Annotated in this window: 18 protein-coding genes and 1 tRNA gene (2 of these 19 running past the window's edge); 3 read left to right on the top strand and 16 right to left on the bottom strand. The window is 72.9% G+C overall.

The window, feature by feature from the left end:
* Positions 1-493: the start of a GTPase HflX gene (gene hflX / locus O7628_RS18815; RefSeq protein WP_278136351.1), read on the bottom strand. It extends 902 nt beyond the left edge of the window; the window shows 493 of its 1,395 coding nt (coding positions 1-493); it begins with the start codon at positions 491-493; the stop codon falls past the left edge of the window.
* Between the two features lie 378 nt (positions 494-871).
* Between hflX and O7628_RS18810 the strand changes: the two genes are divergently transcribed.
* Complete coding sequence (locus O7628_RS18810) at positions 872-2,083, top strand: transposase (protein ID WP_278132344.1); 1,212 nt, start codon at positions 872-874, stop codon at positions 2,081-2,083.
* Here the strand turns inward: O7628_RS18810 and O7628_RS18805 are convergent.
* The 11 genes from O7628_RS18805 to O7628_RS18755 all read right to left on the bottom strand — a co-directional run bounded on the left by O7628_RS18805 (position 2,025) and on the right by O7628_RS18755 (position 51,095).
* A complete protein-coding gene (locus O7628_RS18805) occupies positions 2,025-4,028 on the bottom strand; it encodes a helix-turn-helix domain-containing protein (RefSeq protein ID WP_278132342.1) in 2,004 nt (667 codons plus the stop codon). The genes O7628_RS18810 and O7628_RS18805 overlap by 59 nt on opposite strands.
* Before the next feature lie 185 nt (positions 4,029-4,213).
* The gene (gene ccrA, locus O7628_RS18800) at positions 4,214-5,554 is read right to left on the bottom strand and encodes a crotonyl-CoA carboxylase/reductase (protein WP_278136350.1); all 1,341 of its coding nucleotides are present in this window, start codon (positions 5,552-5,554) and stop codon (positions 4,214-4,216) included.
* Between the two features lie 72 nt (positions 5,555-5,626).
* A complete protein-coding gene (locus tag O7628_RS18795) occupies positions 5,627-6,343 on the bottom strand; it encodes a class I SAM-dependent methyltransferase (protein ID WP_278132340.1) in 717 nt (238 codons plus the stop codon).
* 14 nt (positions 6,344-6,357) lie between these two features.
* The gene (locus O7628_RS18790) at positions 6,358-7,659 is read right to left on the bottom strand and encodes an activator-dependent family glycosyltransferase (protein ID WP_278132339.1); all 1,302 of its coding nucleotides are present in this window, start codon (positions 7,657-7,659) and stop codon (positions 6,358-6,360) included.
* Positions 7,647-8,981, bottom strand: coding sequence for a P450-derived glycosyltransferase activator (locus O7628_RS18785; protein WP_278132337.1), 1,335 nt, complete (start codon positions 8,979-8,981; stop codon positions 7,647-7,649). Before O7628_RS18785 ends, O7628_RS18790 begins: the two co-directional genes overlap by 13 nt.
* Before the next feature lie 53 nt (positions 8,982-9,034).
* Positions 9,035-14,389 (bottom strand): type I polyketide synthase, encoded by a 5,355-nt coding sequence (locus O7628_RS18780; protein WP_278132335.1) that lies wholly within the window; start codon positions 14,387-14,389, stop codon positions 9,035-9,037.
* A gap of 32 nt (positions 14,390-14,421) precedes the next feature.
* Positions 14,422-19,146: a type I polyketide synthase gene (locus tag O7628_RS18775; protein WP_278132332.1), complete on the bottom strand. Its 4,725-nt coding sequence runs from the start codon at positions 19,144-19,146 to the stop codon at positions 14,422-14,424.
* Positions 19,147-19,207: 61 nt separating this feature from the next.
* Positions 19,208-29,236, bottom strand: coding sequence for a type I polyketide synthase (locus O7628_RS18770; protein WP_278136349.1), 10,029 nt, complete (start codon positions 29,234-29,236; stop codon positions 19,208-19,210).
* A gap of 1,263 nt (positions 29,237-30,499) precedes the next feature.
* Positions 30,500-36,277, bottom strand: coding sequence for a type I polyketide synthase (locus O7628_RS18765; RefSeq protein WP_278132330.1), 5,778 nt, complete (start codon positions 36,275-36,277; stop codon positions 30,500-30,502).
* Positions 36,278-36,303: 26 nt separating this feature from the next.
* Complete coding sequence (locus tag O7628_RS18760; RefSeq protein WP_278132327.1) at positions 36,304-49,659, bottom strand: type I polyketide synthase; 13,356 nt, start codon at positions 49,657-49,659, stop codon at positions 36,304-36,306.
* A gap of 227 nt (positions 49,660-49,886) precedes the next feature.
* Complete coding sequence (locus O7628_RS18755) at positions 49,887-51,095, bottom strand: cytochrome P450 (protein ID WP_278132325.1); 1,209 nt, start codon at positions 51,093-51,095, stop codon at positions 49,887-49,889.
* Between the two features lie 503 nt (positions 51,096-51,598).
* Between O7628_RS18755 and O7628_RS18750 the strand changes: the two genes are divergently transcribed.
* On the top strand, positions 51,599-52,831 hold the full coding sequence (locus O7628_RS18750; protein ID WP_278132323.1) for a cytochrome P450: 1,233 nt from the start codon (positions 51,599-51,601) through the stop codon (positions 52,829-52,831).
* Positions 52,832-52,937: 106 nt separating this feature from the next.
* Positions 52,938-53,732 carry an alpha/beta fold hydrolase gene (locus tag O7628_RS18745; protein ID WP_278132322.1) on the top strand — a complete coding sequence of 265 codons (795 nt, stop codon included), beginning with the start codon at positions 52,938-52,940 and terminating at the stop codon, positions 53,730-53,732.
* A 44-nt stretch (positions 53,733-53,776) separates the two neighbouring features.
* On the opposite strand, the gene abc-f is transcribed toward O7628_RS18745, so the two are convergent.
* From abc-f to O7628_RS18725, 4 genes are all read right to left on the bottom strand, one after another.
* Positions 53,777-55,432 carry a ribosomal protection-like ABC-F family protein gene (gene abc-f, locus O7628_RS18740; protein WP_074479447.1) on the bottom strand — a complete coding sequence of 552 codons (1,656 nt, stop codon included), beginning with the start codon at positions 55,430-55,432 and terminating at the stop codon, positions 53,777-53,779.
* A gap of 194 nt (positions 55,433-55,626) precedes the next feature.
* Complete coding sequence (locus O7628_RS18735) at positions 55,627-56,454, bottom strand: IS5 family transposase (RefSeq protein ID WP_278132320.1); 828 nt, start codon at positions 56,452-56,454, stop codon at positions 55,627-55,629.
* A 557-nt stretch (positions 56,455-57,011) separates the two neighbouring features.
* Positions 57,012-57,142: transfer RNA gene (locus O7628_RS18730), tRNA-OTHER, on the bottom strand.
* Positions 57,143-57,301: 159 nt separating this feature from the next.
* Positions 57,302-57,671: the 3' portion of a hypothetical protein gene (locus O7628_RS18725; protein ID WP_278132318.1), read on the bottom strand. 719 nt of this gene lie beyond the right edge of the window; the window shows 370 of its 1,089 coding nt (coding positions 720-1,089); its start codon lies beyond the right edge, outside the window; it ends in the stop codon at positions 57,302-57,304.

Below are 57,671 nucleotides of genomic sequence, written 5' to 3'. Positions count from 1 at the left end.
CCTGCGCCTTCCCCTCGCGGGACGTGGCGTGCTGGGCGAAGATGTCGAGGATCAGCGCGGTGCGGTCCACCACCTTGGCGTCGACGACCTCTTCGAGGCGTACCAGTTGGGCGGGGCTCAGCTCACCGTCGCAGATCACCGTGTCGGCCCCCACCTCCTGGACGATGTCCCGCAACTCCCGCGCCTTGCCGGAGCCGATGTACGTCGCCGGGTCGGGCCGGTCGCGGCGCTGGATCACCCCGTCGAGCACCACGGCTCCCGCGGTCTCGGCGAGTGCCGCCAACTCGGCGAGGGACCGTTCGGCCTCGTCGGCGGTGCCCGAGGTCCACACGCCGACCAGGACGACGCGCTCCAGCCGCACCTGCCGGTACTCGACCTCCGTGACGTCGGCCCTCTCGGTCGACAGCCCGGCGACCCGCCGCAGGGCGGCCCGGTCGAGCCGTCGACCGTCGGCCTCGGCGTCGACCCCGAGGTCGGCGTGGGCGTCGTCCATCAGGGCGTCGGCCTTCGCCGGATGCGGGGAATGGTGCGCTGCGGAGGTCATCTGGGTCCTTTGCCGGGGGGATGCCAATCTCGTTGGAAGGCTTCCGGTCCCTTGCAGGCTTCCGGATGGCGGCGCGGGAAGCGAGGTTCGCCGGTCACACACTTCGCCGCGGCCGAAGCCGCGATGTGTGCGGGCGTCACCGGGTCGCCGGCCCGCGCCCGACCGCCACGGACACGCACCGGCGGGGCCGCGGTGGGTGCGGGATCGCCGTCGTCGCCAAGTGTGTTTCCGACGCACCTGGGCAAGGCAGGCGTCGCCGGGCGATGGTGGGACCGGGGGGCCGGGTCTGCCGTGATCAGCACATCGTCCCGCCGCAGGAGGGGAGTGATGGTGCCGACGCTCGACGTCCGCGAGGAGGTGACCGCGGCAAGGTCCGATCCGGACGCCGTGTCCCGGTTCTGCGCCGCCCTGCTGGCCTCGTTGCCCCGCGCCGACCAGCGACGCAAGGGCGAGCTGTACGTCCGGGGGCTGCTGACCGCCTCCGGCCGCAAGACCATGCGCAACCTGGCCGCCATCGCCGACGATCCGGCGGCGGCACAGAGCATGCACCACTTCATCAGTTGCTCCACCTGGGAGTGGGAGACCGTCCGTGCCGCGCTCGCCGGCCACCTGGACCGGACGCTGTCGCCCCGGGCCTGGGTGGTGCGGTCGATGCTGGTGCCGAAGACCGGCCGGCACTCGGTCGGCGTGGAACGCCGGTACGTGCCGGCGCTGGGCGAGACGGTCAACAGCCAGCAGAGCTACGGCCTCTGGCTGGCCTCGGAGACCGTCGCCGCGCCGATCAACTGGCAGTTGTCCATCGGTAAGGGTTGGCTCCAGGACAACCGCGCCCGCGCGAGCGTACCGGCGGACGAGGACGGCACGACCAGCGACGGCGCGGCGGTGCAGGCGGTGCTGAAGGCCGCGGCCTGGGGGATCGGCCCTCGCCCGGTCGTCATGGACGCCCGGCACTCGGCGCTGCCCCCGCTGATCGAGGCGTTCACCACGGCGGGTCTGCCCTTCCTGCTGCGGATCAGCAGCGGCTGCACCCTGTTGGCCACCGGGCCCGGCCCGCGCGAGAACCGGGTCGCGGCGGCCTCCGCCGAGCACCTGCTCAGCCTGACGCGGGCCCAGCGCCGTCCGGTGGAGTGGATCGACCCGGCCAGCCCCGGCGCACGGCGCACCAGCCTGGTCGCACCGCTACAGGTCTATTGGCCGGGCCTGTCCGGTGCCCGCCCGCCCGGTCCGCCCGCCCCGGCCCCGCCGGGGGCGGCGCGCGCCGCCGCGCCCGGGCTGCCCCTGACACTGCTCGGCAAGTGGCAGACCTACGAGCGCGGCGTACGGCAGATGTGGCTGACCAACATGACCGACGCCGGGTACGGCCCACTGCTGCGGTTGAGCAAGCTCACCCGGCGGGTCGAGACCGACTTCTCCCAGGTCAGCCTCGACGTCGGCATCCAAGACTTCGAGGGTCGGTCATACCAAGGCTGGCACCGGCACGTCACCTTGGCGTCCGTGGCGCACGCCCTGCGGATGCTGGAGGGCGGTGCCGCCGGGTAGGCCGCGCGGGCTGGTCCGGCTCCTGCGATGAGCCCGGATAGCCCCGTTCCTGGCAGAGCAGGCCACGGATCCGGTGCAGGCGCAGAGCAAGCTGCGTGTCGAGGGCCCGGTCCGGCTGCCGCCAGTCCCGGCCGAGCAGCTGGGAGATGCGGTCCAGCCGGCGGGACACGGTGTTCGGATGCAGATGCAGCATCTCCGCCGCCCGGGTACGGCTGCCCGCCGAGTCGAAGTAGGTCTGGAGGGTCTCCCTGAGATTCGTGAGCCGGCGCGCGTCGTAGCTCAGCACGGGTCCGATGACCCGGTCGACGAAACCGGTGACGTCGTGGCCGCCGGCGACCAGCAGTCCGAGGAAGCCCAGGTCCCGTGAGCAGGCCGCCCGCCCCTTCGCGTCCAGCGCGGCCAGGGCGTCGACGCACCGGGCCGCCTCCTGGTAGGCGCGGCTGACCGAGTCCGCCGTGCGCACCGGTCCGGCGCCTCCGGCCGTGACCGGTAGGCCGAGCAGCCCGCTCAGTTCCCGCGTCACGTCCCGGGCCCGGGCCCCCGGGTCGTCACCGGGCAGCAGCAGCACCGCCTGGCCGTCCCGGATGGCCTTCATGCCGTTCAGGCCGTGGGCGACGGAGACCGCCCGTTCGAACACCCGGGGCGAGGTGGCGCCCTCGGGGCGGGCGACCACGACGACGTAGGGTCGGTCGAATTCGACAGGTGTGTACCGCCGGCGCTTCCCGCCCCGTTCCAGGTCCGGCCACGGGCCGAGCAGGTCCTCCAGGAGCCCGTCGCCCGGCTCGCCTTGGCTCCCGCCGTTCCTGGTCATCAGCAGCGCCACGGTCTGCGCGACCGCCGGCAGGGCCGCCATCCGCTCGTCGTCGGACGGCTCGTCGGCGTGGAACAACACACAGCCGAGGTCACCGGCGCGGGCCGCCAGGGGCACCACCCAGGAACCGGTGGTCAGGCGGCCGGGCCGGCCGGTGGCGTGGGCGTTCAGCCGCACCCGGGCCAGTTCCCGCTCGTTCGGGACAGGGATCTCACCGGCCGCCGCCAGCACGCCGTTGGCCCGGTCACGCACGTGCAGGGCGCCGCCCAGTCGCCGCACGGCGCTGCCCACCAGGTCGTCGAGTTCGCCGCCGTCGAGGATGAGCTGGACGAGTTCGGGTTGCAGGCTGTCGGCCATGCGGACCGCGTTCAGCTCGGCTCGGGCCCTGGCCGCCTCCTGCTGGGCCTGCTTGAGTTCGGCCCACGTGTCGTCGAGCAGCATGATCCGCTCCACGGCCGTCGCCGCGAGGTCGGCGAGCAGGCGCAGCGACGCGACCTCGTCCGGGGCGAAGTGGCGGACCTGCCGGTGGCCGACGTGCAGGTTGCCCAGGTGCCGGCCCTCGACGCTCAGAACCACGGACAGCACCGCGTGCAGCCCTTCCGCGCGGACCAGGCCGTCGGCGGCCGGATGTCGTTCGAGGCGCTCGTCGGCGAGGTGGTCCGCCGTCCAGGAGAGCGGCTCGCGCGGCGCGGCGGCCACGACCAGCCCGTCGCGCCAGGGCAGCCGGTAGCCGCTGGTCAGCGCGGTGGCCGCCCCGACGGCCGAGGCGACGTAGGACTCGCCGGCCGCGTCGTCGACGAGGCTGACGAACGCCACGTCCCCGGCGAGCAGCAGTTGGGTCCGCCGCACCACCAGTTGCAGCCCGGCCTCCAGGTTCGTCGCCCCGGCGAGGTCACGGGCGGTGTCGACGAGGGCGGCCAGCTCCGCCTGCCGCTGACACCGCCTCCCGATGACCTCTCGAAGCTCCAACGCGAGTCGCTTGGCGATCATGACCCGGTCGAGCGTCGCCTGGTCCACTCCGTCCCGGTGCGCCTGGTGCACCAGTTCCTCGTACTGCGGTAAGGGTGCCTCCCTGGCCAGAAGCTCGAAGAATCGGAGTTCGTGGTCCCGCGGGGGAATGCTGGTGCCAGTCATACGTCCAACCACCTCGCACACAACGAATAGAGGATTCAGGGGGGTCGATGGCTACATAAGACTATCGATATGTCCACAGTAACCTGCACACCCTGCAACTACTCGCAGTAAGAATTGCTTCCGCCCGGTAACACCCGGTTCGCCCGCATGCCAGCCGCCGCGCCCGGGGCGGCAAAGGCGGCCCGTCAGGCCGGCACCCGGAAGCGGTTGATCGCGGCAAGATGGCGTTCCCGCAGCTCCGGGTTCCGGACCCCGAGCCCCTCGCGCGGCGCGAGCGCGAGCACGCCGACCTTGCCCTGGTGCAGGTTGTGATGGACGTCGTAGACCGCCTGGCCGACCTCCTCCAGCGGGTAGCAGCGGGACAGCGTCGGGTGGATCTTGCCCTTGACCACCAACCGGTTGGCTTCCCACGCCTCCCGGTAATTGGCGAAGTGCGTGCCGACGATGCGCTTCAGGGACATCCACAGGTAACGGTTGTCGTAGACGTGCTCGAAACCGCTCGTCGAGGCGCAGGTGACCACGGTGCCTCCTTTGCGGGTCACGTAGACCGAGGCGCCGAACGTCTCCCGGCCGGGGTGCTCGAAGACGATGTCGACGTCCTCGCCTCCGGTCAGCTCCCGAATGCGTGCGCCGAAGCGCTTCCACTCCCGGGGATTCTGGGTGCGCTCGTCGGACCAGAAGCGGTAATCCTCGGCGACCCGGTCGATGACGGCCTCGGCGCCCATCCGACGGCAGATGTCGGCCTTGCGCGGGCTGGAGACCACGCAGACGGGATTGGCCCCGCCGGCCAGCACGAGTTGGGTGGCGAACGCGCCGAGACCGCCGCTGGCCCCCCAGACGAGGACGTTGTCGCCCTGCTTCATCCGGGCCCCGTTGCCGGAGACCAGCTGGCGGTAGGCGGTGGAGTTGACCAGTCCCGGCGCGGCGGCCTCCTCCCAGGTCAGGTGGTCGGGTTTGGGCATCAGCTGGTTCGCCTTGACCAACGCGATCTCGGCGAGGCCGCCGAAGTTGGTCTCGAAGCCCCAGATCCGCTGTTCCGGGTCGAGCATCGTGTCGCCGTGGCCGTCGGCGGACTCCAGCTCCACCGAGAGGCAGTGCGCCACGACCTCGTCACCCGGCCGCCAGCGGTTGACGCCGGGCCCGACCCTCAGCACCACGCCGGCCAGGTCCGAGCCGAGGACGTGGTACGGCAGGTCGTGCCGCCGAGCCAGCTCGGAGAGCCGGCCGTAGCGCTCCAGGAAGCCGAAGGTGGGCAGCGGCTCGAACAGCGACGACCAGACCGTGTTGTAGTTGACCGAGCTGGCCAGGACCGCGACGAGGGCCTCCCCGGGGCCCAGCTCGGGCACCGGCACCTCCTCCGTGTGCAACGACTTGCGCGGGTCCTTCTCCTGGCGGGGAAGGCCCAGGAACATCCCCGTCTCGTCCTTGTGCACCGTCACGGCCCGGTAGGAGGAGGGCAGCGGCAGGGCCGCCAGCTCCCGCGCGTCGGTCTCCTGGGCGAGGATCGCGTCGAGTATCCGGTTCAGCTCGGGGGTGTCTGGCATCTGTTCCTCCAGCGGGTCGGGGGCGCGGGTCGGGGGCGCACCGGCAACGGGTCGTCAGGGGTGGACGCCGACGAACAGGCCGCGGCCGGACGGGCCGGGCGTCAGGTACTCCGTCGTGAAACCCGCCCGGGCGAAGGCACGTTCGTAGTCGGACCGTTCGAAGAGGGTGATCAGGTGGCTCTCGTCGAAGTGCCGGACTCCCCCTCCGGAACTGGCCACGAGGTAGTGCACGGTGATCCGGGTCGCGCCGCCCTCGCGTACCGAGTGGGAGACCCGGGAGATGGTGCGGCCGTCGACCTCCACCAGGCTCGCGCCCACGTACCCGGGGGTGAAGGTCTCCGGGAACCACCACGGCTCGACGATCGCCACTCCCCCGGGGGACAGGTGCGCGGCGAACCGGGCCAGGGTCGCGTCCAGCTCGGCCGTGGTGGCCAGGTGGCCCACCGAACTGAACATGCAGGTGATGACGTCGTAGCGGTGCCCCAGGTCGAAGGTCCGCATGTCGCCGAGGTGCAGGGCCGCCCCGGGGTTTCGCTGCTGGGCGATGCTCAGCATGTCCGGTGCCAGCTCGATGCCGCCCACGTCGTCGAAGAGGCCCGCCAGGTGCCGCAGGTGCAGCCCCGTGCCGCACGCCACGTCCAGCAGCGTCCGGGCGTGCGGCCGACGGGCCCGGGCCAGTGCCTCCAGCTCCGCCGCCTCCGCCGCGTAGTCCTTGCCCTTGCCCTGGTAGATCAGGTCGTAGACCTCGGCGATGGCGTCCGCGTACATCATGGACATCGCTCCTTTCAGGAGTGTTCGGTGGTGGCTCCGGCCGGCCGGCCGGGCCGGTCGTCCGCGACGAGGCGTTCCAGGATGCGGACCACCTCGGCCGGCGAGGGCGCGGCACGCAGCTCGTCGCGCTGACGGCGGGCGGCGGCGGCGATCGACGGGTCGTCGAGGATCCGGACGACGGCCGCCCGCAGCGTCGGGGCGTCGAGCCGCTCCGGCGGGATCGAGATCCCCGTGCCGAGTCGCTCCGCCTGCTGCGCCTTGAGCGGGGCGTCCCACAGCGACGCGATCATGATCTGCGGCACCCCGTAGAGCATGGCCGTCGACCACGTGCCCGCCCCACCGTGGTGGATGATCGCGGCACAGGTCGGCAGCAGCACGTCCAGCGGCACGAAGTCGCACACCCGGACGTTGTCCGGCAGGTCACCCAGCTCCTCGCGCTGGGCGTCGCTGAGCGTCGCGACGACCTCGACGTCCAGGTCGCCGAGGGCGCCGAGCAGCTCCTGGAAGGAGACCACGTCTTTGCCGTACGTCTCCCGGCTCGACACGCCGAGGGTGAGGCAGACCCGGGGCCGGTCGGCCTTGGCCACCCACTCCGGCACCACGGACGGGCTGTTGTACGGGGTGTACCGCATGGCCACCCGGCGCCCCGGGACGGGAAGCCGGGTGCTGTCGGCGGTGGGATCGATGGTCCACGCGCCGGTGACCAGGGTCTCCACCTCGTCGTCGTCGAGCTCGCAGCCGTACCGGTGCAGGGTGCAGCGCAACCACTCGGCCATCGGGTCCTCGCGCTGCTCGGCCGGCCGCCGCGCCAGGCTCTCGGTGAACAGCCGCCGGGCGTTGCCGACCACGTCCGGCCCCCAGAGCAGCCGGGCGTGCGTCGCACCGACGACCCGCGCCGCGACCGGCCCGGCGTAGGTGAACGGCTCCCAGATCACCAGCTCGGGCCGCCAGGACCGGGCCAGGGCGACCATGTCGTCCATCGTGGAGACACCGTTGAGCGGCGCGAAGCACAGCGCGGTGAGCATGGTCTGCTGCCCGAGCAGATACTCCCAGGTCAGCACCTCGGGACGGGCCTCGGTGAAGTCCAGTCCCCGCTGGTATGGCATCAGGTCGCCGCCGACCTCGGCGAGCAGGTCGATGATCGCCTGGTCGTCGCCGACCGGCACCGCGGTCAGCCCCGACCGCACGATGGTGTCGGTGAGCGAGGGCTGGCTCGCCACCCGTACCTCGTGGCCGGCCGCGCGCAGCGCCCAGGCCAGCGGCACCAGGCTGTAGTAGTGGGTGTTGTGCGCGAAGGACGTCATCAGGACGCGCATCGGGTCGCCTCCTCCAGCGCCGGGCGGTCGTCGGACCGCTGTTCGCCGCTCTCCGCCCGGGCGACGGGAAAGCGGGCGTGGCCGAGCAGGACGGGCGAGCGTCGCCACCGGACGCCGCCGGACGCCCGCCGCAGAGTGGGCAGCGCCTCGGCGAGGGTCCGCAGGGCGGTCGTGACGACGAGCCTGATCAGCGGCCCGGCGCCGGCAAGCTGCGGCAGGCCCACCACGTCGCGGGCCGGGGCGCGCGACCCGCCAGGGTCGAACGCGTCCGGGCTCGGGGCGGTCGCCGCGCGCGGACCCCGGTTCGCCATGGCGACCAGCACGACCAGGTGGCTGTCCGCCGGGAGGAACACCCCGCCCAGGGTGACGTCCTGCTGCGCGACGCGGCTCTCCAGGCGCACCGGCGGAAAGCAGCGCAGGGTCTCCTCGACGACGGCGGCGGACCGGTCGAGGTCCCCACCGAGCAGGGCCCACTGCCCGGGGCGGTCGAGCAGCGCACCGACCGCGTTGCAGAGCAGGGTGATCGCCGGTTCGGCCGTGCCGACCGCCAGCGCGAGCGCGGCGGCCGTCCGGTCGTCGGCCGGCAGCGGCGGCCAGGACCCGGCTGCGGACGGACGCGACGGCCCGGACCCGGCGGACGGGGACAGCGACGGCGGGGGCGGCACCTCGCCCAGCAGGTCGGTCAGCTCGGCGGTGGCGGCGACGGTGGCCAGAGCGGTCGCCACGGTCTGCGGGCACAGCCGGCTGTCCAGCGTACGGCCGGCGGCGGCGAGTGCCTCGGCGAAGCGGCCCCGCCGCGCGGCGGGCACCCCCAGCAGGTCGGCCAGCACCGCAGCGACCAGCCGCCGGGCGAGCACGGCCAGGTCGAACCGCTCCCCGACCCCGTCGAGCAGGACCGCGGTGGTCTCCACGACCCGGGTACGCGCCCCTGCGGCGTCGGCCCGCAGGACCGGCCCGCCGAACCCGGCGAGCGCGTCCAGCCGACGCCGGGCCTCCGGCCCGTGGTCCAGTGCCGTGCCGGCCAGCGGCAGGGTCCGCTCGGCGGGCCGCTGCCCGGCCCGGGTCAGCCAGCCGAACCGGTCGTCGGTCAACACCTCCCGGGCCAGCGCGGCGTCCCCGGTCACCCAGGTGTCCAACTGCTCGCTGCGGAACAGCGGCTGGGCGGCCACCTGCTGCTCGTACGGGGTCGGGTCGTCGGTCTCCGCGCGCAGGATCAGCGCGTACGGGTCGCCGTGGTTGCCGGCGAACCACTGCGCGGCGCGGGTCAGTTGCAGCCGGCGGGCCCAGGTCGCGGGATCCCCGTCGGGCGGGACTGTGATCATGCGCTTCCTCTCCTGCTGTCGTCGGACTCGCCGGGACGGACCCGGCGTACGGGTCACGGAACGCGGGGCGGGCACACCTCGTCGAGCCACTTGTGCACGGTCGCGGCGGTGACGGGGGCGTGCTCGGTCATCATCGAGAAGTGGGTGCCGGGCACCTCGGCGCTGGTGTGCGCGCCGTCGAAGCGCGAACGCCAGTCCTGCCGGGGATCCGGCCAGGCCCCCGCCGGTTCACCGGCATACAGGTGCAGCACGGGTGCCCGGGTCGGCCGGGGCGCCCAGTCCAGGAGCAGCCGGTGATAGGCGCCCATCGCGGTCAGCCGCGTGTCGTCGACGGGGACGACGGACCGCTCGGCGACCCAGGCCAGCATCTCCTCGCGCCACACCCCCATCGCCCCCGGGGCGGCGGGCGTGTAGATGTCCATCAGCACCAGCGCGGCGGGGTCCGCGCCCCGCGCCTCCAGGCGCACCGTCAGCGCGTGCGCCATGTTCGCCCCGGCCGAGTGGCCGACCAGGACGAAGGGCCGCCCGGCGCAGTGGGCCAGGACGGCGTCGGCCTGGGCGTCGAGCAGCACGTCCAGCCCGGCGGGCAGCGGCTCGCCGGTCAGGAAGCCGGTCTGCGGAAGGACGGTGACGTCCCGGAGACCGGCCAGCGCGGCGGCGAACGCCGTGAACTCCCGAGGGCCGGACGCCGCGGCCGTGCCCGCGCAGCAGACCAGCGTGGGTCCCCCCGCCCCGGTGCCGAGCGGGACGAGGGCCGGTGGCTCGCCCAGTTCGTCCGGGGACCGGAACACCGGCCGGAACGTGGCGACGGTGCCGAGCACCTCCACCGCCTCGGCGGCGCGGCCGGTGGCGACGGCCCGCCGGTACATCTCGACCAGGGCGCTCCCGGCGGCCGGCGCGGGTGGCCCGCCCGCCGCGCCGGTGAGCAGGCCGTGCAGGTGCGCGGCGAGCGCGTCAGGGGTGCGGTGGTCGAACAGAACCGGGGCCGAAAGGCTCAGGCCGGTGGCCTCGGCGAGCCGGCGGCGCAGCTGGACGGCGGCGAGCGAGTCGAAGCCGAGGGCGGAGAACTCCGCGTCGGCCGGTACGTCGTCGGCCCCGTCGTGCCCCAGCACCCCGGCGGCCTCGGCGCGGACCAGCGCCAGCAGCCCGGGGCGGTCGGTGGCTGCCGGGGCCGGTCGGGGCACGGGCGGCTGCGCCCGGTGCGCCGGGCCGGCCGGATCGACGTCCCCGGTCGGCAGCTCGGCGAGCAGCGGGGCGGGACGCGCGGCGGCGAAGCCGGACGCGAACCGGCCCCACTCGGTGTCGGAGACCGTCACCCCGGTCTCGTCGGCGTCCAGGATCCGCCCGAGGGCGGCGAGGGCGGCTGCCGGGGGCATCGCCCGGACGCCCCGGCGGCGCAGGTACTCCTCCCCCGCGCCCGCCCCCATGCCGGGCCCGCCCCAGACCCCCCAGGCGACGGAGGTCGCGGGCAGCCCTGCGGCGCGACGACGCTCGGCGAGCGCGTCGAGGGCGGCGTTGGCCGCAGCGTACGCGCACTGCCCGCCGCTGCCCCACACTCCGGCGGCGGAGGAGAAGGTGACGAAGGCGTCCAGGTCACCGGCCAACTCGTGCAGGTGCACCGCCCCGGCGACCTTGCCTGCGCAGACCTGCGCGAACGACTCCGGGGTCGTCTCGTGAAGCGGTGTCACCTGGGGCACGCCCGCCGCGTGGAACACGGCGGTGAGCGGAGCGGCGCGGGGAATCCCGGCGAGCAGGTCGGCCACGGCCTCCCGGTCGGCGACGTCGCAGGCGACCACGGTCACCTCGGCACCGAGCGCGACCAGTTCCGCCCGCAGCGCGGCGACCCCGGGGGCGTTCCCGCCCCGGCGGCTGGTGAGGACGAGGTGCGTGGCGCCGTTGCGCGCCAGCCAGCGGGCCGTGTGCGCGCCGAGCGCGCCCGTACCGCCGGTCACCAGGACCGTGCCGCGCGGGCGCCAGGCCCGCTCGGCCCGGGGCGCGGGCGCGGGGACCAGCCGCCGGGCGTACCCGGCCGCCCCCCGGACCGCGACCTGGTCCTCCGGGCCGCGCAGCGCGCGCCGCAGCAGGTCCCAGTCCCGGTCGTCCGGGTCGACCGGCAGGTCCACCAGGCCGCCCCAGGACCGGGGGAGTTCGAGCGCGGCCACGCGGCCGAAGCCCCACAACTGGGCGCCGGCGACCGACGGGGACTCGCCGGGCGTCACCGCGACCGCCCCCCGGGTGACGCACCACAGCCGCGCGGAGGCCCCCAGGTCGGTCAGGGCCTGGGCGAGGGACAGGGTCGCCAGCACCCCGCGGGGCACCGAGGCGGACCGGGGATGTGCCCGGTCGTCGAGGCCCAGCAGGCAGAGCACCCCGTCCGGCCCGCCGTCCGGGTCGGCGGCGGCCTCGGTCAGCACGGCGGCGAGGGTGTCCCGGTCCACGGCGGCGGCGTCCACCGTCAGCCGGGTGACCGTGGCCCCGCCCCGGTGCATGGCCCGCTCGGCGGCGTCGGCGAGCGACGCGACGCCGTCGTGGGCGGGGACCACCAGCAACCACGCCCCGGCCACCGTCTCGGTCCCGGCGGCGGCGGGCACGGTCGGCAGGGGCCGCCAGGCGATCCGGTACCGCCAGGCGTCGTCGCGGCGGGCCGACGGCGGGCCCGGCGCCAGCCAGTAGCGCCGGTGCTGGAAGGCGTACGTGGGCAGCTCGACCCTGCGCGCGCCGGTGCCCGCGAACACCCGGGACCAGTCCATTTCCGCGCCACCGGCGTACGCCCCGGCCAGGGCGGCCAGCAGGGTGGCGGGCTCCGGCCGGCCGGGGCGCAGCACCGGCAGCAGCAGCACGTCGCCGGCGGGCCCGAGGCACTCTTCGGCCAACGCGCACAGCACCCCGTCCGGGCCGAGCCCGACGAAGGCGGTGGCCCCCTGGTCGCGGGCGGCCCGCACCCCGTCCCGGAACCGGACGGGCTGGCGGACGTGCCGGACCCAGTAATCGGGGTCGCGCAGCTCGTCGGCGGTGGCGAGCCGGCCCGTCACGTTCGACACCACCGGGATCGTCGGGGCATGGAACGTGAGGCCCCGCGCCACCCGCCGGAACGGCTCCAGCATCGCCTCCACGTGCGGGGAGTGGAACGCGTGGCTGACGTTGAGGCGTCGCGTCCGGTGGCCGAGGGCGGCGCACCGGGCGGCCACGGCCAGCACCGCCTCCTCGTCGCCGGAGACCACGACCGAGCGCGGGCCGTTGACCGCCGCCACCGCGACCCGCCGCCCGTCGAGCAGGGGACCGACCTCCTCCTCGGTGGCCCGGACCGCCACCATCGCGCCGCCCGGCGGCAGCTCCCCCATCAGCCGGCCCCGCGCCGCGACCAGCTCGCACGCGTCGTCCACGTCGAGTACGCCGGCCACGTGCGCGGCCGCCAGCTCGCCGACCGAGTGGCCGAGCAGCACGTCGGGCCGGACCCCCCAGCCGTGGACCAGTCGGAACGACGCGACCTCGACGGCGAAGAGGGCGGCCTGCGCGTACCGGGTGCCGTCGAGCAGCCGGGCGTCGTCCGACCCCGGCTCGGCGAACAGCACCCGCAGCAGCGGACGATCGAGGTGCCGGTCCAGCCGGGCGGCGAGCTGGTCCAGGGCGTCGGCGAAGGCGGGGAATGCCTCGTACAGTTCGCGCGCCATCCCGACGCGCTGGCCGCCCTGCCCGGCGAAGAGGAGCCCGGTCCCGCGATCGTGACGTACCGTGCCCCGGATCAGGCCCGCCGCCGGCTCGCCGGCGGCCAGCGCGTCGACGAGGCGGAGCAGGCCGTCGCGGTCGGCGGCCACCAGCACGGCCCGGTGCTCCAGCGCGGCCCGGCTGGTGGCCAGGGAGAATCCCACGTCCAGCGGGTCCGCGTCGGGGTGCGCCGCCAGGTGCGTACGCAACCGGTCCGCCTGGGCGCGCAGCGCCGCCTCCGTCCGGCCGGAGAGCACCCACGGCACCAGCGGCAGGGTCCTCGTGGGTGGCGGCGGGTCGTCGACCGGGGCCGGCGGCGGCTGCTCGACGATCACGTGCGCGTTGGTGCCGCTCACCCCGAACGCGGAGATCCCGGCCCTGCGGGGCGCCCCGGGCAACGCGGGCCAGGGCGTCACCCCGGTCGACAGCCGGACGACACCGGCGGACCAGTCGACCAGCGGGGTCGGGACGTCGGCGTGCAGGGTGGGTGGGAGCGTCCCGGCCCGCATCGCCAGGAGCATCTTGATCAGGCCGCCGACGCCGGCCGCCGCCTGGGCGTGCCCGATGTTCGACTTCAGCGAGCCGAGCCAGAGCGGCCGGTCCGGGGTCCGGTCGGCGCCGTAGGCGGCGATCAGCGCCTGCGCCTCGATCGGGTCGCCGAGCCGGGTGCCCGTGCCGTGCGCCTCGACCGCGTCGATCTGGTCGGCGCCGAGCCGGGCGTCGGTCAGCGCCTGCCGGATGACCCGCTGCTGGGCGGGGCCGCTCGGGGCGGTCAGCCCGTTGCTGGCCCCGTCCTGGTTGACGGCCGAACCCCGGATCACGCCCAGCACCCAGCGGCCGTCGCGCACCGCGTCGGAGAGCCGTTGCAGGACCAGCACACCGACGCCCTCCGCCCAGCCGGTGCCGTCCGCGCCCGCCCCGAACGCCCGGCAGCGCCCGTCCGCCGCGAGGCCCCGCTGCCGGGAGAACTCCACGAATGCCGCCGGGTCGGGCATCACGGCGACCCCGCCGGCCAGTGCCAGCCCGCACTCGCCCCGGCGCAGCGCCTGCACCGCGAGGTGCACCGCCACCAGCGAGGACGAGCAGGCCGTCTCGACGGTCAGGGCCGGACCCTCCAGCCCGAGCAGGTACGAGATCCGTCCGGACAGGACGGCGTCGGCGCTGCCGGTCAGCCGGAAGCCCTCCGCGCCCTCCGGCACCTGACCGGCGTCGGCCGCGTACCCCTGGTGGGCCGCACCGACATACACCCCGGTGCGCGAGCCGCGCAGGCTGTGCGGGTCGGTCCCGGACCGCTCCAGCGCCTCCCAGGACACCTCCAGAAGCAGCCGCTGCTGGGGGTCCATGACCACGGCCTCGTGCGGCGACACCCCGAAGAACGCGGCGTCGAAGTCTCCCGCCCCGGCCAGGAACCCGCCCTCCCGGCAGTAGGTGGTGTTCCGCGACTCGGGATCCGGGTCGTACACGGCGTCGACGTCCCAGCCACGGTCGGTGGGGAAGCCGCCGATCGCGTCCGTGCCCGTCTCGACCAGCCGCCACAGGTCCTCCGGAGAGGACACCCCGCCCGGGTAGCGGCAGGCCATGCCCACGACGGCGATCGGCCCGTGCAGGGCGGCGAGCAGCTCGTGGTTCTGCCGGCGCAGCCGCTCCGTCTCCTTGACGGAGACACGCAGCGCCTCGATCACCTTGTCGGGGGGCATGACCATGGGCGGGCTCCTCGGGGGGAAGAGGGAACGGGTCAGGAGCTGGCGTTGTCCAGCACCCGGCGCACCAGCTCCTCTGGATCGAGTTCGTCGATGGCGTCGCCGGGAGCCGGCTCGGGCCCGTCCGGCACCGCGTCGGTGTCCAGCCCCGCAAGCGCAAGCAGGCCGTCCAGTAGGCCGGCGTCCCGCAGCCGGGCCAGCGGCAGGTCGGCCAGGGCCCGGCGCACCTCGGCCTCGCGCGGGTCGCCGCCGGCCGGCGCGGGACCGAGCAGCCCGGCCAGGTGCTCGGCGACCGCCGTCGCGGTGGGGTGGTCGAAGACGAGGGTGGCGGACAGCGGCACGCCGACCGCCGCCCTGAGCCGCTTGGCCAGGTCGACGGCGGTCAGCGAGTCGAATCCGATCTCCCGGAACGCGGCGTCGGGGCCGACGTGCTCGGGCCCCGGGTGGCCGAGGACGGCGGCGACCTGCCGGCGTACCAGGTCGAGCAGGCCCCGGCGGCGTTCGTCGGGGCTCGCGGCGGCGTGCCAGGCCGGCAGGTCGGAGCCCGCGGGTCCGGCGTCGGCCAGCGTCGCGCGGGCCTCCGGGAGGTCGCCGAGCAGCGGGCTGGGCCGGAACGCGGTGAACCCGGCCGTGAACAGCTTCCAGTCCACGTCGGCGACGGCGATGAAGGTCTCGTCCCGGTCCAGGGCGGCCAGGAGGGCGTCCACGCCACGCTCGGGAGGCATCGGCCGCAGGCCCCGGCGGCTCAGGTACTCCTCGGCGTCGCCCTCGCCCATGCCCCCGGAGCCCCACAGGCCCCAGGCGACGGAGGTGGCGGTCAGCCCGGCGGCGCGCCGCCGTTCGGCGAGCGCGTCGAGGGCCGCGTTGGCCGCCCCGTACGCGCTCTGCCCGCTGCTGCCCCACACGCCCGCGTTCGACGAGTACAGGACGAACGCGTCCAGGTCGTGCCCCCGGGTGAGTTCGTCGAGGTGGCGGGCTCCGGCGACCTTCCCGGCGAACACCTCGGCGACGTCGGTGAGCCCGGTCTCGCCGATCGGCATCGAGTGCGCCACGCCCGCGGTGTGGAAGACCGCGCTCAGCGGCGCGTCGGCGGGCAGCCCGGCGAGCAGCGCCGCCACGGCGGCCCGGTCGGCGACGTCGCAGGCCGCGACGGTCACCTCGGCGCCCAGCGCCCGGAGTTCCCCGACCAGCCCGGCCGCACCGGGGGCGTCGGCCCCGCGCCGGCTGGTGAGCACGAGGTGCGCGGCCCCGCCTGCGGCCAACCGCCGGGTCACGTGCGCGCCGAGCGCGCCGGTGCCGCCGGTGACCAGGACGGTGCCCCTGGGCCGGTACCGCCGCTTCGCGGGTAGCGCGGGGGCGCGCCGGAGCCGGCGGCCGTACCCGACCGGGCCGCGGAGCGCGACCTGGTCCTCGTCCCCGGCCAGCACGTCCACGAACGCCTCCCACACCGGGCCGTCCGCGTCGGCGGGCAGGTCGACGAGCCCGCCCCATGTGCGGGGCAGTTCGAGGGCCGCGACCCGGCCGAACCCCCAGACCTGCGCCTGGCGCTCGTCGGCGGTCTCGCCGGGCCCGACGGAGACCGCGCCCCGGGTGACGACCCACAGCCGGGCGGCCGGCAGGGCGTCGGCGACGGCCTGGGTCAGCAGCAGCGTCGCGGCGGCGCCGACGGACACGGCCGGGTGGTCGGGGTGCGGGCGACGATCGGTGCCGAGCAGGGACAGCACCCGGGTCGCCCCGCCCGCACCGGCCGCGGTGAGCACCGCCGCGCACGCGGCCCGGTCGGTGCCGGTCGGCTCGACGGTCACCAGGCGCACCTCGGCGCCCCGCGCGGTGAGCGCGTCGCGCACCGCCTCGACCAGCTCCGCCGCCTGCGCCGGGCCGGTCACCAGCAGCCACCGGTCGGCCGGCGCGGCGCCGGTGCGCTGAAGCCGCCGCCAGCCGACCCGGTAGCGCCAGCCGTCCCCGGCCGGGCCGGAGTCCGCCTGCGCGGCGGGCTCCAGCCAGTAGCGTTGCCGCTGGAACGCGTATGTGGGCAGGTCCACGGCGACGCGCGCGGCCCCGGCCAGAGCCCGGGACCAGTCCACGGCGACCCCCTGGGTGAACGCCTCGGCCGCCGAGGCCAGGAGCCGGTCCAGGCCGCCCGCCTCCCGGCGCAGCGACCCCACGGCCACCACCCGGACGCCGGCGCTGTCCCCAAGCTCCTGGATCGCGGGTACGAGGACGGCGTGCGCGGCGGCCTCGACGAAGGCGCGGTGCCCGTCGTCGAGCAGCACCCGCACGGTCTCCTCGAAGCGGACCTGCCCCCGCAGGTTGCGGTACCAGTAGCCGGCGTCCAGGCCGGCGGTGTCGACGCGCCCGCCCTGCACCGTCGAGTAGAAGGGCACCTGCGCCGGACGGGCGTCGACCGGGCCCAGGACGGTGAGCAGCTCGGCGCGCAGCCGGTCCACCTGCGTCGAGTGGGACGCGTAGTCCACCGGGATCCGCCGTACCCGGACGCCCTCGGCCGCGAGCGCCTCGACCAGTTCGGTGACCGCGTCGGCGACACCGGACACGACGGTCGACTGTGGCCCGTTGACGGCCGCGACGTCGAGCCGGCCCGCCCAGGCGGCCAGCCGCCCCGCGACCTCTCGGGCCGGCAGCTGGACGGACGCCATGCCGCCGCGACCGGAGAGCACCCGACCGATGACCTGGGACCGCAGCGCGACCACCCGGGCCGCGTCCGGCAGGGTCAGCGCGCCGCAGACCACCGCGGCGGCGATCTCGCCCTGGGAATGGCCGACCACCGCGTTCGGCTCGACGCCGAGCGACCGCCACACCTGCGCCAGCGACACCATCACCGCCCAGGAGACGGGCTGGAGCACGTCCACGCGGTCCAGCGGCGGGCTGCCGGCCGCGCCCCGGATCACCTCGCCGAGCCTCCAGTCGGTGTACGCCGACAGCGCCTGCTCGCACCGTCGCATCGACTCGGCGAACACCGGTGACTGGTCGAGCAGGTCGGCACCCATGCCGGCCCAGTGCGTCCCCTGCCCGGGAAAGACGAACACGGTGCGCCCGGTGGGGGCGGCGACGCCGGTCGTGACCGCCGGCCCGGGTTCGCCGCCGGCCAGCAGGTCGAGCGCGTCGAGCGCCTGCGGCCGCCCGGTGGCCGTCACCACCGCCCGGTGGTCGAACACCGACCGCGCGGTGGCCAGGGCGAGTCCGGCGCTGGCGAGGTCGGTCTCCGGCGCTGCGGCCAGCAGGTCGCGCAGCCGGCGGGCCTGCCCGGCCAGCGCCGGCTGCGACTTGGCGGACAACACCAGCGGTACGACCGGCGGCGGGTCGCCGACGGGCCGGGTCTCGGCGGGCGGGGCGTCACCCGCCGGGGCGGCGGCGGGCCCGGGGGCCTGCTCCAGCACCACGTGCGCGTTGGTGCCGCTCACCCCGAAGGAGGAGACCCCGGCGCGGCGCGGGCGGCCCGTGTCCGGCCACGGGGTCTCCGCCCGCAGCAGGGCCACCTGGCCGGCGGACCAGTCGACCTCGGTGGTCGGGGCGTCCACGTGCAGGGTGGGCGGCAGGACGCCGTGCCGCATCGCCAGCACCGTCTTGATGACCCCGCCGACCCCGGCCGCCGCCTGGGTGTGGCCGATGTTGGACTTCAGCGAACCGAGCCAGAGCGGACGGTCGGCGGGCCGGCCGGCACCGTACACGTTCATCAGGGCCCGCACCTCGATCGGGTCGCCGAGCCGGGTGCCGGTGCCGTGCGCCTCGACCGCGTCGACGTCGGCGGCCGTCACCCGGGCGTCCACGAGCGCCTGGCGCAGCACCTTCTCCTGCGCCGGGCCGCTGGGGGCGGTGAGGCCGTTGCTCGCCCCGTCCTGGTTGACCGCCGTGCCCGTGACCAGGGCCAGCACCCGACGCCCGTGGCGGACGGCGTCCGACAGCCGCTCCACGACCAGCATGCCGACCCCCTCGGCCGGCCCGAACCCGTCCGCCGAGTCGGCGAACGCCTTGCACCGGCCGTCCGGGGCCAGCCCCCGCTGCCGCGAGAACTGCACGAACACCGCCGGGCTGGCCAGCACCGTCGCCCCGCCGGCCAACGCCAGGTCGCACTCGCCCTGCCGCAGGGCCCGCACCGCCAGGTGCAGGGCCACCAGCGAGGACGAGCAGGCGGTGTCCACCGTCAACGCGGGCCCCTCCAGGCCCAACGCGTACGAGATCCGCCCCGAGGTGAAGCTGACCACCCCGCCGGTCAGCAGGTGGCCCTCCAGTTCCGCCGGGGGCTGCCCGACGACGTCGGTGTAGCCGCCGTGCCACGCCCCGACGCACACCCCGGTACGGCTGCCGCGCAGCGAGTCCGGGGGGATCCCGGCCCGCTCCAGCGCCTCCCAGGACGTCTCCAGCAGCAGGCGCTGCTGCGGGTCCATGGCCAGCGCCTCGCGGGGCGAGATGCCGAAGAACGCGGCGTCGAAGTCGCCGACCCCGGCGAGGAACCCGCCCTCGCGGCAGTAGGTGCGGCCCGCCGCCTCCGGGTCCGGGTCGTACAGCGCGTCGCCGTCCCAGCCGTGGTCGTCGGGGAACGGGGAGATCGCGTCGGTGCCCGAGGCGACCAGCTCCCACAGTTCCTCCGGTGAGCCGACCCCGCCGGGGTACCGGCAGGCCATGCCGACGATCGCGATCGGCTCGTGCGCCCGCGCCTCGACCGCGCGCAGCCGGTCGGTGGCCCTGGCCAGCTCGGTGGTGGTCAACCGCAGGTACTCGCGGAGCTTCTGCTCGTTCGACATGCCGCCTCGTCCCTCCTGACCGTCGGTCCCGTCCACCCCGTCCCCCGCGTACGCGGGATTGTCAGGCGCGGAACCGCTCGTCGATGAACGCGAAGATCTCGTCGTCGTCAGCGGACTCCAGCGCGTCGGCCGTCCCGCCGCCGTCGCTGCCGGCCACGTCGTCGCCGGCCGCGCCCCACCTGGCGGCCAGCGCCGCGATCCGGACGCCGACCTCCCGGCGCACCAGGTCGTCCAGCCCGTCGAGGGCGGCCCCGTCGGTGGCGGCCAGGGCCGCCTCCAGCCGGCCCAGCTCGGCCAGCAACGGCAACTCGGCCCGGGCCTGCTCGGGCGCGAGCCCGGCGAGCAGGTGCTCCGCCAGCGCCTCCGGGGTGGGGTGGTCGAAGACCAGCGTCGCCGGCAGGCGCAGCCCGGACGCGGTGGCCAGCCGGTTGCGCAGCTCCACCGCCGTCAGCGAGTCGAAGCCGAGTTCCCGGAAGGCCCGGTCGGCGTCGACGGCCTGCGGGTCGGCGTGTCCGAGGACGGCCGCCGCGTGTCCGCGCACGCTCTCCAGCATCAGCTCCCGCTGTTCGGCCACGGTCAGCCCGGCGAGCCGGTCGGCGAGCGTGTGGTCCGCGTCGTCCCGGGTCGGGGTGGCGGCCGGGGCCCCCGACGCCGCCGCCGGCACCAGGTCGGCGAGGAGCGCGGGGACCTTCCCGGCGGCCCGCAACGCGCCGACGTTGAGCCGGATCGGCACCTGGAGCGCCTCGTCCACCAGCTGCGCGGCGTCGAACAGGGCGAGGCCCTGGTCGGTGGTGAGCGGCAGCACGCCGCCGCGCGCCATCCGACGCCGCATCCCCTCCTGGTCGAGGTGCCCGGCCATCCGGCTGCTGTCGGCCCACAGGCCCCAGGCCAGCGACACCGCGTGGAGCCCCTGCGCGCGGCGGTACTGGGCGAACGCGTCGACGAAGCCGTTGGCCGCCGAGTAGTTGCCCTGCCCGGGGCTGCCGAACAGGGCCGCCGCCGAGGAGAACAGCACGAACGCGGACAGCTCCCGGTCCCGGGTCAACTCGTGCAGGTTGACCACCGCGTCGGCCTTGGGCCGCAGCACCGCGTCCACCTGCCCGGCGGTCAGCGCGGTGATGGTGGCGTCGTCGAGGACGCCGGCAGCGTGCACGACGGCGGTGAGCGGGTGCGCGGCCGGAATGCCGTCGAGCAGCCGGCGCAGCGCGACCCGGTCGGCGGCGTCGCAGGCGACGACGGTCACCGACGCGCCGGACGCGGTCAGCTCGTCGACGAGCGCGGACGCCCCGTCCGCCGCCGGGCCGCTGCGGCCGGCGAGCACCAGGTGCCGTACGCCGTGCCGGGCGACCAGGTGCCGGGCGACGGCGCCGCCGAGCGTCCCGGTGCCGCCGGTGACCAGGACGGTGCCGTACGCGCCGAACGCGGGCGGCATGGTCAGCACCACCTTGCCGACGTGCCGGGCCTGGCTGATCAGGCGGAACGCCTCCCGGGCCCGCCGGATGTCCCGCACGGTCAGCGGCAGCGGGCTGAGCGCCCCGGCGGCGAACAGCTCCATCAGCTCGCCGAGCAGCTGCCCGACCAGCTCCGGACCAGCCTCGACGAGGTCGAACGCCCGGTAGCCGACCCCCGGGTGGTCGGCCGCGATCCGGTCGGGGTCGCGGACGTCGGCCTTGCCCAGTTCCAGGAAGTGGCCGCCGCGCGGCAGCAGCCGCAGGGACGCGTCCACGAAGTCCCCGGCAAGGGAGTTCAGCACCACGTCGACGCCGCGCCCCCCGGTGGCGGCCAGGAACCGTCCGGCGAAGTCGAGGCTGCGGGAGTCGGCGATGTGCGCGTCGTCCAGGCCGAGGCCACGCAGGGTGTCCCACTTGCCCCGGCTCGCCGTGGCGTAGACCTCCACGCCCAGGTGCCGGGCCAGTTGGAGGGTCGCCATGCCGACGCCGCCGGCCCCCGCGTGCACCAGCAGCGACTGCCCCGGGCGGATCCCGGCGAGCCTGGTGAGCGCGTAGTGGGCGGTGAGGAAGACGGCCGGCACCGACGCGGCCTCGGCGTACGACCAGCCGCGCGGAACCCGGGCGAGCATCCGGGCGTCGGCGACCGCCACCGGACCCAGGCCGCCGGTCCACATGCCCAGCACCCGGTCGCCGGGGGCGAAGCCGGCCACGTCCGGCGCGACCTCGGTGATCACCCCGGCCCCCTCGGCACCCAGCACCGGCGTGCCCGGGTACATGCCGAGCGCGATGAGGGTGTCCCGGAAGTTCACTCCGGCGGCGCGCACCGCGACCCGGACCTGCCCGGGGGCCAGCGGCGCCTCGGCGTCCGGGGCCGGGACCAGCGCCAGGCCCTCCAGGGTGCCCTGCCCACCGGCGGCGAGCCGCCACGCGGCGCCGGCCGGGGGCGTCAGTGGGCCGTCCGGGCGGGGTCGGTGCCGAACCAGCCGGGGCACGTGCACCGCCCCGGCGCGAACGGCCAGTTGCGGCTCCCCGGCGGCGAGCGCGGCGGGCAGGGCCGAGGCGCTGGCCGGGTCGGCGTCCAGGTCGACGAGGACGAACCGGCCGGGCTCCTCGGACTGGGCGGAACGCACCAGCCCCCACAGGGCGGCCGACACCGGGTCCACGTGCTCGGTGCCGTCGCCGACCGCCACCGCCGAGGTGGTGACGAACGCCAGCCTGGCCAGCCCCAGCCGGCCCTCGACCGCGAGCCAGGCCCGGATCAGGTCCAGGGCGCCGAGCACGGTGGCGCGCACCGCGTCGGGCCCGACCGGCGCGCCCGACGGGACCGGCACCGCGACCACGTCGGGCAGCGCCGCCCCCTCGGCCACCGCCGCGACCAGACCGGCGAGATCGGGGTACGCCCCGCAGAGGCCGCCCGCCCGGTCCAGGCCCCCGGTCAGCCCGGGATCGGCCGCGCCCACGACCGCCCAGCGCTGCACGGCGGCGACCCCCGGTTCCGGCCGGGCGGTCCAGGCGACGTGGTGCAGCGCGCCGTCCCCGGCGCCGGGGGTGCCGGGGGTGCCGGGGGTGCCGGGGGTGCCGGGGGTGAGCGCCTCCACCGGCACCGCGCGCGCCACCAGGGAGTCGATCACCACGACCGGGTTGCCCCGCTCGTCGACGCAGGCGATCCGGACCGCCTCGGCACCGGCCGGGCTGATGGTGACCCGCAGCCGGTCGGCCCCGACCCCGGACGACGACACGCCCCGCAGGGCGAACGGCATCCGGACCTGCCCGTCCTCGGGGAAGAACGCGCCGAGGCTCATCGCCTGGAACGCCGCGTCGAGCAGCGCCGGGTGGACGCCGAAGCGCGGGCTCCCGGGCTGCGGGACGGGCAGGGCCACCTCGGCGTACACCGTGTCGCCGGCCCGCCAGGCGGCCCGGACCCCCCGGAACGACGGCCCGTACTGGTAGCCCCGGTCGGCGAACCGGTCGTACAGGCCCGCCACCTCGACGGGCTCGGCCCCGGCCGGCGGCCAGGGCGCGCCCGGTTCCCCGCTCCAGGCGGCGTCGGCGTCGGCCGGCACGAGGGTGCCCTGCGCGTGCCGGGTCCACGCGGTGTCCGCGTCCGCGCCGTCGGCGCGCGAGTGGACGGTGAGCTGCCGGCGCCCCTCCGCGTCCGCCGGGCCCACCACGAGCCGCAGTTGCGCCGCCGACTCGTCGGTCACCACCAGCGGCGCGTCGAGGGTCAGCTCCTCGATCCGGCCGGCCCCGTCACGCCGCCCGGCCCACAGGGCGAGTTCGGCGTACGCGGCCCCGGGCAGGATCGCCGCGCCCAGCAGGGCATGCTCGCCGAGCCACGGGTGGTGTCGGACGCCGAGCCGGGCCGGATACACGTGGCCGCCCCGGTCAGGCAGCTCGACCGCCCCGCCCAGCAGCGGATGGTCGGCGCCGCTGAGCCCGGCGGAGGCCACGTCCCCGCGCGCGGCCGGCGGGTGATACCAGAAGCGCTCGCGCTGGAACGGGTACGTCGGCAGGTCGACCCGGCGCGAGTCGGTTCCGAAGAGCACACCCGCGTCGATCTCGATCCCGTGGGCGTGGGCGAGCCCGAGCGCCATGCCGAACCAGCGGGCGCCGCCCTTGCCGCGCCGCAGTGTCCCCAGCACCGTCGCGGCGACCCCGGCGTCGGCCGCGGTGCCCTGCAACGACACCGACAGCATCGGGTGCGGGCTGGGCTCCAGGAACCCCTCGTGCCCGTCCGCGAGCATCGCCCGGGTCGCCTGCTCGAACTCCACCGGGTCGCGCATGTTGCGGTACCAGTAGGCGGCGTCCAGCAGCGCGGTGTCCAGCAGGCCGCCCGTGACGGTCGAGTAGAAGGGGATCTGCGAGCTGCCGGGCGACACCGGGGCGAGGGCCGCCATCAGGTGATCCTTCAGCACCTCCACCTGCGCGGAGTGCCCGGCCGTGTCCACCCCCGGGATCGCCTTGGCGTGCACGCCCTCGGCGGTCAGCTCGTCGACGAGTTCGGCGAGCGCGTCGGGGTAGCCGCTCACCGCCGCCGTACCGGGGCTGTTGACCGCGGCGACGGACAGCCGGTCGCCGAACCGCGCCAGGCGGGCGCGGAGCACGTCGACGGGGAGCGTCACCGCCACCATCCCGCCCTGCCCGGCCAGCCGCAGCCACGCCTGGCTGCGCAGGGCGACGATGCGCGCCGCGTCGTCCAGCGAGAGGCCGCCCGCCACGTGGGCCGCCGCGATCTCACCCTGCGAGTGGCCGACCACGGCGGACGGGTGCACGCCCAGCGCCCGCCAGGCCGCCGCCAGCGACACCATCATCGTGAACAGCACCGGCTGGACCACGTCGACCCGGCTCAGCGCAGGCGCGTCCGGCACGCGACGCAGCACGTCCAGCACGGACCAGTCGAGGTACGCCCGCAGCGCCTCGTCGCACGCCGACGCGCTCGCCCGGAAGGCCGGGGAGCGGTCGAGCAGGCCGTCGGCCATCTCGGCCCACTGCGAGCCCTGGCCGGGAAAGACGAACGCGACCCGGTCGCTCGCGCCGGCCCGCCCCCGCACCAGCGACGGGTGCTCCTCGCCCCGGGCGAGCGCGGCAAGCGCGTCGCCGACCTCCGCGCGGCTCTCCCCGATCACCACGGCCCGGTGCTCGAAGCGGGCCCGGGTCGCCGCCAGCGTGTAGCCGACCTCGGCGATGTCCAGGTCGGGTTCCTCGATCAACCGGGCCCGCAGCCGTGCCGCCTGGGCGCAGAGCGCGGCGCTGCCCCGGGCCGACAGGAACAGCGGGACGGTGACCTCGTCCGCCTCGTGGTCGATCGGTTCCCGCACCACCGGCGGCGCCTGCTCGACGATCACGTGGGCGTTGGTGCCGCTGATCCCGAACGAGGACACCGCCGCCCGGCGGGGTTCGTCGCCCGGCGGCCACGGCACCGGCTCGGTCAGCAACGACACCGCCCCGGAAGCCCAGTCCACCCGGGGCGTCGGCCGGTCCACGTGCAGCGTGCGCGGCAGCGTGTCGTGCCGCAGCGCCAGGATCACCTTCATCACCCCGGCGATGCCGGCGGCGGCCTGCGTGTGACCGATGTTGGACTTCAGCGAGCCGAGCCACAGTGGCCGGTCAGCCGGCCGGTCCCGGCCGTACGTGGCGAGCAGCGCCTGCGCCTCGATGGGGTCGCCCAGGGCGGTGCCGGTGCCGTGCGCCTCGACCGCGTCCACCTGGTCCGGCCGCAGGCCGGCATCGGCCAGCGCCTGCCGGATGACCCGTTCCTGGGAGGGCCCGTTCGGGGCGGTGAGGCCGTTGCTGGCCCCGTCCTGGTTGACGGCCGAGCCCTTGACCACGGCCAGGATCTCGTGCCCGGCGGCCTCCGCGTCGGCGAGCCGCTGCACCACCATCATGGCGGCGCCCTCGCTGAGCGCCACCCCGTCGGCGGCGGCGGCGAACGCCTTCGACCGGCCGTCCGGCGACATCGCCCGCTGCCGGGAGAACTCCACCAGCATGTCCGGCGTCGACATCACCGTGGCCCCGCCGACCAGGGCCAGCGTGCACTCGCCCCGGCGCAGCGCCTGCACCGCGAGGTGCAGCGCCACGAGGGAGGCGGAGCAGGCGGTGTCCACGGTCACCGCCGGGCCCTCCAGGCCGAAGACGTAGGAGAGCCGGCCGGACATGACGCTGGCCGAGTTGCCGGTGCCGAGGTAGCCGTCGAAGTCGTCCGCGCCGTCTCGCAGCAGCGGCATGTAGTGCTGGCCGTTGGTCCCCACGAACACCCCGGTCGGGGTGCCGCGCAACGCGGTCGGGTCCAACCCGGCCCGTTCCAGGGACTCCCACGTGGTCTCCAGCAGCAGGCGCTGCTGGGGATCCATGGCGAGGGCCTCGCGGGGCGAGATCCCGAAGAACGCGGCGTCGAAGTCGGGCGCGTCGTGCAGGAAGCCGCCCTCGCGGACGTAGGTGCGGCCGGGCGCCTCCGGGTCCGGGTCGTACAGGCCGTCGACGTCCCAGCCCCGGTTCGTGGGGAACCTGGAGATGGCGTCGCGGCCCTTCGCCAGCAGGTCCCACAGGTCGTCGGGGGCGTCGACCCCGCCCGGGAACCGACAGGCCATCCCGATCACCGCGATCGGCTCGTCGTCGCCCGCCCCGGCCGGCGCGGACGGCGGGGCGACGGCCTCCGCCGTGTCCTCGTCGGCCTCCGGCCCGAGCAGCTCGGCACGCAGGTACGCGGCCAGCACCCGGGCGCTGGGATGGTCGAAGACGACGGACGCCGGCAGGTTCAGCCCGGTGGCCGCGTTCAGCCGGTTCCGCAGGTCCACCGCCGTCACCGAGGTGAAGCCGAGTTCCCGGAACGCCCGGTCCGGATCGGCCGCCTCGGCCTCGTCGTGCCCCAGGACGGCCGCGACGTGCGCACGGACCAGCCGCAGCAGCGTCCGGTGCTGATCGGCCGCGGGCCGGCCGCTGAGGGCACGGACCAGTTCGCCGCCGGCCGACGAGTCCACGGCCGGGGTGTGCTCCGCCTCCCGGGTCGCCCGCAGCTCGGGCAGTTCGTCGAAGAGTGTGGTGGGCCGGGCCGCGGTGTACGAGGCGACGAACCGCGCCCAGTCGACGTCGGCCACGGTCACCAGGCCCTCGCCCCGCGCCACCGCCCCGCGCAGCACGTCCAGCGCGGCCCCCGGGTCCAACGGGGTGAGGCCACCCCGGCGCAGCAGTTCGCGGTCGGGGCCCCCGGCCCTCGTGTCGGGTTCGTGCCCGCCGGCGCTGGCATCGGGTGCCCGCCCGCCGGCGCCTGTGGTCGCGTCGGCCCACGGCGTCCACGCGATCGCCGTGGCGGGCAGGCCACGGGCCCGCCTCTCCTCGACCAGCGCGTCCAGCCGGGCGGTGCCCGCCGCGTAGCCGCCGTGCCCCGCGCCGCCCCAGGTGCCGGAGACCGAGGAGAAGACGACGAACGCGTCGAGCTCCAGTTCCGCCTCCGCCGCAAGGGCGTCGAGGTGCACTGCCGTCATCGTCTTCGCGGCGACGGCGGCGACGAAGTCCTCCGGCGTGGTCTCGGCGAGGGCGGTGAGCGCGACGGCGGGCGGAGCCACCACGATCGTCGTGGGCCGGTACGCGCCGAGCAGCCCGGCGAGTGCGTCCCGGTCGCTCGGGTCGCAGTCGACCAGGGCCACCCGGTCGGCCCCGCCGGTGAGCCCGACGGTGGACGCGGCGGCCGGGCCGGCGAGCACCACGTGCGCCGCCCCGTCGCCGAGGAGGCGGCCGGCCAGGAGCGCGGCGACCGGGCCGGTGTCCCCGACGACGAGGATGGTGCCCCGGGCCGGCCAGTCGCCGGACGTGACGGTGGCGCGGGAACGCACGAGGCGTCGACCGTAGACGCCGGAGGCCCGTACGGCGACCTGGTCCTCGCCGTTCGCGCCGCCCACGACGTCGGCGAGCTGCGCGAAGGCGCGCTCCCCGGTGAGCGCCGGCAGGTCCACCAGCCCGCCCCATCGGTCCGGCAGTTCGAGGGCCGCGACCCGGCCGAGCCCCCACACCTGGGCCTGCCCGGCGTCCGGCACCTCGCCCGAGGACACGGCGACGGCCCCCCGGGTGACCGCCCAGAGGCGGGCCTGCGTCCCCGCGTCCGCCAACGCCTGGATCAGGGCGAGCGAGGCGGTCAGGCCGAGCGGTACGGCCGGGTGGCACGCGTCCGCGCCCTCGGCGAGCGCCAGCAGGGAGACCACGCCGGCCGGGCCGGTCGCCTCCGGGTCGCCGGGGGCGGCGGAGGTCAGGAGCGCGGCAAGGCCGGCCCGGTCGGCGACGCCGACGGTCAGCAGTTCGACGGAGGCGCCACGCGCGGCCAGCGCCTGCCGTACGCCCGCCACCACCCCGTCACCGGCCAGCGCCTCGGGCACCATCAGCAGCCAGCGGTTGGTGAGGGGTCGGGGGTCGTCGGTCGGCAGCGGTTTCCAGGTGATCCGATACCGCAGGCCACCCACCGGGTCGGCGGTGGTGGTATCGCCCGTAGCGGGACGGGTGGCGGGGTTGGTGGGCGTCGGTGCCCAGTAGTGGCGTCGTTGGAACGGATACGTCGGCAGGTCAACCAACCGTGCGCCCGTCCCCGCGAACACACTCTTCCAGTCAACGTTGATGCCGCCGACGAACGCCTCACCCGCCGACGTCAAGAATCGACCCCACCCACCATCATCACGGCGCAACGACCCCACCACCACCGGCCGCGCGTTCGGGTCCACCACCGCCGCCGACTCCAACACCCCGCCGGCCAGGACGGGGTGCCCCGAACACTCCACAAACCCCGAGAACCCGTCTGCGGCAAGCCGCCCCACCACATCCGAAAACAACACCCGCTCACGCAAATTCCGATACCAATACCCACCATCCAAACCCGTGCCATCAACCAGACCACCCACCACCGACGAATAAAACGGCACGAGGCCCTGCCCCGGGGACAAACCATCCAGCAACCGCGACAGGGTCGCCTCCACCGCCTCCACATGCGGCGAATGCGACGCATAATCCACCGCCACCCGCCGCACCCACACCCCATCCCGCTCACACTCACCAACAAACCCCACGGCGGCATCCACATCCCCCGACACCACCGTCAACGACGGACCATTCACCGCCGCCACACCCAACCGACCACCCCACCCCAACAACCGATCCTGCACAACCGCCACCGGCAACCCCACCGACACCATCGCACCACCACCGGCCAACACCTCACCAATCACCCGCGACCGAACTGCCACCACCCGAGCGCCATCGGTCACACTCAACACGCCCGCCACCACCGCCGCGGCAACCTCACCCTGCGAATGACCCACCACCGCGTCGGGCAGCACGCCCATCGACATCCACAACCGCGCCAGCGACACCATCACCGCCCACGACACCGGCTGCACCACATCAACCCGAGCAAAGGACCCGTCACCCGCCCCGCCGCGCACCACTTCCAACAAATCCCAGTCCACAAACTCCGACAACGCCCGCCCGCACTGCTGCATCGAGTCAGCGAACACCTCCGACTCATCCAACAGAGCCGCCCCCATACCCACCCACTGCCAACCCTGACCCGGAAACACGAACACCACCCGACCACCACCAGCCGCCACACCCGACGCCACCGAACCCACCACCACCGAACCCACACCCGAACCCGAAGCCACCGCCCCAGAAGCCACCGCCCCGAGACCAGCAACAACCTCCTCCACACCCCCACCGAACACGACCGCCCGATGCTCGAACACCGACCGCGACGACACCAACGACCAACCCACATCCACCAAACCGGCACCATCGGAAAGACCCACACACACCTCACGCAACCGACCCGCATACGCCCGCAACGCCCCCACCGAACGAGCCGACACCACCACCGGAACCACCGACAAGCTCCTGCCGACACCGCCCCCGCCGCCATCAACGGCATCGGTATCGGAATCGGAATCGGCAGGATCGTCGAACTCCGGAGCCTGCTCCAAAATCAGATGCGCATTCGTCCCCGACACCCCAAACGCCGACACACCCGCACGACGCACCCGACCCACCACCGGCCAACCCCGCACCTGGGTCACCAACTCCACCCCACCCGACGACCAATCCACCAACGGCGACGGCACATCCACATGCAACGTCGCCGGCACCACCCCCGCCCGCAACGCCATCACCATCTTGATCACACCCGCCACACCCGCAGCCGCCTGCGTATGACCAATATTCGACTTCACCGAACCCAACAACAACGCCCCACCCACACGACCCCGCCCATACGACCCCAACAACGCCTCAGCCTCAATCGGATCCCCCAACCGAGTCCCCGTCCCATGCGCCTCCACCACATCCACATCCGACACACCCAAACCCGCCGCCACCAACGCCGCACCAATCACCCGACGCTGCGCCACCCCCGACGGCGCCGTCAAACCATTCGACCCACCATCCTGATTCACCGCAGAACCCCGCACCACCGCCAACACCCGATGACCACGCTCCCGCGCCACCGACAACCGCTCCAACACCACCACCCCCGCACCCTCCGCCCACCCCGTCCCATCCGCACCACCCGCAAACGCCCGACACCGCCCATCACCCGACAACCCACCCTGCCGAGAAAACTCCACAAACAACCCCGGCGCCGCAATCACCGTCACCCCACCCGCCAACGCCACATCACACTCACCCAACCGCAACCCCTGACACGCCAAATGCAACGCCACCAACGACGACGAACACGCCGTATCAACCGAAATCGACGGACCCTCCAACCCCAACACATACGAAACACGACCCGACACCACACTCGGCGACGTCCCCGTCAACAAATAACCCTCAAACCCGCCACCCGACTCCACCAACCGCGGCCCATACTCCTGACCCATCACCCCCACATACACACCCGTCCGCGAACCCCGCAACCCCAACGGATCAATCCCCGCACGCTCCAACGCCTCCCACGACACCTCCAAAAACAAGCGCTGCTGCGGATCCATCGCCACCGCCTCACGCGGCGACACACCAAAGAACTCCGCATCAAACATCCCCGCGTCATACACAAACCCCCCCTCCCGCACATACGACTTCCCCACCACACCCCGCACCGGATCAAACAACCCCTCCACATCCCAACCCCGATCCACCGGAAACCCCGAAACCGCATCCCCACCCCCCAACACCAAATCCCACAAACCCTCCGCAGACACCACCCCACCCGGAAAACGACAACCCATCCCCACCACCACCACCGGATCATCCACAGCAGCAGCGGACTCGTACTGCCGCAGCCGCTCGCGGGACTCATGGAGATCAGCCATGGCACGACGCAGATACTCGCGAAGCTTGTCTTCGTTGTTGACAGACACGGCGCTCCCCCTGTGATCCGAGTGTCTTTCCGGGTCGGTCGATTCGAGCGGGCAGTGCTCCGGCCGGCGCTACGCCAGTCGGAAATCGCTGTCGAGCAGGTCGAACAGTTCCTCGTCGGAGGCGGTCCGGAGGCGGTCGCCGACCTCGCCGCCGGAGCCGCCGTCGGTGTCGCGGGGCGGACCCGGGACGGGCCTGCCGACCTCGGCGAGCAGGACACGCAACAGGTCGGCTGCGCGGGTCCGGTCGGCGTCGTCCCTGACGACCGTCGCGATTCCGTCCCGCAGGCGGTCGAGCATGGCCAGAACGCCGGCGGCGTCCGTCGGGAACTGTTGCCCGGTGGGCGACCGGCGGTCCAGTTCGGTCCGCAGATAGGCAGCCAGGGCCGCCGGAGTCGGGTGGTCGAAGACGACGGCGGCCGGCAGGCTGAGGCCCGTGGCCACGCCGAGCCGGTTGCGGAGGTCCACGGCGGTGAGCGAGTCGAAGCCGGCGTCGCGGAAGGCCCGCTGCGTGCTCAGCATCGCCGCCTCACCATGTCCGAGAACGGCGGCGGCCTCCGCCCGGACCAGGTCGGTCAGGATCGCCGTACGCTCGGCCGCCGACCTGCCGGTCAGCAGCGCGGCGAGGGCGGCTTCGGCAGGCTTTCCCGGCGTACCGCCCCTCGGGCGCGCACGGCTCGGACCCAGCAGGACGGCGGGCACCGCGCTGTCGGCGGCGTGGGACCGCAGCACCGCCGCATCGAGGCGGACGGGGTGGTACGCCGCCGCCGGTCGGGAGCAGGCGGCGTCGAAGAGGACGAGCGCGTCGTCCACGCCGAGCGGCACGAGCCCGGACCGGCGCAGCCGCGCCACGTCCGCAGCGCCGAGGCCGGCGGCCATCCCGCCGTCCAACGGCCCCCACGCCAGGGCGGTGGCGGGCAGCCCCTGGCCCTGCCGCCAGCTCGCGAACGCGTCGAGGAAGGCGTTCGCGGCGGCGTACCCGGCCTGCCCGGCGCTGCCGATCGTCCCCGCGACCGACGAGAACAGCACGAAGGCGGTGAGGTCGAGATGCCGGGTGAGTTCGTGCAGGTTGACCGCCGCGTCCGCCTTGGCGCGGAGCACCGCCGCGACCCGCTCGCCGGTCTGTGCGGTCAGCACGCCGTCGTCGGGCAGGCCGGCCGAGTGCACCACCGCGGTGAGCGGATGCGCGGCGGGAACCCCGGCCAACAGGCGCGTCACCGCGCCACGGTCGCCGACGTCGCAGGCGGCGACGCGGACGGACGCTCCCAGCTCCTCCAGTTCCCGGGTCAGGGCCGCCGCCCCGGGGGCGTCCGGCCCGCGCCGGCCGACCAGCAGCAGGCGGCGGACCCCGTGCCGGCGGACCAGGTGCCGGGCCACCGCGCCGCCGAGCATGCCGGTGCCCCCGGTGACGAGGACGGTGCCGGCGGCGGCCCACGGCGGGGCGGCACCGGTGCCGGCCGGCGCCCGCACCAGGCCCGGAACGCTGGCCGTGCCGGCCCGCAGTGCCAGCTGCGGCTCGCCCGCAGCGATCGCCCCGGGGAGGGCACGCAGCGAATCCGGGTGGTCGTCGGTGTCCACGAGGACGAACCGGTCCGGATGCTCGGTCTGGGCGACCCGCAGCAGGCCCCACACCCCGGCGGCGGCCGGATCGGTGACGGCTGTCCCGGCGTCCACGGCTCCGCTGGTGAGCACGACCAGCCGTGAGCCGGTGAAACGGTCGTCGGCGAGCCACTCCTGGACGACGGCCAGCGCCCGTCGGGTCCGTGCACCCACGTCACCGGGCTGCCGCCCTGCCGGGCCGTCGGAGCGGCGGAAGTCGACGAGCACGTGGCCCGGTGCCCCGTTGGTGGCCAGCGCGCCGCCCAGCGCGCCCAGGTCCGGGTACGCCTGGACGGGCACCCCGGCCCCCAGTGCATCGGACGGCAGCGGGGCGTCCGCGCCGACGACCGCGAACCGCGCCCCGGCGGCCACCGGGGCGGGCTGCACGGCGGACCACTCCAACCGGTACAGCGGTGCCTGGCCGGTGACGGCCGCCGCGATCCGGTCGGCGGCGACCCGGCGCAACGCCAGGGTGGCTGCGGCGAGGACCGGCGTCCCGTCGCCGTCGGCGACGGTCACGCAGACCGAGTCGGCATCGGCGGGCGCGATGCGCACCCGGAGCCGGTCGGTGCCGGAGGTGAACACCCGCACGTCCGTGAAGGCGAACGGCAGCATCCCGTGTGCCCCACCGGGAAACTGGTCACCGAAGACGATCGCGTGCAGGGCCGCGTCCAGCAGTGCCGGATGGACGGTGTAGTCGCCCGCCTCGGCGGCGTACTCCTCGGGGAGCCGGACCTCGGCGAACGTCTCGTTCCCGCGACGCCACACGGCGCGCAGCCCTCGGAAGGCGGGGCCGTATCCGATGCCGTTGTCGGCGAAGCGCTCGTACTCGCTCTCGACGCCCACCGGCTCCGCCCCCTCGGGCGGCCAGTTGCTGCCAGGGCCGGCGTCCCACGCGGGTGGGCCGGCGGCCGGCCCCGGCGCGGCGCTGTCGACCCGGCCCGAGGCGTGCCGGGTCCAGTGGGGAGGCTCGGGCCCCACCGGTGCGGAGTGGATCCGGACCTGGCGGGCCCCGTCGGCGTCTGGTCCGTCGACGACGACCCGCACGCGGACGCCCCCGTCGTCGGCCAGCACCATCGGCGCCTCGAAGGTCAGTTCCGCGACCCGGGTGCAGCCCACCTCGGCGCGCACCCGGTGCATGATCTCCAGCAGCGCGGTCCCCGGCACCACCGTGCGCCCCCACACGCTGTGGTCGGCGAGCCACGGATGCGTCCGCACGCAGAGCTGACCGCTCCAGACCGTGCCGGCGCCGTCGGGCAGGTCCACGGCGACGGCGAGCAGCGGGTGCCCGGCCACGTCGAGGCCCACGGCGGTCAGGTCGCGTGCACCGGGGCGCGGGTCGAGCCAGTAGCGGGACCGCTGGAACGGGTAGGTGGGCAGGTCGGTGGCGAGCGGGCCGTCGCCGAGCGGCGCGACCGGGTCGACGGGAAGCCCGTGCACGTGGACGGCTGCCAGGACCTCCCGCACGGCCACTGCGTCGTCGCGGTCCCGGCGCAGGGTGGGCAGGAACAGCAGGGGACGGTCGGGCTCCGCGGCCCCGGCGGGCTCGGCGGCGTCCGCGACATCCACCGGGTCGGCGGGATCCGCCAGGCAGTCGCGCGCCATCGCCGTGAGCACTCCGTCCGGGCCGAGTTCCACGAACGTGTCGACGCCCTCGGCCCGCAGCGCACGCATGCCGTCGAGGAAACGCACCGGCTCGCGGGCGTGCCGGACCCAGTACCCGGCCGTACGGAGGTCGGTGCCGGACGCGATCGCCCCCGTGACGTTGGCGACCACGGGGATCGACGGCTCGCCGGCCCGGAGATCGCCCATCGCCTTCTCGAACTCGGCGAGCATCCCGTCCATCCGTGCGGAGTGGAAGGCGTGGCCGACCCGCAGTCGCCTGGCCCGGCGGCCCCGGTCACGCCACAGCGCGACCTGCTCCTCGACGGCCGCCTCGTCGCCCGCGATCACGGTTGCCTGCGGCCCGTTGACCGCTGCGATCGACAGTTCGCCCTCCCGTCCCGCCAACAGGGGGCCTACCTCGCTCTCGGCGGCCTGGAGCGCGGCCATCGCACCGCCGGCCGGCAGGCCCGCCATGAGTCGACCGCGCACCGCCACCAGCCGGGCGGCGTCCGGCAGGGTGAGGACGCCCGCGACGTACGCCGCGGTGATCTCCCCGACCGAGTGGCCCAGCAGGGCGTCAGGCCGCAGCCCCCAGCTCGTGACCAGCCGGAACAGCGCCACCTCCAGCGCGAACAGGGCGGGCTGGGTGTACGCGGTGTCGTCCAGCAGCGCCGCCGCCTCGGTGCCCGGCTCGGCGAGCATGACGGCGCGCAGCGGCCGGTCCAGGTGCCGGTCGAGTTCCGCGAGGACGCCGTCCAGGGCCTGCGCGAAGGCGGGATGCCGGGCGTACAGCTCCCGGCCCGCGCCCGGTCGCTGGCTGCCCTGCCCGGTGAAGAGGAAGGCCACGCGCCGCTCCGGCACGGCCCGCCCGGTGACGAGCCCCGCAGCGCTGCGGCCCGCCGCGAGCGCGTGGAGGCCGTCGAGCCGCGCGGTGTCGTCCCGGCCCAGCACGGCGGCCCGGTACGCGAACGCGGTGCGGGAGCGCGCCAGCGCGCGGGCCACGGCGTCGGCGGGCTCCGGCCGGGTCCGGGATGTCAGGTGGGCGTGTAGCCGCCGAGCCTGCTCGCGCAGGGCCGCCTCGGTCCGGCCGGACAGGACCCAGACGGGGTCGTCGCCGGCCGTCCCCGCCGGTTCGTGGGCAGTGGGCACCGTCGCCGCCGGGGCCGGGGCCGGGGCCGAGGCCGAGGCCGGATGGTGGGCGACGGATGCCGGCGGGGCCGCAAGGTCCGTCGCCCCGGTCGCCCCCGCCGCCGCACCGGGGGCGCTCTCCAGGATGACGTGCGCGTTGGTGCCGCTCGCGCCGAACGAGGAGACCCCGGCCCGGCGGGGCCGGTCGCCGTGCTCGGGCCAGGGCCGCCCCTCGGTCAGCAGCCGCACCGCGCCCGACGACCAGTCCACCCGGGTCGAGGGGCGATCGACGTGCAGGGTCCGGGGCAGCCGCGCGTGACGCAGCGCCAGCACGGTCTTGATCACCCCGGCGACCCCTGCTGCGGCCTGGGTGTGGCCGATGTTGGACTTCAGGGATCCCAGCAGGAGCGGCCGGTCCGCCGGCCGGCCCTGGCCGTACGTCGCCAGCAGCGCCTGCGCCTCGATCGGATCGCCCAGCCGGGTGCCGGTGCCGTGTGCCTCCACCGCGTCCACCTCGTCCGCGGCCAGCCCCGCGTTGGTCAACGCCTGCCGGATGACCAGTTGCTGGGCCGTACCGTTCGGGGCGGTCAGGCCGTTGCTCGCCCCGTCCTGGTTGACCGCGCTGCCCCGCACGACTGCCAGCACCTGACGACGGTTGCGGACCGCGTCCGAGAGCCGTTCCACCAGCAGCATCCCCACGCCCTCGCCGAACCCGGTCCCGTCGGCGGCGTCCGCGAACGCCTTGCAACGGCCGTCCTCGGCGAGACCGCGCTGCCGGGCGAAGTCGACGAACATCGTCGGCGTGGCGAGCACCGTCGCCCCGCCCGCCAGGGCCAGCTCACACTCGCCCGACCGCAGCGCCTGCACGGCCAGGTGCAACGCGACCAGCGACGACGAGCAGGCCGTGTCGACCGTCACCGCCGGCCCCCGCAACCCCAGGGTGTACGCGATCCGGCCCGACGCGACACTGCCCGCGCTGCCGTTGACCAGGTAGCCCTCCAGGTCCTTCGGGACCTCCGACAGCCGGCTGCCGTAGTCGTCGTACATCACCCCGACGTAGACCCCGGTGCGGGTGCCGCGGGCCGAGTCGGGGGCGATCCCCGCCCGTTCGAAGGTCTCCCAGGCGGCCTCCAGCAGCAGCCGCTGCTGCGGGTCCATGGCCAGCGCCTCGCGGGGCGAGACGGTGAAGAACTCCGGGTCGAACTCGGCGCAGTCGTAGAGGAAGCCGCCCTCGCGCACGTAGCTCGTGCCAGTCGAGTCCGGATCCGGGTCGTAGAGCCTCCCGACGTCCCAGCCCCGGTCGTCGGGGAAGCCGGAGATCGCGTCGGTGCCAGCCTCGACCAGCCGCCACAGGTCCTCGGGCGTGCTCACCCCGCCAGGCAACCGGCAGCTCATGCCCACGATGGCGATGGGCTCACGCGCGCTGTCCTCCAGCTCGCGCAGGCGTCGCCGCGTCCCGGCCAGCTCGGCGGTGACCCGCTTGAGGTACTCACGCATCCGGTCCTCGTTCGCGGTCACCTGCCGGCCCTCTCCTCGGTCGGGGTTCACAGCTGCTCCTCGATCAGCGCGAAGAGTTCGTCGTCGGACGCCGAGTCCAGCCGCTCGGCGACCGTGGCATCCACCAGCCCGTCACCTGCCGGCCCGGACCGTGGCCCGCCGACCAGGGCGAGCATCTCCTCCAGCCGCCTGCGGACGATGTCCCGGCGAACGTCGTCCGTCCGCATCCCGCCGAGCGCCGCAGCCAGTGCGTCGAGTCCGGTCAGTGCCGCCGCGCCCTCGTCAGCCGCCCCCTCGGCGGCGAGGCGGTCCACGAGGTGCTCGGCCACGGCCGACGGGGTCGGATGGTCGAACACCAGGCTCGGCGCCAACCGCAGGCCGGTCGCCGAGCCCAGCCGGTTGCGCAGTTCGACTGCGGTCAACGAGTCGAATCCGACCTCGCGGAACGGTCTGCCCGGGTCCACGTCCGCCGCTTCCCGCAGGGCGAGCACCCCGGCGACATGGGCGCGTACCAGATCCAGCAGTTGCCGAAACTGGGCCTGTGCGTCCTTCCCGGCCAGTTGCCCGCGCAGCTCGTCCGCCTCCTGCGGCGCGGCGACGGCGGGCGCGGGCGCACCGCCGGCGGCGCCCGACGAGGCCGCGCGACGGAGCGGAGCCGCCGGCACCAGACCCCGCAGCAGGACCGGGACGGCGCCCGGTCCGTTGGCGGCCCACTCCCGACGCAGCGCCGCCGGGTCCAGCCGGGCCGGCACGAGCACCGGTTCGTCCCGGGCCAGGCCGAGGGCCAGGTCGAACAGCGCGAGGCCCTCCTCTCCGGTCATCGGGGCGATGCCGGAGCGCCGCATCCGCCGCAGGTCCTGCTCGCCCAGGTGGCCCGTCATGTCGCTGGCCAACCCCCAAAGACCCCAGGCGAGGGAGAGGCCGGGCAGGCCCCGGGCCCGCCGGTGCTGCGCCAGGGCGTCCAGGAAGGTGTTCGCCGCCGCGTAGTTGGCCTGGCCGGGCCGGCCCAGGATCCCCGCCGCCCCGGAGAACAGCACGAACGCGGCCAGCGGCAGCCCCGCAGTCAGTTCGTGCAGGTGCAGTGCCGCGTCCACCTTCGGCCGGAGCACCGCGTCGACCCGCTCGGGGGTGAGCGCCTGCACCGCCCCGTCGTCGAGTACGCCGGCCACGTGCACCACGGCGGTCAGCGGATGCTCGGCGGGGATGCCGCCCAGGACGCCGGCCAGCGCGGCGCGATCCGTGGTGTCGCAGGCGGCCAGCGTCACGTGGGCGCCGAGCCCGCTCAGCTCCTCGGTCAGCCGGCCGGCACCGGGGGCGTCCGGACCGCTGCGGCTGACCAGCAGCAGCCGGCGCACACCACGGGTGGTCACCAGGTGCCGGGCGAGCAGCCCACCGAGCGTGCCGGTCGCGCCAGTGAGCAGGACCGTGCCGTCGGGGTCCAGGACGGCCCCCGGTTCGGGTTCCGCCTGCTCCGGCTCGGGTACGGGCCGCACCGGCTCGATCTCGGGCAGCAGGATCTGACCGGCCCGCACCGCCAGTTGGGGCGCGCCCATGGCGAGGGCCGACGGCAGCGCCGCGAGCGAGCTGTCGTCCGCGTCGACGTCCACCAGCGCGAAGCGGTCCGGGTGCTCCGACTGGGCCGACCGGAGCAGGCCCCACAGTCCCGCGTGGACGAGGCCCGGCACGTCCTCGTCCGGCCCGGCGGCCACGGCCCGTTCGGTGACCACCACGAGCCTGGCCGCGATGAACCGCTCGTCGGCCAGCCAGCGTTGCAGCAGATCCAGCCCCGCCCGGGTTGCCGCCCGGACGGCCCCGGCCCGGGCGTCGCCCACCGCGCCGTCGCCCACCGCGCCGTCGTTGGGCGACGGGCCGGCGGCCAGCGAACTGTCGGCGCTCCAGCCGGCGGCCCTGCGGAAGTCGGCGAGGACGACGGCGGGCAGTTCCGCGCCCGCGTCCAGGGCCGCCCGCAGCGAGTCCACGTCGGTGTGCACGTCGACGGTGGCGACCGGCCACCGGTGCGGCCCGGCGGCCCCGTCCGCCTCGGCACCGTTCGGGGCAACGACCGCCCACCGCTCGTCGGCTGCCCCGGCAACGGCGGCCTGCCGTCGCCAGCCGACCCGGTACAACGCCCCGGCTCCGGCATCGGCGGGCAGCCCGAGGCGTTCCCGGACGAGCGGACGCAGGGCCAGGGCGTCCAACGAGAGGACCGGAGCACCGGCCGGGTCCACCGCGTGCAGGCAGACGGCCGAGTCACCGGACCGGCCGATGCGAACCCGCAGAGTGTCGGCGCCGGTGGCGTGGAGCACGACGCCCTGCCAGGCGAAGGGCAGCAGCACGCTGCCCTCGGGGACGCCGACGAGGTCGCCCGCCAACCACCCCTGTAGGGCGGCGTCGAGCAGTGCGGGATGCAGCCCGAAGCGAATGGCCTCCGCGCTGACCCGGTCGGGCAGCCGCACCTCGGCGAACACCTCGCCGTCCCCCCGCCAGACCCCCTGGAGCCCGGCGAACGCCTCCCCGTACTCGTAGCCCAGCGCCGCGAACCGCTCATACAGGTCGGCCACGTCGACCGGCTCCGTGCCCGAAGGTGGCCAGGCGTCGGTGTGCCAGGGCGCAGCCGGTGCGGGCCGCGACCGCGAGGCCAGGACGCCCACCGCATGCCGCGTCCAGGCGGACTCGGCCGGCGCCGCATCGTCCCGGGAGAACACGCTCACCGCGCGGCGGTCGGATCCGTCGTCGGGGTCGTCCACGAGCACCTGGAGCCGCACCCCGCCCCTGGCCGGCACCACCAGGGGAGCTTCCAGCCGCAGCTCCTCGACCTCCGGACAGCCAGCCGCAGCGGCGGCGTGCAGGGCGAGTTCCACGAAGGCCGTACCGGGCAGCAGCACGGTGCCGGACACGGCATGGTCGGCCAGCCAGGCGTGCGAGGCGAGCGACAGATGCCCGGCCAGAAGCAGGCTCCTGGAGCCGCCGACCGACAGCGCACCCCCGAGCAGGGGATGGTCCTCCCACTCCATGCCGAACCGGGCCGCCGCGGCCGTCCCGACGCCAGCGGGCGAGGTCTGGGCCCAGTAGTGGCGTCGTTGGAACGGATACGTCGGCAAATCCACCAACCGTGCGCCCGCCCCCGCGAACACACACTTCCAGTCAACGTTGATGCCGCCGACGAACGCCTCACCCACCGACGTCAGAAACCGGCTCCATCCGCCGTCGTCACGGCGCAACGACCCCACCACCACCGGCCGCACATCCGGATCCACCGCCGCCGCCGACTCCAACACCCCACCCGCCAACACCGGATGCCCCGAACACTCCACAAACCCCGAGAACCCGTCTGCGGCAAGCCGCCCCACCACATCCGAAAACAACACCCGCTCACGCAAATTCCGATACCAATACCCACCATCCAGACCTGTGCCATCAACCAGACCACCCACCAGGGAGGAATAGAACGGCACGAGGCCCTGCCCCGGGGACAAACCATCCAACAACCGCGACAGGGTCCCCTCCACCGCCTCCACACGCGGCGAATGCGACGCATAATCCACCGCCACCCGCCGCACCCACACCCCATCCCGCTCACACTCACCAACAAACCCCTCGGCGGCATCCACATCCCCCGACACCACCGTCAACGACGGACCATTCACCGCCGCCACACCCAACCGACCACCCCACCCCAACAACCGATCCTGCACAACCGCCACCGGCAACCCCACCGACACCATCGCACCACCACCGGCAAGGACCTCACCAATCACCCGCGACCGAACTGCCACCACCCGAGCGCCATCGGTCACACTCAACACACCCGCCACCACCGCCGCAGCAACCTCACCCTGCGAATGACCCACCACCGCATCCGGCACCACACCCACCGACATCCACAACCGCGCCAAAGACACCATCACCGCCCACGACACCGGCTGCACCACATCAACCCGAGCAAAGGACCCGTCACCCGCCCCGCCGCAGACCACCTCCAACAAATCCCAGTCCACAAACTCCGACAACGCCCGCCCACACTCCACCATCGACTCAGCAAACACCTCCGACTCATCCAACAGAGCCGCCCCCATACCCACCCACTGCCAACCCTGACCCGGAAACACAAACACCACCCGACCACCACCAGCAGCAACACCAGCGGCCACCGAACCCACCACCGAACCCGAAGCCACCGCCCCGGAAGCCACCGCCCCGAGACCAGCAACAACCTCCTCCACACCCCCACCGAACACCACCGCGCGATGCTCGAACACCGACCGCGACGACACCAACGACCAACCCACATCCACCAAACCGACACCACCGGAGCCACCACCGTCAGACAACCCCGCGCACATTTCACGCAACCGACCCGCATACGCCCGCAACGCCGCCGTCGAACGAGCCGACACCACCACCGGAACCACCGACAAACCCCTACCCACACCAGCACCGCCACCGGCACCGGCATCGGTATCGGAATCGGAATCGGAATCGGCAGGATCGTCGAACTCCGGAGCCTGCTCCAAAATCAGATGCGCATTCGTCCCCGACACCCCAAACGCCGACACACCCGCACGACGCACCCGACCCACCACCGGCCAACCCCGCACCTGGGTCACCAACTCCACCCCACCCGACGACCAATCCACCAACGGCGACGGCACATCCACATGCAACGTCGCCGGCACCACCCCCGCCCGCAACGCCATCACCATCTTGATCACACCCGCCACACCCGCAGCCGCCTGCGTATGACCAATATTCGACTTCACCGAACCCAACAACAACGCCCCACCCACACGACCCCGCCCATACGACCCCAACAACGCCTCAGCCTCAATCGGATCCCCCAACCGAGTCCCCGTCCCATGCGCCTCCACCACATCCACATCCGACACACCCAAACCCGCCGCCACCAACGCCGCACCAATCACCCGACGCTGCGCCACCCCCGACGGCGCCGTCAAACCATTCGACCCACCATCCTGATTCACCGCAGAACCCCGCACCACCGCCAACACCCGATGACCACGCTCCCGCGCCACCGACAACCGCTCCAACACCACCACCCCCGCACCCTCCGCCCACCCCGTCCCATCCGCACCACCCGCAAACGCCCGACACCGCCCATCACCCGACAACCCACCCTGCCGAGAAAACTCCACAAACAACCCCGGCGCCGCAATCACCGTCACCCCACCCGCCAACGCCACATCACACTCACCCAACCGCAACCCCTGACACGCCAAATGCAACGCCACCAACGACGACGAACACGCCGTATCAACCGAAATCGACGGACCCTCCAACCCCAACACATACGAAACACGACCCGACGCGACGCTCACCGACTTGCCGGTGAGCAGATAGCCCTCGAGTTCCTGCGGAGCCTCGTGCAGACGGGCGGCATACTCCTGGTGGGTCAGGCCGGAGTACACGCCGGTCCGGCTACCCCGCAGACCCGCCGGATCGATTCCCGCACGCTCCAATGCCTCCCATGACGTCTCCAACAAGAGGCGCTGCTGCGGATCCATCGCCATCGCCTCACGCGGCGACACACCAAAGAACTCCGCATCGAACATCCCCGCGTCATACACAAACCCCCCCTCCCGCGCATACGACTTCCCCGCGGCACCCGGCACCGGATCAAAGAAGGAGTCCACGTCCCAGCCCCGGTCGTCGGGGGCCGGGCCGATGACGTCAGCACCGGCCAGCAGGAGGTCCCAGAGCTTCTCGGGAGTGTCGGCTCCGCCGGGGTAGCGGCAGGCCATGCCGACGATGGCAATAGGCTCGTCGACGGGCTCGGCTGCGGTAGTCACCGGGACTTCCTCGGCAGAAGCGCCGACGAGGACGCCCTCCAGGAACTTCGCCAACGTGGACGGGGTGGGGTGGTCGAAGACCACCGTCGGAGGCAGACTCAGACCGGTCGTGCTGTTGAGGTGGTTGCGCAGTTCGAGCGCCGTGAGCGAGTCGAAGCCGGCGTCCTTGAAGGCCCGGGTGGGCGCGACCGCATCCACCGTCTCGTGCCTCAGGACCGCGGCCGCCGCCGCCCGCACCGTTTCGAGGAGGACCCGCTGCCGTTCCGCGTCGGGCATCCCCGCCACCCGCTGCGCAAGGCCGGCGCTCGGCGACTCGGTGTCCACTTTCCGGGCATCGAGCGCGCTCCTGGCCTCGGGCACCCCATCGAAGAGCCGCCCCGAGCGCAGGTCGGCGAGACGCGGAGCGAAAGCCGCCCAGTCGACGTCGGCGACGGTGACAGACACGTCATCGCGGTCGAGGGCCTGCTGCAGAGCGGCGATGCCGCGTTCCGGGTCCAAGGCCGTGATGCCACGGCGGTTCAGGTTCTGCTCGCCGATCCCCTCCGCCATGCCACCGCCGCCCCACAGTCCCCAAGCTATGGAGGTGGCGGGAAGGCCTGCGGCACGACGCCGCTCCGCCAGGGCGTCCAGCGATGCGTTCGCCGCCGCGTACGCCGCCTGGCCGCCGTTGCCCCAGACTCCGGTAACCGATGAGAAGAGGACGAAGGCGTCCAGCTCCTGGTGCTGGGTGAGTTCGTCGAGCAGCAGCGCGGCAGCGGTCTTCGGACGGAAGACTTCGTCGATGTGTTCGGCGGCGAGCGTGTCGATCACACCGTCGTGCAGGACTCCGGCGGTGTGGAAGACCGCAGTGGGCGGATGCGCCGCCAGGACCTCGGACAGCGCAGCCCGGTCCGCTACATCGCAGGCGGCCATGGTCACCTCGACACCGAGCGCGCGAAGATCAGCTTCCAGCTCTGCCGCACCCGGGGCGTCGGCACCCCGACGACTGGTGAGAACGAGGTGTTCGGCACCGTTGCGAGCGAGCCACCGGGCCACCCGGCCACCCAGGCTTCCCGTACCTCCGGTCACCAGGATGCTCCCGCGAGGGCGCCATTCCCGGCGCGCAGTGCCCGCCGCGCGCGTCACCCGACGCCCGTAGATCCCCGAACCGCGTACCGCGATCTGGTCCTCGCCGTCCGCTCCGGCGAGGGCGTTGGCGAGTTGGTCCAGCATCCGGGCATTCGGTACGGACGGAAGGTCGACCAGGCCGCCCCAGCGGTCCGGCAGTTCCAGGGCGGCCACCCGCCCGAACGCCCACACCTGCGCACCGAACACATCCGGCGCCTCCTGGGGCACCACAGCCACCGCCCCCTGCGTGACGCTCCACAAAGGAGTCTCGGCTCCCGCGTCACCGATGGCCTGCACCAGCGCCAGCGACGAGACCACGCCCATTCCGATGGAGGGGTATTGGGGATGCGCATCCTGCACAAGCCCGAGAAGAGACACGACGCCCGACAGCGGCAGCGACCCAGCCGTCGTGGTGGCGAGCAGTTCGGCGATCCGGGCCCGGCCCGCGAGCGGATCCACGGCCAGCAACTCGACCTCGGCGCCCCTGCGAACGAGCGCTGCTGTGATGTCTGCGGCAAGCTCCGAGTCGGCGGCCCCCGGGTCGGCGATGAGTAGCCAGCGGTTGGTGAGGGGTCGGGGGTCGTCGGTCGGCAGCGGTTTCCAGGTGATCCGATACCGCAGACCACCCACCGGGTCGGCGGTGGTGGTATCGCCCGTAGCGGGACGGGTGGCGGGGTTGGTGGGCGTCGGTGCCCAGTAGTGGCGTCGTTGGAACGGATACGTCGGCAAATCCACCAACCGCGCCCTCGCCCCCGCGAACACACACTTCCAGTCAACGTTAATGCCGCCGACGAACGCCTCACCCGCCGACGTAAGGAACCGGCTCCACCCACCGTCGTCACGGCGCAACGACCCGACCACCACCGGCCGCACATCCGCATCCACCACCGCCACCGACTCCAACACCCCACCCGCCAACACCGGATGCCCCGAACACTCCACAAACCCCGAGAACCCGTCTGCGGCAAGCCGCCCCACCACATCCGAAAACAACACCCGCTCACGCAAATTCCGATACCAATACCCACCATCCAGACCTGTGCCATCCACCACACCACCCACCAGGGAGGAATAGAACGGCACGAGGCCCTGCCCCGGAGACAAACCATCCAGCGATCGCGACAGGGTCGCCTCCACCGCCTCCACATGCGGCGAATGCGACGCATAATCCACCGCCACCCGCCGCACCCACACCCCATCCCGCTCACACTCACCAACAAACCCCACAGCAGCATCCACATCCCCCGACACCACCGTCAACGACGGACCATTCACCGCCGCCACACCCAACCGACCACCCCACCCCGCCAGTCGTTCCTGCACAACCGCCACCGGCAGTCCGACCGACACCATCGCACCACCACCGGCCAACACCTCACCGATCACCCGCGACCGAACTGCCACCACCCGCGCACCATCGGTCACACTCAACACACCCGCCACCACCGCCGCAGCAACCTCACCCTGCGAATGACCCACCACCGCATCCGGCACCACACCCACCGACATCCACAACCGCGCCAAAGACACCATCACCGCCCACGACACCGGCTGCACCACATCAACCCGACCAAACAACCCATCACTGACACCACTCACACCGCCCGCCCCGCCGCGGACCACCTCCAACAAATCCCAATCCACAAACCCCGACAACGCCCGCCCACACTCCACCATCGACTCAGCGAACACCTCCGACTCATCCAACAGAGCCGCCCCCATACCCACCCACTGCCAACCCTGACCCGGAAACACGAACACCACCCGACCACCACCAGCCGCCACACCCGACGCCACCGAACCCACCACCACCGAACCCACACCCGAACCCGAAGCCACCGCCCCAGAAACCACCGCCCCGAGACCAGCAACAACCTCCTCCACACCCCCACCCAACACCACCGCCCGATGCTCGAACACCGACCGCGACGACACCAACGACCAACCCACATCCACCAAACCGGCACCATCGGAAAGACCCACACACACCTCACGCAACCGACCCGCATACGCCCGCAACGCCCCCACCGAACGAGCCGACACCACCACCGGAACCACCGACAAACCCCTACCCACACCAGCATCAGCACCAGCACCGGCATCGGTATCGGTATCGGTATCGGTATCGGTATCGGCAGGATCGTCGAACTCGGGGGCCTGCTCCAAAATCAGATGCGCATTCGTCCCCGACACCCCAAACGCCGACACACCCGCACGACGCACCCGACCCACCACCGGCCAACCCCGCACCTGGGTCACCAACTCCACCCCACCCGACGACCAATCCACCAACGGCGACGGCACATCCACATGCAACGTCGCCGGCACCACCCCCGCCCGCAACGCCATCACCATCTTGATCACACCCGCCACACCCGCAGCCGCCTGCGTATGACCAATATTCGACTTCACCGAACCCAACAACAACGCCCCACCCACACGACCCCGCCCATACGACCCCAACAACGCCTCAGCCTCAATCGGATCCCCCAACCGAGTCCCCGTCCCATGCGCCTCCACCACATCCACATCCGACACACCCAAACCCGCCGCCACCAACGCCGCACCAATCACCCGACGCTGCGCCACCCCCGACGGCGCCGTCAAACCATTCGACCCACCATCCTGATTCACCGCAGAACCCCGCACCACCGCCAACACCCGATGACCACGCTCCCGCGCCACCGACAACCGCTCCAACACCACCACCCCCGCACCCTCCGCCCACCCCGTCCCATCCGCACCACCCGCAAACGCCCGACACCGCCCATCACCCGACAACCCACCCTGCCGAGAAAACTCCACAAACAACCCCGGCGCCGCAATCACCGTCACCCCACCCGCCAACGCCACATCACACTCACCCAACCGCAACCCCTGACACGCCAAATGCAACGCCACCAACGACGACGAACACGCCGTATCAACCGAAATCGACGGACCCTCCAACCCCAACACATACGAAACACGACCCGACACCACACTCGGCGACGTCCCCGTCAACAAATAACCCTCAAACCCGCCACCCGACTCCACCAACCGCGGCCCATACTCCTGACCCATCACCCCCACATACACACCCGTCCGCGAACCCCGCAACCCCAACGGATCAATCCCCGCACGCTCCAACGCCTCCCACGACACCTCCAAAAACAAGCGCTGCTGCGGATCCATCGCCACCGCCTCACGCGGCGACACACCAAAGAACTCCGCATCAAACATCCCCGCGTCATACACAAACCCCCCCTCCCGCACATACGACTTCCCCACCACACCCCGCACCGGATCAAACAACCCCTCCACATCCCAACCCCGATCCACCGGAAACCCCGAAACCGCATCCCCACCCCCCAACACCAAATCCCACAAACCCTCCGCAGACACCACCCCACCCGGAAAACGACAACCCATCCCCACCACCACCACCGGATCATCCACAGCAGCAATGGAGGTGACCTGCCCGACGTTCTCCGGTTGCCGGCCCTGAATTTCTTCCTGCAGTTTCCGGGCAGCGGCCATCGGGGTGGGATGGTTGTATACAAGCGAGGCGGGAACCCGCAGCCCAGTGCCGCGTTGCAGGTGGTTACACAGCTCGACGGCGGTGACCGATTCGAATCCATGCTCCTTGAACGTGCGCTCCGGATCGACCGCCTGCGCCGAGTCGAGGCCCAGAACGACGGCGGTGCTGGCGCGAACGGTCGCCAGGAGTCGGTTCAGTTGCTCGGGTTCGGCCAACGTCAGAAGCTCGGCCCGAATCCCTGGCTCGGGTTCGGCTGGTTCGTTCTCCGACTCCGCGTGATCATCGAGGACCGGAGCTGGCGCGCCGTCAGCGTTCGGTGCCCAATAGTGGCGTCGTTGGAACGGATACGTCGGCAAATCCACCAACCGTGCGCCCGCCCCCGCGAACACACACTTCCAATCCACACTCATCCCACCGACGAACGCCTCACCCACCGACGTCAAGAACCGCCCCCACCCACCATCATCACGGCGCAACGACCCGACCACCACCGGCCGCACATCCGGATCCACCACCGCCACCGACTCCAACACCCCACCCGCCAACACCGGATGCCCCGAACACTCCACAAACCCCGAGAACCCATCCCCAACAAGCCGCCCCACCACATCCGAAAACAACACCCGCTCACGCAAATTCCGATACCAATACCCACCATCCAAACCCGTGCCATCCACCACACCACCCACCACCGACGAATAAAACGGCACGAGACCCTGCCCCGGACACAAACCATCCAACAACCGCGACAGGGTCCCCTCCACCGCCTCCACACGCGGCGAATGCGACGCATAATCCACCGCCACCCGCCGCACCCACACCCCATCCCGCTCACACTCACCAACAAACCCCACAGCAGCATCCACATCCCCCGACACCACCGTCAACGACGGACCATTCACCGCCGCCACACCCAACCGACCACCCCACCCCAACAACCGATCCTGCACAACCGCCACCGGCAACCCCACCGACACCATCGCACCACCACCGGCCAACACCTCACCAATCACCCGCGACCGAACTGCCACCACCCGCGCACCATCGGTCACACTCAACACACCCGCCACCACCGCCGCAGCAACCTCACCCTGCGAATGACCCACCACCGCATCCGGCACCACACCCACCGACATCCACAACCGCGCCAAAGACACCATCACCGCCCACGACACCGGCTGCACCACATCAACCCGACCAAACAACCCCTCACCCACACCACCCGCCCCGCCGCGCACCACCTCCAACAAATCCCAATCCACAAACCCCGACAACGCCCGCCCACACTCCACCATCGACTCAGCGAACACCTCCGACTCATCCAACAGAGCCGCCCCCATACCCACCCACTGCCAACCCTGACCCGGAAACACAAACACCACCCGACCACCACCAGCCGCCACACCCGACGCCACCGAACCCACCACCACCGAACCCGAACTCACCGCCCCAGAAACCACCCCATCCAAACCCGCCACCACCTCCGCGACACCCCCACCCAACACCACCGCCCGATGCTCAAACACCGACCGCGACGACACCAACGACCAACCCACATCCACCAAACCGACACCATCGGAAAGACCCACACACACCTCACGCAACCGACCCGCATACGCCCGCAACGCCGCCGTCGAACGAGCCGACACCACCACCGGAACCACCCGAACCGAACCGACACCGGCATCGGTAACAGCCGTTTCCTCAGCCGCCACCGGAGCCTGTTCGAGAATCAGATGCGCATTCGTGCCGCCCATGCCGAAGGAACTCACTCCGGCGACACGCGGGCGGCCCGTCCCGTCACCCGGCCACGGCTGCAGTTCCGTCTGAACCCGGAGGTTCAGCTCGTCGAGGCGGATGTCCGGGTTCGGCGTACGGAAGTTGAGGCTCGGCGCCAGCACCCCCTCACGTACGCACAGCACCGCCTTCAGCAGGCCCGTGATGCCGGCCGCCCCCTCCAGGTGGCCGACGTTGGTCTTGACCGATCCGACCGCGAGTGGGTTGTCGCAGCCGCGGGCGACACCCAGCACCGCCCCGAGGGCCGCCGCCTCGACGGGGTCGCCGGCCTTCGTCCCGGTGCCGTGCAGCTCGACGTAGTCGACGTGTTCGGGGGCCACCCCCGCCCGCTCGTACGCCCGGCGCAGCAGTGCCTCCTGTGCCTCCCGGTCGGGATGGGTGAGGCTGGGGCCACCGCCGTCGTTGTTGACGGCACCGCCCCGGATGACGCAATGCACCTGGTCGCCGTCCTCGACCGCGCGGATCAGCGGCTTGAGGACCATGGCCACGCCACCCTCGCCACGGACGTAGCCGTTGGCCCGGGCGTCGAAGGTGAAGCAACGCCCGTCAGGGGAGAGTGCCCCCATGCGCGCCATGGCGGCGGTGCTCTCCTCGGCCAGGATGAGGCTCACCCCGCCGACGACGGCGACCGCGCTCTCGCCCCGCAGCAGGCTTTCGCACGCCAGGTGGACGGCGACCAGGGACGACGACTGCGCGGAGTCCACGGTGAAGCTGGGGCCGCGCAGACCCAGCAGGTACGAGAGACGGTTGGCCGTGAGGCTGCGGTTCAGGCCTGTCGCGGTGTGTCCGCTGATGGCCGTGCCGGAGCGGCGCAGCAGGGTGGCGTAGTCGTCGGCGGTGAGCCCCACGAAGACGCCAGTGTCGGAGCCCTTCAGGTCGGCGGGTCGGATGCGGGCGTTCTCCAGTGCCTCCCAGCCGAGTTCGAGCATCAGGCGCTGTTGCGGGTCGACCGCGGCGGCCTGGCGCGGGGACATGCCGAAGAACGCGGCGTCGGATTCTCCCTTCCCATCGATCACCGCCCGCCAACCGCCGTCGGGCTGGCGGTCGACCGCGCTCCGCCCGCTGCACAGCAGGTCCCAGAATTCCTCGATGCTCGGCGCGCCGGGAAGCCGGCAGGACATCCCGATGACGGCGATATCGCGGTGGCGCAACACGTCACTCTGCACGGTCATGAGGTCTCCTGGGTCGAAGAACGATGCTGGGAAAGCCCATCCGCGGTCCGGCGGGGACGGCTGCGCTGCGCTGCACGCGTCTGCGCCCACAACTCGCATCGTCCCGGCGGGCGCTTGCAGCGACGGCGGCCGGTGGTTTTCGGCTTCACCAGGCCATGTCAGCTCCGGGCCGGCCGAGCCAATGAACTGCTGATCCGTTCGTCACCTGATCCGGCGCCCAGGCCGGGTCACCACGTCACCGGAAGGGACACGAGGCTGCGTACCATCATTCCCTTGTTCCATTCAAGTTCGTTTTCCTCGACGGCCAGGCGGAGACCGGGAAGCCGCCTGGCCAAGGTGCCGATGGCGGCCTGTATTTCCAGCCTGGCCAGTGACGCCCCGATGCAGTAATGGGGCCCGTGCCCGAAGGCGATGTGCGGATTCGGGTCGCGGTCGAGCACGACGTCGGCGGCATTCGCGAAGACGTCGTCGTCCTGATTGGCGGACGCCAGGGAGAAGACGACGGCGTCGCCGGCCCGGATGGTCGTCCCGTTGAGTTCCAGGTCCTCGGTGGCGATGCGGGTGGGGCCGACCGAGGCCCAGAGCGGGGCCACCCGCAGCAGTTCCTCGACTGCCGTGGGGATCAGCTCCGGACGGGCATGGAGTTGCTCGTACCTGGTCCGGTCGCGCAGCAGGAGGAAGATCTGCGAGGCGATCTGGCTGGCGGTCGTCTCGTGGCCGCCGACGAGCAGGCCGCCGGTGAGCATGACGAGTTCGTCCTCGGTCAGTCGATCGCCGTCGTCTCGCGCCTCGACCAGGGCGCCGAGGAGGTCGTCGGTGCGGTGTGCACGGCGCTGCGCGAGGAGGCCGCCGAGGTACTCGACGAAGTCCTCTACCGCGCGGTCGACCTGGTCGGCCGTGTATCGGGTGGAGGACATCAGGGCATCGCTGAAGGCACGGAACAGGTGCTGCTCGTCGTACCCGATGCCCATCATCTCGCAGATGATCATCACCGGCAGGGGAAGCGCGAGTTGCTGCACGAGGTCGGCCGGCGGCCCGGTTTCGACCACGTCGTCGAGAAGTTGATCGGCGAGTTGGACGACGCGCGGGGCGATGTCCCGTACGCGCTTCGGTGTGAACGCCGTGGCAACGAGCCTGCGCAGTCGGGCGTGCGCGTCGGGGGGAAGACCCATCAGACCGTCGGGTTCCTGGAGACGGGGGGAGGCGCGCGGCACGTCCCGCCCGGCTCCGGCTGCAATGCTGAGTCGGGGGTCAGAGAGGGCCTTCTTGGCGTCGGCGTGCCGGGTGACCAGCCAGGCGTCCCCGCCGTAGGGCATGCGGACGCGGGCGACCGGCTCTTTCGAGCGCAGTTCGCCGTACGTGGGATCGATATTCAGGTCGGTACGGTCACTGAAGGGGTAGAACCTGCAGGACCCGGCCGTTACTGGGTGCTCCATGGCAGCTCTCTTCCAGGCAGGGTGCGGTTCCGCATTGATCAGGGATGCGGTTTTGCATTGATCTTGGCAACGCCCCCTCGAACAGCACGCCCCTTTCGTCGATTCAGCCAACACCCATCGATGATCATTGTCACGAATCCGCAGAAGACTATGTCAAGTCTCGATATAGAACCGCCCCGACCGTCGACAAAAATGACCGCAATCAACTGATAAAACGGGTGCTCCGAGCGTTGCAGACAGCACTATGTCAGGTCCGGCCTTGCGGCCATCACGATTCGGACCGAAGATTACGACGCCCCGGAGAAGCGCAGGGTCCGCCCTGCCCGCCGCCACAGCGCTGACTCGCCGCCCAGCACAACCGTCAATGCCGGCGAGGCGACCGAGCTGGCCACAGGTGACAGCGCCAGCCCGGAAGATCCCCTCCCCGACCGGACGCCCTCGCGAACCAAGGTTCTCTTTCCCTTCGGCCCGACGGCCGAGACCACCGAGGAGATGAGCACACCATGACGCAGACCCCGAACGCCCCGGCGGGACCGATCGACCTGCCGAAGGGCGCCGACGCCCAGGGGCTGCTGGACTGGTTCGCGTACATGCGGAAGAACTGGCCCGTCTCCTGGGACGAGACCCGTCAGGCCTGGCACGTGTTCTCCTACCGGGACTACCAGACCGTGACCACCAACCCGCTGATCTTCTCGTCGGACTTCACCTCGGTCTTTCCCGTACCGTCGGAGCTGGCCCTGCTGATGGGCCCCGGCACCATCGGCGGCATCGACCCGCCGCGGCACGCGCCGCTGCGCAAGCTGGTGAGCCAGGCGTTCACCCCCCGCCGGATCGCCCAGCTGGAGCTGCGGATCGGGCAGATCACCGCCGACGTGCTCGACCAGGTACGCGACCAGGACCGGATCGACATCGCCAGCGACCTCGCGTACCCGCTGCCGGTGACGGTCATCGCCGAGCTGCTCGGCATTCCCACCAAGGACCACGAGAAGTTCCGCGAGTGGGTGGACATCATCCTCAGCAACGAAGGGCTGGAGTATCCCAACCTCCCGGACGACTTCACCGAGACGGTGGGCCCCGCCATCGAGGAATGGTCCGAATTCCTGTACGCCCAGATCGCCCAGAAGCGCGCCGAACCGAAGGACGACCTGATCAGCGGCCTCTGTGCGGCGGAGGTCGACGGGCGCAAGCTGACCGACGAGGAAGTCGTCAACATCGTCGCGCTGCTGCTCACCGCCGGGCACATCTCCAGCGCCACGCTGCTCAGCAACCTGTTCCTGGTGCTGGAGGAGCACCCGCAGGCACAGGCCGCGGTCCGCGCCGACCGCAGCCTCGTGCCGGGCGTGATCGAGGAGACGCTGCGCTACCGGTCCCCGTTCAACTGCATCTTCCGGATCCTGAACGAGGACACCGACATCTTCGGCCACCCCATGCGCAAGGGCCAGATGGTGATCGCCTGGATCGCCTCCGCGAACCGCGACACCGAGGTGTTCACGGACCCGGACACCTTCGACATCCGACGCGAGTCGAACAAGCACCTGGCGTTCGGCCACGGCATCCACCACTGCCTGGGTGCGTTCCTGGCCAGGCTGGAGGCGAAGGTCTTCCTCAACCAGACGCTCGACCAGTTCACCGAGTTCCGGATCGACCACGCCGGGGTCGAGTTCTACGACGCCGACCAGCTCACCGCGCGACGCCTCCCCGTCCAGGTGGTACGCGACGGACGGCACCCGAAGTAGGACGTCGAGCCGGTGACGGCCGTCGTGCGCGACATCATGGCCCTCTTCGGCGCGGGGGTGGGGACCGACACCGGAACGTCGAGCAGACCGAGGAGCGCAGATCACCATGTCCCCGTCCGCCGATCCGTCCGAGCTGTGGCTACGCCGCTACCGGCCCGTCGACGACCCTGCCGTCCGGCTGTTCTGCTTCCCGCACGCCGGGGGCGCGGCCAGCGCGTACCTGCCGTTCGCCCGCCGGCTCGCCGCCGACGTGGACGTGCTGGCGGTCCAGTACCCGGGCCGGCAGGACCGCCGCAGCGAACCCTTGATCGAGTCCGTCGACGCCCTGGTGGACGGGCTCCTGCCCGCCCTGCTCGCCTGGGCGGACCGACCGGTGGCCTTCTTCGGTCACAGCATGGGCGCCACGGTGGCCTTCGAGGCCGCCCGCCGGCTCCCACCGGCCGCCGCCGATCGGCTCGTGCACCTCTTCGCCTCCGGCCGCCGTAGCCCGTCCGTCGGGCGGCGGGACCGGTTCTACCGGTTCGACGACGAGCTGATCGACGAGATCCGCCGGCTCCAGGGCACTGATTCCAGCCTCCTGGACGACAGGGAACTGCTGGACATGCTCCTCCCCGCCATCCGCAACGACTACCGGGCCGCCGCCGCCTACGAACACCGGCCAGGGCCCAGGCTGCGTTGCCCGGTCACCGTACTCGTCGGGGCCGCCGACCCCCACGTCACCGCCGACGAGGCCGCGGCGTGGGCCGAGGTGACCGCAGCGGCCACGATGGTCCGCACGTTCCCGGGCGGGCACTTCTACCTCAACGATCAGCTCGACGCTGTGTGCGCCGAGGTCACGACCACCCTCGCAGCGGTGTCCACGACCGCCCTAACGGCGGCGCCGGGTGCCGACCCCGGCTGAGACCCCGACCGTGCCGGGTCCGCCACGGCACCCCGGGCGGCTCGTCAGGCCCGGCTCGCCCCGGTGGCCACGCCCTGGTGCAGTTCCAGCCGAGCCCCGGTGAAGGTGCTCCGCATCCGCCGGTCGTGCGTCACCACGACCAGCGCTCCGGCGTAGCCGTCCAGCGCCTGTTCCAGCTCCTCCACGAGCAGGGGCGCGAAGTGGTTGGTGGGCTCGTCCAACAGCAGCAGGTCGGCCGGGCGGGCGACCAGCCGGGCCAGGTCGATCCGGCGGCGCTGCCCGACGGAGAGCGTCCCGACCGGCATGCGCAGGTCATCGGGCCGGAACAGACCACGGGCGAGCAACTCCTCCGCGTACTCCTCGGGATGCCCCGGCCGACCCGACGCGTACGTCTCCAGCAGAGAGCGCCCGGGCTGCCCGACCGTCACGTCCTGACGCAGGTGGCCGATCCGAGCCGGCAGCCGCACCGTTCCGCCGTCGGGCACGAGTTCCCCGGCGAGCACCCGCATCAGGGTGCTCTTACCCGCGCCGTTGGGTCCGGTCACCAGCAACCGTTCGGCGGGGCCGATGGTCAGCTCGGGCACGTGCAGGCGGCGGCCCACCCGGACGTCGGTCAACTCGACGCGGCGGGTATCGGCGTCCGTGGCGTCCGGGGCGACCGACGCGGTGAAGCGCAACGGGTCGGCGGGTCGCGGTACCGGATTCTCCCGCAGCCGGCGAAGTCGCTCGTTGGCGTTGCGGGCCTTACGTGACGTCGCCGTCGACGATGACCGGGAGCGGTGGGCACCGGCCCCGCTGAACGCCGCCGGTCCCTTGCGGGAAATCGACCGGAGCATCGTCCCGGCCCGCTCCGCGAGTTGGGACTGCCGCTCGACCTCGGCCACCCATTCCGCGTACGCGCGCTCCCGGCTCTCCCGGAGGGCGGCCTTGGCCCGCAGGTAGCTGGCATAGCCGTCGCCGTACCGGTGCACGGCCCGCGTGTCGGTGTCGACCTCGAGGATGGTGGGGGTGACCGACTCCAGGAACACCCGGTCGTGAGTGACCACGACGACGGTGCCCCGGTGCGACCGCAGGTGATCCTCCAGCCACTCCACGGCCTCGATGTCGAGGTCGTTGGTGGGCTCGTCGAGCAGCAGCAGTTCCGGCGCGGCGGCCAGGGTCGCGGCGAGCGCGAGCCGGGACCGTTCCCCGCCGGAGAGCGTGTCGACGTCGCGGTCGCGGTCGAGCTCGGCCAGGCCGAGACCGTGCAGGGCGGCGTCCACCCGGGCGTCGGCCTGGTAGCCGCCGCGGGCCTCGAACACAGTGAGCAGCGTGCCGTAGGCGTCCAACTGCTCGGGCGTGGCGGTGGCCAGGTCCGCCTCGGCGGCGCGCAACCGCGCCTCCAGGTCTCGCAGGTCGGCGAGCGTGTGGTCCACCACATCCCGTACGGTGCTGCCGCCGGCCGGCAGCCGAAGCCGCTGGGCGAGATAGCCGATGCCCCCGGGCGCCGAGACGGTCAACTCGCCGTTGTCCGGCGTCTCCAGCCCCGCGACGAGCCGCAGCAGGGTCGACTTCCCCGACCCGTTCTCGCCGATGACGCCGACCCGCTCCCCCGGCTTGACGGTGAGCGAAACGCGGTCCAGGACGACCCGCTCGGCGTAGTGCTTGGTGACCTCGCTCAGGACGAGCTGCGAATGGGCTGGCGGCGGGCTGTTCCGCAAGGGGGCCTCCTGTGTCGGAACTGGCACGTCCGAACGGTCGCGGACTCTCGGAGGGGAACCATCTTAGGGAGCTCCCCGCACCAATGTCCGATTTCCACCCCAGTCAACCATGTGGTCGGCATACCCACTTTGCTGACCGGCTCGACGCCACCGGCCTCCGACCTGGGTCAGTCAGAGAGCGTTTCGCATGTCTGTCAGTCGGGTGTGTTGAAGGTGCGGCGTTGTTGGCGGGTGGCGGGTCCGCCTCGGGTGAGACGGGCGAGCATGCCGGCGATCGCGGCCCAGCGGATCATGGCCTCCGAGGTCGCGGGGCGTGTTTCGTAGTCGCGGGCCAGGCGGCGGTGGGCGGTGAGCCAGGCCAGGGTCCTCTCCACCACCCAGCGGCGGCGGTGCACGACGAATCCTTGCTGGTCGGCGGGTTTGCGGACGATCTCCAGGGTGGTGCGCAGGATGTCGCGGGCCCAGTCGACCAGACGCCCGGCGAACCCGGAGTCGGCGAACACATGCCGGATCGGCGTCGCCGCATAGGTGGCGAGCAGGGCGCCCTTCGCGCCGTCGCGGTCCTGCCAGGATGCGGCCAGGACCCAGACGGTGACCAGCAGGCCCAGGGTGTCGGTCACGATGAACCGTTTACGACCGTTGACCTTCTTCCCGCTGTCGTAGCCGCGGGTGTCGGAGTGCACGGTGTCCGCGGCCCGCACGCTCTGGGAGTCGATGATCCCGGCGGTGGGCTGCGGCTGCCGGTCGTGGGCCAGGCGGACCTGCTCCCGCAGCTCGGTGAGGATCCGCTCGGTCACACCCCGGCGGTTCCACCGCTGGAAGTGGGAGTACACCGTCTGCCAGGGCGGGAAGTCGCTCGGCAGGTACCGCCACGCGCAGCCGGTACGCACCACGTACAGGATGCCGTCGACGATCGCCCGACGAGGATGCTTCTCCGGTCTACCCATCCACTGCGGCGACGGCAGCATCGGCTCAACGATCTCCCACTCGCCATCGGTCAGGTCAGACGGGTACCGCCGCACACGATCCACACCCGTCTACCGACCGAGCCCGGCCCATCGATCGCACCCACTGTGCGACACACCCGACGAGCACACATCCCAAACGCTCTCTCAGACGCGGAGAAGAACCACCTACCCGGTCCGTCTGCTCTGCCGGCTCCTCGGCGTCGGCCACAGCGCCTTCTACGACTGGCTGCGACAGGGACGCCGTCGTGCCCACGAACGGAACGCCACGACCGGCAGCGCGTCGAGTTCACCCAGCAAGCACGGCCAGAGCACCGTGGCGTCTACGGAGCCCGACGGCTCACGGCCGAGCTGCACGAACGCGGGCACCGGTGGAACCGCAAGTCGGTAGCAAGGCTGATGCGGCTGGCCGGCATCGAAGGCACCCACCGCCGGCGGCGCGGTAAGGGCCGCCGCAAGGCCGCGTCCACCGCGACCGCGCCGGACCTGGTCCAGCGGTAGTTCACCGCGACCGGACCCAACGGCTGCCGAGCACCCACCGAGCACCGGACCCGCGGCACGGAAACGAGAAAGGCCCCGACCCGGGGTGAAACCCCAGGCCAGAGCCTTGCTGCTGGTGCGCCGCCAGGGACTCGAACCCCGAACCCGCGGATTAAGAGATAGACATTGGTCGAGTCATTGCGTCCAACCCGGTCGCATGAGTCCATCTGTTCGTGGTCAGGCCCCAGCTTCAGCAGAGCGGCGCCCGGCCTGGTCCATCGCGCGCTGGCCCCGTCCATCGCGCCGGAGCACCCACGGAGCACCCCGCGATGCGCGTGCAGATGGTGGCCCGCCTGCCGACCATCGGGTCACGACCTACACATCGCGACTCGGCGCCACAGAGACCCTTGCATGACAATGGCCACTACCAGAGTGGCACCTGTTGACTGTCCTGCGCCCGGGCTGCTGCTCGGCTCGGCCGGGAGGACCTCCTGCCGGACGCACGCCATGAAGGACGCCGCCCAGATTCGTCGCTGAAAACGCCGACGCTTACGGACTTCCGTTGCTGCAGCGACAGTTCGATCTCCTGCGCGACGAGTGCCGTGGCGGAACCACTGGTGCCAACACAACCCAAGGCTACCAACTGGGCGAATAGGGTGCTGGTCAGATAGTCCCTGACTGTGTGGAAGTCCAGGTACTTGGGGGCATCTCGGCGCTCGAGATGCTTTTCGACCTGCTCGCGAGGCATGCACATCCCGGAGATCATCGAGGTACTCTCGACGTCCAGAGTGTCG

Source organism: Micromonospora sp. WMMD956 (assembly GCF_029626125.1).
Lineage (GTDB): Bacteria > Actinomycetota > Actinomycetes > Mycobacteriales > Micromonosporaceae > Micromonospora > Micromonospora carbonacea.
Note: the sequence above shows the minus strand (reverse complement) of the source record. Positions and strands in the feature narration are given on the sequence as shown.

Bases quoted from the DNA above. Each gene is read 5' to 3' on its own strand.
- O7628_RS18810 (WP_278132344.1), top strand. From the start codon at position 872: ATGGTGCCGACGCTCGACGTCCGCGAGGAGGTGACCGCGGCAAGGTCC.
- O7628_RS18805 (WP_278132342.1), bottom strand. From the start codon at position 4,028: ATGACTGGCACCAGCATTCCCCCGCGGGACCACGAACTCCGATTCTTC.
- O7628_RS18795 (WP_278132340.1), bottom strand. From the start codon at position 6,343: ATGATGTACGCGGACGCCATCGCCGAGGTCTACGACCTGATCTACCAG.
- O7628_RS18790 (WP_278132339.1), bottom strand. From the start codon at position 7,659: ATGCGCGTCCTGATGACGTCCTTCGCGCACAACACCCACTACTACAGC.
- O7628_RS18785 (WP_278132337.1), bottom strand. From the start codon at position 8,981: ATGATCACAGTCCCGCCCGACGGGGATCCCGCGACCTGGGCCCGCCGG.
- O7628_RS18780 (WP_278132335.1), bottom strand. From the start codon at position 14,389: ATGGTCATGCCCCCCGACAAGGTGATCGAGGCGCTGCGTGTCTCCGTC.
- O7628_RS18775 (WP_278132332.1), bottom strand. From the start codon at position 19,146: ATGTCGAACGAGCAGAAGCTCCGCGAGTACCTGCGGTTGACCACCACC.
- O7628_RS18770 (WP_278136349.1), bottom strand. From the start codon at position 29,236: ATGGCGTTGCGGGCGGGGGTGGTGCCGGCGACGTTGCATGTGGATGTG.
- O7628_RS18760 (WP_278132327.1), bottom strand. From the start codon at position 49,659: ATGACCGTGCAGAGTGACGTGTTGCGCCACCGCGATATCGCCGTCATC.
- O7628_RS18755 (WP_278132325.1), bottom strand. From the start codon at position 51,095: ATGGAGCACCCAGTAACGGCCGGGTCCTGCAGGTTCTACCCCTTCAGT.
- O7628_RS18750 (WP_278132323.1), top strand. From the start codon at position 51,599: ATGACGCAGACCCCGAACGCCCCGGCGGGACCGATCGACCTGCCGAAG.
- O7628_RS18745 (WP_278132322.1), top strand. From the start codon at position 52,938: ATGTCCCCGTCCGCCGATCCGTCCGAGCTGTGGCTACGCCGCTACCGG.